A 40,495-nucleotide genomic window follows, 5' to 3' on the forward strand; every position below is an offset into this window, starting at 1 on the left:
TTGGGATTATGGTTACGTCGATTATTATGGCCGCAGCGGATATGGTGGTGGCAGCCCTTGGGGTGGCTGATTAAAGAAACAATTCCTACAGTAAAAAGAAACCACGAAGCTACTTGGAGCTCGTGGTTTCTAACTTAACTCGTTACATGACAATTCCGTGTTTGATAATTTCTGTTTCGACAACTGTATTAAACTTAATATTTTTAAAATAATCCTTTTTACTTGAACTTCCCAGATTTTGGGGTGAAAGGCGATCAGTCTCCTCCCAATTCCAAATGCATCTCAATTCGCCTGCTGTCTTTGGAGATGGCCACTTCCAACATGTAAAAATTTTTGATCACCTTTAAAGATTATGATACGGGACCCATTTAAAAGTTCTTCTTGAGCTTTGATTAAGTTATCGGATTTTAGAAATTAGATTTCAGTACATTTTCGAGCTGGTCCCCATTCGCTTCTAGAACAGGTTTTAAAAAATGATTTTGAATCTTATCCGAATCTGTCATCGTATCTAAGAAAGTCCTAAATATACCAGCTCTGGGACAGGTCTCCTAATGACCAGTTTCTCTCTTTTGTGTTATATTTATTTTCGTAGTCGATAAGAAACAAAACATGAAATGGTGAGTAATCGCGGCTCATGTATACATGAGTTGAGGAAAGTCCAGGCTCGCCCGGTGCTGAGATGCCCGGAGTGTTCGTGCCATCTGTAAAGGTGGGCAGCAGACTTGGTACTGCTGACGGCGGAGAAATCATGCTAAGTCCCAAAAGGATATGCTGAGAGTATCCTGAAAGTGCCACAGTGACGAATTCTTCTGGAAACAGAAGAAATGGAACGGGTAAACCCCACGAGCGAGCAACCCAAATTTGGTAGGGGCACCATCCAGCGGGAATAATGAACCAAAAGGATGGATCGGTCTTCTTGACTGATAGTCATATGATTACACCTGTTGTGCGAGATTGGCATCGTTAGAGCACACAGGAACAGAACCTGGCTTACAGCCATTTCATGCGCCGGATTTATAAACTGTTTGGGAAATCAATTCCCTCGATTATACTATTACTTAAACATAAGTAAGAGTCTAGCCTATACATACCGTGCTAGACGGGGAGTTGGCGGTGCCCTGTAACCCGCAATCCGCCATAGCGGGGTTGAAATCCTGCCTGAGGTTGGATCAAGTAAGGTCTGCCTTGTAAAAATAGCGTTGACAACTAGGTCCTACGCAATGGTATCCTATGAATCTGGCCAGGTCCGGAAGGAAGCAGCCATAAGTAGTCATTTCTATGTGCCGTGGGACAGCTTAGTTTGAGCTAGCTTTTACAAGTAACGCTTGGTTGTTTTAAATCAAAGGCAGGTGCACGGTGTTAACTGAACATTAATAATGAAATTTGACTTATTTGAAGTTAATAAAAGAGAAAAACGTGTCAGGCGTCATCCGATTTTTCGGATGGTGCCTGGCACTTTTCTTGTTACTCGAACTAATTCCGATTTTTAATATTGACAATTTTTAAAAAACTTGAGAGAATGAACGCGTGTACATTTTATGTTTAGAGGTGATATCTTGGCTAACCGGAAAGATGTAGCAAAATTAGCCGGTGTTTCTGAAGCCACCGTTTCACGAGTATTTAATAATATCGGTCCCTTACGTCAAGAAACAAAACAAAAAGTATTGCAAGCCGCCCAGCATCTAAACTACCACCCTAATGCCATTGCCCAAAGTTTTGCACGTGGAAAAAGTAACAACATTGGGGTTATTGTTCCTTATTTTCAAAAGGTAAACTTAATGAGTACCCATTATTTTTCGGAGCTTTTAAGTGGAATTGGTGCAAAGCTTAGCGAGTTAGGATATGGTTTGCTTCTTTTATACCAATCTCCTGATGAGTCAAAAGATTATGTAAAGCTTTTTCATACCCAGAAGGTAGATGGATGCATCATCCTTGGTTCCAAGGATGTTCCTGGTGAAGTGGAAGCACTTGATAAACTACACCAGTTGCAACTCCCCTATTGTCTTGTGAATCAAACTTTTTCAGGATATCCCTTTCATTCCATTAGCGCAGATCATCTAGATGGCAGTTTACAGGCTGTTTCCTCACTGATAATGCAGGGGTATAAAAAAATTATTTTTTTAAATGGACCGACGGAATTTTCAAATAGTATCGACCGATTAAAAGGGTATGAAACTGCCATGATCAAAGCAGGTATTCCCTACAATCCCAAGTTCGTTTTTCAAGGGAATTACAGCCTTAAAAGTGGTTATCTAGCAGCTCGTGGTATAGCTTCTTTGCTGCCGGAGATCAATGCCATTTTTGCAGGGAATGATCGGATGGCTATTGGTCTTATGCAGGGATTAAGTGAACAAGGCTACCAGGCAAGTCGTGATTATGCTCTCATTGGGTATGATGACTCTGAAATTTCAAGTATAACATCTCCACCACTTAGCACTGTACATGTACCGCTTTTTGATATGGGGCAATTGGCAGCAGAAAAAGTTCTCCAATTGATCTCTCAAGGTACCATGACAGTAATTAAAGAACAATTGCCAGTTACCTTTATTGAACGTGCATCATCACAACTTAGGACGCCTTATACCAAACAATCTTAATAAAACTTTATTATTCTTTTATTTCTTAAATAAGAAAGGAGATTAGCTATGGAAACTGTTAATATCGGAATGGTCGGTTACAAATTTATGGGTAAAGCCCACAGTCATGCCTACCGGGATCTTCCTCTTTTTTTCCCAAATACCATTCATCCAGAAATGAAAGTAATTTGTGGTCGTGACCTTAACGCTGTCGTGGCGGCTGCAAAGCAATTCGGCTGGGAGGAATCTACAACTGACTGGAAAAGTCTTATAGAAAGAGATGATATTGATCTTATCGATATCAATGCACCAAGTAATGTACATAAAGAAATAACAATCGCAGCTCTCCAGGCAGGCAAGCATGTGTTTTGCGAAAAGCCTCTAGCCCTTACATTGCAAGATTCTAGAGAAATGCTAGAAATTGCAGTGGCTGCTGGAGTTAAGCATATGGTTGGTTTTAATTATCGATTCGCCCCTGCGGTGATGCTGGCGAAAAAGCTTCTGGACGAAGGAAAGAGATATCTATCATTTCCGTGCCTGGTTTTTACAGGATTGGCTCGTTGACCCAACTTTCCCGCTTGCATGGAGACTACAAAAAGAGATCGCAGGCTCAGGTTCACACGGTGATCTTGGGGCACATCTTATCGATCTTGCTCACTACTTAATTGGTGATATTACCGAAGTTATTGGAATGAACGATACGTTTATTAAGGAGAGACCAATTCCATCTCAGATGACTGGATTATCTGCGAAAGGCAGCGAGAGTGATGAAAAAGGCGAGGTTACGGTTGATGATGCTACCCTATTTTTAGCCCGTTTTGCTAACGGTGCTTTAGGAAGCTTTGAGGCTACACGTTATGCTACAGGGCATCGAAGTAAGAATTCCTTTGAAATCAACGGCAGTAAAGGCAGCGTCATCTTTGACTTTGAACGCATGAATGAGCTTCAGGTTTATTTTACTGATGATAGCGATGATGTACAAGGCTTCCGTCGCATATTAGCAACTGATCCTTCCCACGCCTTTTCGCAAAACTGGTGGCCGCCAGGACATACGATTGGCTATGAACATACGTTCATTCATGAAATGGTTGAGTTGATGGAAGCTTTCCGTGAAGATCGTCAGCCCGTTCCTAATTTCCATGATGGTGTAAAGTGTCAAGAAGTCTTGGAAGCTGTTGACCTATCGATTGAAAGACGTCAATGGATCCGTATTTCTGAAGTATAAAAAAGAGAAAAGGAGTGATTTCATAATGAAAAAAAAGGCATTGATTGTTTGGGGCGGATGGGATGGCCATCAACCAGATCAGGTAGCAGAAATCTTTAAAGGTATCCTTGAGGAAGAAAACTTCCAAGTTGAGGTTTCCAATACACTAGAGGCTTATGCAGACACAGAAAAACTGAAATCTTTGGATTTAATTGTTCCTCACTGGACAATGGGTAGGATTGAAAATAAATATGCCTTAAATATTTCCGAAGCGGTAATGGCAGGTGTTGGTTTAGCAGGATGCCATGGTGGAATGTGTGACTCCTTCCGTGACAATGTGGATTGGCAATTCATGACTGGAGGGAACTGGGTAGCACATCCTGGAAATGATGGTGTGGAATATATGGTAAACATCAAGCATTCTAAAAGTCCTTTATTAGAGGGCATCTCTGATTTTAAAGTTGTCAGTGAGCAATATTACCTTCATTTCGATCCAGCAGTTGAAGTGTTAGCGACCACACGCTTCCCAGTTGTTCACGGTCCTCATTCTGCCAACAAGTCAGTTGATATGCCTGTTGTTTGGACAAAACGCTGGGGTCTTGGAAATGTTTTTTATAGTTCATTAGGGCACCAAGCTAACATCATCACTATGCCTGAAGTTACTCTAATTATGCGCCGCGGATTTTTATGGGCTGCCGAAGGGAAGAAACGGGCTGAAGGTGCGGACGTAGCTGCTCTTTATGGAAATGGCCTTGTTAATACAGGTTTGGGAGACAGTCAATGAAGATAATACCTTTGACCTAGACTATTAAACCGGAGGGAAACAATAGTGAAAAAACTTAAAATTGGTATCATTGGATGCGGAAATATTAGTTCTATTTATATGGAAAATTGTCAGAAGTTCCCCCACCTCGAACTCTTAGCTTGTGCGGATTTAGATGAAGCGCGTGCCCAATCTCAGGCTGATAAATTCGGTATTCCTAACTCTTATTCGGTACAAGAACTGCTATCTGACCCTGACATTCAATTAGTCATCAATTTAACGATTCCAAAAGCACATGCAGCTGTTTGCATTCAGGTACTCGAAGCAGGAAAGCATGTTTATACGGAAAAACCGCTTGCGATTACACTTGAGGAAGGCAGACTCATTCTAGAAACTGCTAAGAAACATAATCTCTTAGTAGGGAGTGCACCTGATACCTTCTTAGGTGCTGGAATTCAAACAGCGATCCATTTAATTGAACAGGGTGAAATTGGCGTACCTGTTGGTGCATCGGCTTTCATGATTTGCCGCGGACATGAACATTGGCATCCAGACCCTGCCTTCTATTATAATATCGGCGGCGGACCTATGTTTGATATGGGACCATATTATTTAACAGCCTTAGTCGCTCTTTTAGGACCTATTAAACGAATTTCTGGATCCGCTCGTATTAGTTATCCAGAACGAACCGTGACTAGTCAACCTAAAGCAGGTGTGAAAATTCCAGTCTCAACCCCTACACATCTTTCTGGTGTGATTGATTTTGCCACAGGTGCCATCGGAACCATTACAACAAGCTTTGATGCCTTTGGCGGAACATCCCTGCCGCCTATTGAAATCTATGGCAGTGAAGGCACGATACTCGTTCCAGATCCAAATACGTTTGGCGGTCCTGTCTGTATCAGAAAACGTGACGAAAAAGAATTTGTGGAAGTCCCACTGTCTTATGGGTATGTCCAAAACAGCAGAGGACTTGGTGTTGAAGATATGGCAAAGGCAATCCTCGAGGGCGGCGAATTTCGTGCAAAGGGCGAATTAGCCTACCATGTTTTAGAAGCGATGCATGGACTCCATGATTCATCGGAAAATGGAAAACACTATATAATGGAAAGTACCTGTGCCAGACCTGAGACTGGTGCTGAAGTATTACAGTTACCTTAGGAATTGTAATATGCTTTCCTTTCTTGATTGTATCTATCAAGAATAAATTAGTGTCTCCCTGTATCTGTGAAACGCAAATTTCCCCTACCAATGATTTCGGTAGGGGAAATTTACTAGAATTAGAGTCCAATATAAAATACTTGAAAGCTATTCCACCACATATAAATGTCTCTTAACTCTTAGAATCTCAAGTTTGAACCCAATAAGAAGAAGATTTAAGATTTATTCGCACAATTTTTAAATTTCCTGTAATAGATTTTTATATTCATCTTTCAAGGTTCTCTTTAATAATTTACCAGCAGATGTAGTCGGCAAGCTGGTCCTAAACACAATATACTTAGGTGTTTTATAACCAGACAATTTTTCCCGGCAATATTCAATGATTTCTTCTTTTGTAAGGGTCGATTGGCTTTTTAATACTACTGCTGCAGTTACTGCTTCACCCCAGCGTGGATCAGGGACACCGAAAACCGCACATTGCATAATTTCTGGATGAAGGCTTAGAACGTTTTCAATCTCTTGACTCGATACGTTCTCACCTCCAGATTTGACAATATCCTTTTTCCGGTCGGCAAAATAATAGTTCCCTTCCTTGTCCCGAATGAGTACATCACCAGTATGATACCAGCCATTTCGAAATGCCCTCATATTTGCTTCTTCATTATTATAATATCCCTTAACCACCACTGGACCTCGGGCAATTTGTTCTCCCGGTTCACCATCAGGGACTTCATTTCCAAATTCATCAACAAGTTTGATTTCGCTGCCAGTATGCGTTACTCTTCCAACATATCTTCCGTCTCCATTTGGAACTTCATCCCATGTCTTAAACCAGCTTCCCGTTAAAGGAGAGGCAGTTGTTTCACTGGATCCTTGTATGGTGAAAAAGTTCGCATCAGGTGCAAGTTGATTCCATCCATCAACCATACTTTTTGGAATCGTACTGGACCAAGTAATCAGTTTACGAAGAGAAGTGAAATCATAATCATTTGCACCATTTAGAATACCCAAATATAATGTTGGCGGCAAAGCTGTAAAGGTAACTTTATGTCTGTCGATCAACATTGCCATTTGTGAAGGGACAGGGATTTCTGTCATTACGATTGTTAACCCCACCATATGGCTGTTTAACATGAACGTAAAGCCTGCCATATGAATTAATGGCAGAGAAAGCAGCAAATTATCTTCAGGTTGAAATGCTCCAGCTGCTAAGTATGAAAAATTAGAATAGAAAAAATTACGATGGCTTACCATTACCCCTTTTGGTAATGACTCTGTACCACTTGTGTAAAATAAAGCTGCCACATCCTCATCTTCAATTTCCACTTCTAATTCATCGGAGTTTCCTTTAACAAGTGTGCTGAAATCTTCCCAGCCCGCTGGCACTTCATTTGTACGAAAACATACAAATTTTTGAATGCAGTCTAATTCATTGACAATAGACTTAACACCATCAATATTTAAACCATCTACAAAAAACATCTTTGCTTTCGAAAAATGAATTAATTGGCTAATTTCATGGGGTTTTAACATAAAATTCAAGGGAGTAATCCAAGCTCCAATCTTTAATAGAGCATAGGATAAAATAACCATTTCAGGACTATTACGTCCTATGACGGCAATCCGATCTCCCTTTTCTATCCCCATTTGAACGAATGAATGTGCCGCTTGATTCACCTTTTCGTTCAACTCTTTATAGGTGTACGAAATTTGCTCTCCCTCTGAACTATAATAGATTAACGCTTGTTTTGTTGGAAAACGATAACTTGTCCTTTTTAATCCGTCACCAATGATCCCTCTTTGATTAAAATTCGTTAAAATTCCCATCATAGCCCTCCCTTAATGTTTATCTGACTTCATTCCCAGTCTCAGTGTAAAGAAGCTCGTACTTCTTAACAATTTCTTTTTTATTGAATTTCCCTACACTCGTTTTTGGTATTTCCTCCACATAAAGGATCTGATCTGGAAATTGCCATTTAGCAAAATGTACATATAATAAATCTTCAAATTCCTCTTTTGGGACGCTTTTGTTGTCTTTTGTAATGAAACCTCATTTCATTATTATATAGTATTCTAAAAATATTATATATGAGGAATATTCAGTCATTTAACTTTAGTTTTCGGTGCTAGTATCCAAGAAATCTAGCTTCTCGTTTTTCTGCAAATGCCTTTCTCCCTTCTGAAAAATCTTGTGTTTGGAAAATGAGTGATTGTCCGTAAGCCTCCAATTCTAAGATTTCTTCTAAGGACAAGTGTGTTGCTTGGTGCATGATTCGTTTCGCCATTCCTATAGCCTTCGTTGGTCCATTTGCTAATTGTTGTGCAAGTGCTCTTCCCTTTTCAATTGCCTGCCCATTTGTAACAACTTCATTAATTAAGCCGTAATTGAAAGCTGTCTGAGCATTCAACTTTTTCCCTGTAAAAACTAGTTCTGCTGCTCTATGCATTCCTACCTTTTGGGGAAGGAAGTACAACCCTCCCAAATCTGGAATGGCCCCCACCTTGGCAAATATTTCTGAAAAAACAGCGCTTTCTTCTGCAACGATTAAATCACAAGCAAAAGCTAAGTTACATCCTGCTCCAACTGCTGATCCATGTACGGCTGCAATCACCGGTTTTTCCATATTATAGAGGTTAATGATTGCTTCATGACCTTTTTGCAAGAATTCCTTCACTTCGATCGGATTTGAGGGGTCAATTCCGAAATCCTTCAAGTCTCCACCAGCACAAAATCCTCTTCCCTTCCCATATAGTAAAACGGAGCGGACAGCTGGATTATGCTTTGCCTCCCTCACCGCTACTGTTAATTCTGATAATAACTCTAAATTCAATGCATTAAGCTGATGAGGGCGATTTAGTTCAATTTCATAAACACCTTCGTTAAGGGCTGTGTTGATCAAATCCACTCTTTTTTACACTCCTTCCTCTAACCGATAATTATATTAATCTATGCCTTTTGATATAAAGTCACTACGCACGCACCGCCAAGACCTAAGTTATGCTGAAGGGCAGTCCTTGCTCCTTCTACTTGCCGGTTACCCGCTGTTCCACGTAAATGCCAAACCAACTCTGTACATTGTGCCAAACCTGTTGCGCCAAGAGGGTGTCCTTTTGACATTAATCCTCCAGAGGGATTGATGACATATTTTCCTCCATACGTATTCTCTCGGTCATTAATAAATTTCTCTGCTTCCCCTTCACCACAAAGGCCCAATCCCTCGTAAGTAATTACTTCATTTGGGGTAAAGCAATCGTGAAGCTCAACCACATCCACATCCTTTGGACCAATACCGGCTTTTTCATAAACCAGATTTGCAGCACGAGCTGTCATTCCACTGCCAACCAGGCGAAGATTGTCTTCATAGCTGTCAGGTGTATCGGTTGTCATCGATTGAGCAACGATTTTTACCGCATGATCGATATTATGTTTTTTTGCAAAACGATCGCTGCAAACAATAACCGCTGCTGCCCCACATGTTGGAGGACAAGCCATAAACCTAGTCAGCCCTGGGTATATAACAGGTGAATTCATGACCTCATCTAAATGAAGTTCTTTCGTAAACAAAGAATAAGGATTATTTATGGCATGTTTTCTTGACTTTACTGCTACTTTCCCGAAAATATCAGGATTGGCATCGTATTTTTCAAGATATTCTATTCCTGCAGCTCCGAATACTTTTATAGCAACTGGACCATCAGGTAACTCACTATTTAATTGATCAAAACGATTGTAAATCCATTGGAATGGCGATGTCCGATCTGTCCAATTATCTCCTAATGCCCCTGGCTTCATTTCTTCAAATCCAAAAGCTAGAACACTATCAGAGGAACCAGACTCCACTGCTTGTCGTGCCATGTAAAGGGCTGTCGAACCAGAAGAGCAATTATTATTGACATTAATAATTGGAAACCCTGTCATTCCTACTTGATATAAAGCTGTTTGACCACAGGTGCTGTCGCCATAAACATAGCTGGCATATGCCTGTTCAATATCCGTTAAATCAATTCCTGCATCTTTCAAGGCCCCAGTGATCGCTTTTGATGCCATAATCTCATAAGGTTCATTTTTTCCTGGCTTTTCAAATTTCACCATACTAACGCCAATAACATTTGCTTGCCTCGTCACAACCATTACCTCCTGTTTTTGTTTTTTTAGTTTGCTAGATTTTATCGAGGCGACATCCGAATTCCACCATCTAATCGAATAACTTCTCCATTTAAATATTCATGTTCCATAATAAAGGTCACCAGCTCCGCAAATTCAGATGGACGCCCTAATCGTTTCGGAAACTCAACACTATTCGCCAACTTTTGAATCACATTTTCAGGTAATGTATAGGCCATTGGTGTCATAAATAAGCCTGGAGCGATTGTGTTCACGCGAATACCCAGCCCTGATAAATCACGTGAAACTGGCAGTGTCATCCCAGCAACACCAGCTTTACTTGCACCGTACGCTGCCTGCCCCATTTGTCCATCAAAGGCAGCGACCGAAGCAGTATTAATGATGACACCTCTTTCACCAGAGTCGGTGAGAGGTTCATTATTTTTCATTTCATTTGCCGCTAGTCTTAATACATTAAATGTACCGATTAAATTAATCCCAATGACTCTATTAAAATCCTCGAGTGGTAAAACACCCTTTTTACCAATTGTTTTCCCTGGCGTCCCAACACCAGCGCAGTTTACACATATATGAATCGCTCCAAAGGCTTCAATCGTTTGGTTGATTCCCTTCTGAACGGATTCCTCATCTGCTACATTCACTAATGCAAATTGTACATTCTCACCTAATTGTTCGACTGCTTCCTTTGCTTTCGTTTCATTTAAATCAAAAATAACAACCTTAGCGCCCTTCGCTACTAGTCTTGTGACTGTCGCCAACCCTAAACCTGAAGCTCCACCCGTTACCACTGCTACTTTGTCTGTTAAATTCATATTCTATCATCTCCTTAGCATTTTACTTATTTTCCAAAAATCCCTTTATCTGCTAATTCTTCAATCGCTTGTGAATCAAATCCAGCCTCTTTCAAAATGTCCTTCGTATGTGTTCCTGTTTGAACGCCAGTAAAACGGTAATCAGCAGACTGCGTCGAAAACTTGATAGGAAAGGCAATTTGTTTTTGTATACCGCCATTTGATTTCGGTACAGAAACCACTAAGTTCCTTGCCTTTATTTGTGGATGATTAACCGATTCTGAGAATTTCAACACAGGCTCGACACAGCCATCAAAATCCTCGCCTAGAATGGTTAACCACTCATCCAACGTTTTCTGTTTAAAAGCCTCTGTTAGAATCACTTTAAATGCTTGTTGATCCTGTGTTTGCTGACTGCTGCTAAGTTTAAATAGCTCACTTTCCCCTATTAATTGACAAAGTCTTTTTTGGAACTGTGGTTCCAGACTGCCTACGGATAAATAACGGTGATCCAAGGTTTCATAATAGTCGTAGAAAGTGCCGCCATTTAACATTAATGATTCAGCCTCTGGCTCTACTCCATCGATTAAATACCCGGAGCCATACATGGCGTTAAAGGAAAATACCGCATCTGTAATGCTTACATCGATGTACTGACCTTCTCCAGTTTTTTCACGATGATAAACAGCAGCTAATAAACCAATTACTGCTGGCAAGCTGCCCCCGGCAAGATCCGCGACCTGAATTCCCGCAGGAACAGGGGCTTCATTTTTTCTAGAGGAATAGCTCGCAGCACCTGATAACGCTAAATAGTTAATATCATGTCCAGCCCTGTTCCGCAGCGGACCTGTTTGCCCATATCCTGTAATCGAACAATAAATTACTCTAGGATTGATTTCCTTCAGCTTTTCATAGCCAATGCCCAATCTTTCCATTGCCCCCGGGCGGAACTGTTCAACCACGATGTCATATTCCTGGACCAATTTGTAGACCACTTCTCTTGCTTCATATTGCTTTAAATCTAATGCCAAAGATCGTTTGGAGCGCTGAAGCTGTCCAAATAATGCTGACACTTCACCATCCATCGGTACAAGATGCTTCGTTAGATCCACACGATCAGGAGCTTCCACTTTAATGACCTCCGCTCCCATATCTGCCAGCATCATTGTCGCATACGGACCAGGCAAGAGTGTAGAGAAATCCAAGACCTTTAGGCCTTTTAAAATCCCCATATCTAATCCTCCTACTCTTCTATTTTCCTAAAACATCCCTACTAATGATTTCTTTCATTATTTCAGACGTACCACCGTATATTCGTTGTACTCTTGCATCTGTAAACGCTTTTGATATTGGATATTCTTCCATATAACCGTACCCGCCAAATAGCTGTAAGCAGCCATCTACAATCCTGCCTTGAGCTTCCGTAGTCGATAATTTCGCGATACTTGCATCAGCAGTTGACAGTTGGTTTCTCTCTAACTGCGCTAGACATTGATTCACATAGGCTCGATTCACTTTTGCCTCCGTTGTCATTTCAGCAATTTTGTGGCGAATTACCTGTAATTGACTGAGAGGTTTTCCAAAGGCTTCGCGTTCATGTAGATACTTAATTGTGATTTCTAAAGCACCTTCCATTGCTCCGCATGCTCCTACAGCAAGAGTCGTCCTTTCTCGTGGTAATTCACGCATTAATGTAATAAATCCATTGTCAAGTTCACCCAATATTTGTCGAGGGTCCGCTCTAACTTCTTCTAAAAATAATTCAGATGTATCTGCTGAATGTAGTCCTATTTTCTTTAGTTTTTTTCCTTTTGTCACGCCTTTACAGTCCGCATCAATGATAAAGAGTGTTGTTCCTTTTGAAGCAGAAAAAGATTGGTTTGTTTTGGCCACAACAATGACAAAATCAAAATTCTGACCATTAGAGATAAATGTTTTCGAGCCATTGATCACATATTCACCCGTTGATGTATTTTTGACTGCTGTTGTTTTAATTCCTTGGAGGTCGCTCCCCGCACCAGGCTCAGTCATCGCAATGGCACCTACATAGTCCCCGGAAGCCATTTTTGGTAAATAGTGAGCTTTCTGTTCTTCCGAACCCGCATTCAGAATGTAATGTGCAACGATATTTGAATGAACGGCTAAGTTTCCAGAGACAGAACTGTAGCCGAGTTTGCTAAATTCATCAACAATACTTGCTGCAAAATGTAATGGTGCACCTAACCCGCCATATTGCTCTGGAATATCTACACAAAGGAACCCAGTTTCCCCAAGCTTTCTCCATAGTGATCTCGGAATAATTCCATCTTCTTCCCATCGGTTGTAGAAAGGTTCGATTTCTTTTTTTCCAAAGGCTTCAATTGATTTTTTAAATAAGGTAATCTCTTCTTCGATGGCTAATGATGAATTCATCATTTCCTCCTCCTTTTCTAAACTTTCTATCTATACCTAATGCAAATTCCATGCCATGTGTTGAATGCTATAAAATAAAGCGTTTTTTCTTCAATGTGTAAAGTATTATTAACAGAAAGTTGTAAATTGTAAAATTATTAACAACTTTCTGTTAAGTTTTTCGATTCTTCTTGTTATAATGTGAGTAAAAAAGGGCTGATGAATTTGTTCATATCCGATCTAATGACTACAAATTTTGTATGCTGCACGAAAGGACAGACATTAAAAGAGGTACATTCCATGTTTACAAAAACACACTCCCATCTAATTCCTGTCGTTGATGAATCCAATAAATTGATTGGAATTATTACGAAGAATAAGATTTTCCAACTCCTAGTTACCATTCCATCTTTTGATATAACCATTGACCAGTACTATACTTCTAGTCCCATCTATATTCATCCAAATGATAGTGTGGAGGAAACTAGGCGCTTGCTTTTGAAACACAATGTTGGCCATGCACCCGTACTAAATAACGAGATGGAACCCGTTGGTGTCGTCTCTACAAAACAGTTACTGTCATCATATAGTATTGTTTACAGTCAATTATCATCTGTTCTCGAAATCGCCTATGATGCTATTATCTTAGTTAATAATAAAGCTGAAATTACAATGGTTAATAAAGGTTTCACCGATTTATTTGGATTGAATAGTAAAGATGTGTTACATAAATGTACAACCGATTTATTCCCTGAATTGGATATTGAAAATGTTATTAGAAGTGGAATTAGCCTTCACAATTCACCCCAAATTATCGAAGGATATCAATCGCTCATTTCGATTCTGCCGATCAAAGAAAATGGTGAAATCATTAGTGCCATTTGTAAAGTGACCTATCGCGGGTTAACTCAGTTACATGAAGCCTTATCAAAAGTGAAAAAGCTAGAAAAACAGATTTCTTACTATCAAAATGAAATAAATGAAATGAAAGGTACAAAATATACAATTTTTGATATTGCTGGGGAGTCCAGTGCTATACAAAAAGTCAAGCATGAAGCGAACTTAGCTTCCAAAAGTATGTCTACCGTTTTAATTATTGGAGAAAGTGGGACGGGTAAAGAATTATTTGCTCAAGGGATTCATGCTGCTTCTGGACAAACGGGATCCTTTGTTCAAGTAAATTGTGCAGCCATTCCTCCAGAACTCCTTGAATCTGAATTTTTTGGTTATGCTGATGGCGCCTTTACTGGTGCCAAAAAGGGTGGCATGAAAGGAAAATTTGAACTAGCACAGAATGGGACCATCTTTTTGGATGAAATTGGGGATATGTCTCTCCCTCTTCAAACAAAGATACTACGCGTTCTACAAGAAAAAGAATTTCAGCCGATTGGCAGTTCAAAAACCATTCATTTAAATACGAAAATTATTGCTGCCACAAATCAAAATATTGAACAATTAGTAGCAGATGGGAAATTTAGAGAAGACTTATACTATCGATTAAATATCATGCGATTAAATATTCCACCTATAAGAGAAAGAATGGAAGATTTGCCAGAGATCATTCATACCATTATTAGACGTTTGAACCAAGGTGGATTTTACATTAAAGGTGTCACTCATTCAGCTGTAACAAAACTAATGAAGCATTCATGGCCTGGCAATGTGAGAGAATTACATAATGTTCTCGAAAGAGCCGCAAACTTTAAAACTGGGAACTACATTGATGCAGATGAGATCCCTACATTCGACTCTCTCCCTCAGGAGAAATTCGTATCTCAACAAGTACTCTCAACTTATAAAGATAGAATGGTTTCTACTGAAAAGGATATGATCCTCTCTGCCTTAAAGGAAGCAAAAGGTAATAAAACAAAAGCAAGTGAAATTCTTGGAATCAGTCGTCCATGGCTCTATGCGAAAATGAAAAAATATCAATTGACCGAAACACTGTGACTGGTTCCTCAAACAAACCCAATGTATCGAAGCATAAAAGTGAGGTTGAGCAGAAAATAGCTCAGCCTCACTCTATTGATTAATATCCCTTAAAATTTGGTGTCCTTTTTTCTGCAAATGCTGCTAGTCCTTCTTGAAAATCATGTGACTGGGTATGATTTTTAAGTGCCAATAATTCTTGTCTTAATGCAATTTCTAGCGGTTGTTCTTGTCCATCATTTGCCAGCCTTTTTATTTCTCTTAATACAAGCGGGCTCTTTGCAGAAATTTTATCCGCTATTTCCTGAACTACTCTTTCCAGTTCTTCGGCTGGAACCACTTCATTAACTAATCCATATTCCTTCATTTGCTGAGCCGGAATAAACTCTCCGGTAAATAACAAATATTTCGCTCGATTCATTCCTATTTTCCTTGGCAGCCTTACTGCTCCGCCACCACCAGGTATTACCCCAAAATTTGAGTGAGCATCGGCAATCTTTGCTTTTTCAGATGCAATCACGATGTCAGCCGTCATCGCCACTTCCAAGCCACCGGCCGCCGTAATCCCATTTAAAGCAGCTATTAATGGTTTGGATAAATTGTTTAATTGAGGATATAATCCTCCTGCTAAGTCTAATAAGCCCTTTTGTCCATCCGGCTTTTTCTCTAAATCTCCAAGCAGCTCTTTTAAATCGGCTCCAGCACAAAACGCTTTCCCTTTTCCAGATAATACAACAACACGAACTGAATCATCTTTTTCAACCTCCTGAAGAACGTCTACGAGTTCTGTCAACAAGGTTTTGGAGATTGAATTCATTTCTGCTGGTCGATTCAAATAAATCCAAGCCGTTTGATTTCTTCTTTCATGAATAATTGTTTGATATGCCACTGATACCCTCACCCTTCAATTTATTATTTTGATACAAGTGCAGAAAGTTCAGCCTTTAATACCTGTTCACCATTATTGTTAAAAGTTGTAAGTAATAAAGTAACTTCACCAGACCCTTTTCTTTCTTCCTTTTTTATTACTTCAGTGGTGACATATAGGACATCCTCAGGAAACACTGGTTTGGTAAACTTAAGATTATCGACCCCTGTTCCAGCGATCACATCATCCCCAAATATCCCTGTTTCAACCCATAATTTAAAGGAAAGACTTAAGGTATGCAGCCCTGATGCGATAATTCCTTTGAATCTGCTCTGTTTCGCTTTTTCTTCATCAATATGCATGTATTGTGGGTCAAATTGGGCAGCAAATATAATAATTTCTTCCCTGCTGACCTTGTATGACGCTGTTTCAAACCTTTGCCCAATGGAAATCTCACCAAATTTCATCACATCACCTCATACTTTTATAAGTGCAAGTTTCGCGCCAACTTCAATACTCCTACCCTATCAACCTTTTCCCTTACACAAACAAAAAACCTGTAAAGCATTCTTAACAATTATGTTTAGAAAACTTTACAGGTTGTAAATCTATACAAGGCACCTTCCTTATAATGGAATGGTTCCACTTTTTTTGTTTACTTCGTTTCAAAATGGATTGAACTTGCTCTATTTAATAATAAGACTGATTGCGAACTCCCATATAAATACAACCTATGCATAGGTCTCGTCATGGCCACGTACAGCAATTTTATATCTAGTTCTTCTTCCGAGTAAGCTTCTTCCAAGGTAAGTATTAGTACTGCATCAAATTCCAACCCTTTTGAAAGGTGTGAAGGCAAGATCACAACGCTTCCCTTTTTCATATCTTGTTTTTCTTCTAACAACTGAATTGGAAGATTAGTATTTTCTAGCATTTTATGTATTCGTAAGCACTCGTTGTCGGTTCTTCCAATGATAGCAATCGAATTAAGTTCTTCCTCTTTGAGTAAATGAATATCGTGTTCAAGGATCTCTCTTACCTGCTGCAAATTGCTAGGGTCAATTTTCGTAAAACGTGGTTTGTCACCATGACGAATGACTGGTTCTACGATTGGCAAGTCCTTACCCATAATCGAAAGAATGTCATTAGCTAACTCCATAATCTCGACCGTCGTTCGATAGCTCTTTTGTAAAGCATGATAATTCGAATTCGGGAAAATCTCGGTAACTAATGGCTCCCAACTGTTTAATCCACGATAAGAATGAATCCCTTGAGCTAAATCACCAACAATCGTAAACAAGTCTGTTTCAAAGCCTACTTTTAATGCGGCAAATTGGAAATAGCTGTAGTCCTGAGCTTCATCAATGAAGACACTCTTCATTTTATAAGGTTCATCAATACCTTCTAGTTTCGCTTTCATATAAAATAGTGGAGCTAAATCCTCAAGCTCTAGCGCCTTTATATCAAAAATCTTTTGACTGTATCTACTTAACTTCTTGCATTCTTTCTCTGAAAGAGTACCTGAATACTTTTGTAAAAGTTCAGGAGAGGTCATCAGTTCCTTATATAATCTAAAAATATCTTTCCTTACAAACGGTTCCATATAATTTTTGATCGCTACCTTTGCCTCTTGCTCCACAGTTTGAATTCTTTTCGCTTTCATATCCATGATGGATACTACTTTTTCCTTTCTTTTATCTGATTCCAACCGGCTGCTATAAAGGGCCTTGTCTAAAGCGTCGTCATATTTAGTGTTAATTTTGGTTAGGATGATGGATTTTTTTATTCTTAAATCATTGGCCAATAAATTTTTTATTTTATCCAGTCTTTTATAGATTGGTAAGTATTGAAATTCCTTTAAAAATAGTCGATTAATTTTTTGTCCCCTCATCAGAAGCGATTTTTCAATGATAAAATCTTGTGAAGGTGCTAGTTTATGTTCAATATCTATTAAATAATTATCGATTAACTCTTTAAAATCCAGGGATCCTTTGTAACTTGAAACCCATTTTATCCATTTGGATTTTTCTTCCGCTTTCATCAGCTGCATTAATTTTGAATTAGGAGATAATAATTTTATTTTCTTCCCTAAACAATTTCTCATGAAATCAATATAGGTGGTTTGATTAATCTTGTTTACCCCTAGATCAGGCAGGACCGCGGAAATATAATCGATAAACAATCTATTTGGTGCAAGAATCATTAATTTTTCTGGAGGAAATCGATATCCAGAAGAGTAGAGAAAGTAGGATATTCGATGGAGCGCAATGGTAGTTTTTCCACTTCCAGCAGCTCCTTGAACGATGATGGGGTGTTTAAGTGAAGCTCGAATCACGTCATTTTGCTCATTTTGGATGGTCGCGACAATTTCGGTTAACCGATTGTCTGCTTTACCTGATAAGGATTTCTGCAGTAGTTCATCATGTGTGGTTAAATCGATATCTCTAATCTCTTTAAGTAATCCGTCCTCAATTTCGTACTGTCTCTTGAGAGATAAATAACCACTCTGGGTTTCCCCATAGGCATCATAAGTAACATCACCTAGCCGACCATCATAGTAAACATTTGCAATCGGAGACCGCCAATCGACAATAATGGGAATTTGATTCACACGGTCAAACAGTGAGGCTTTCCCAATGTATAGGATCTCTTCATTGATATCACCGCTACTTGTAAAATTAATTCTCGAAAAGTACGGTTTGCCGATAACGCTTGCTAATCTTTCTAATTCACTCTCGGCCAACTCTAAATACTGAGCATTTGTCAGAAGCGTCATGTAGCTTAAACTACTATCTGACGTATCAAGCTCAGCAAAGGCTTCTTTCAGATTCTCAACAAACTGTTCTTTATTTCCCTTCGATTGTTCCAAAACACTTTTAATATATTCCTTTGTAAATTCTAACCGCTCTATTTCTGATTGATAATCTTTATGCTCACGAACTGATTTTTGTTTTTTCGAGCTCATTCTCTTAAACCGTCACCTCTCCATATCATTTATAGTACTGTCGAACAAACACAAAAAGAAACATCTACAATCATTTTGCAGATGCTATCATTCACAATGGAGTTATATTTTACCATTTGGAAGGGGTTAATACAATATATTTATTGTTACTAGAATACGATTTCTTTCACCCTTTGAAATATAGCAGTACAATTAGGAAAATGATCAATCCGATTACGAAAATAGGACCAAGTCCCGTACTGTATACAATGTAAATTTTAATATGAAGAACCGCATGAACGATAAGAATTATCAGTAAGCAAAAAAGCAAAAAAATGGTTAATTGTACATTTCTATTCCTATTTCGATTCAAAGAATTTGCTCCCTTCTAGAAGCATACAGGGACCTACATGTACCACTACTTTCTTTTTTATATTAATATTTTACTTTTGCTTCAAATATTCCATCCTAAAACAAACCTTGTTTCTGCTAATAATGCTTCAACTAAAACACAGAAAAAATAGAACCTCCAAATTGAAGGTTCTACCTGTTTATTCTCCTATGAATGTCTTAATAAATTTATCTAATAAATCCTTTAAGATATTGATATAGTTCTTCTAATTCTTGTTCTTTTGCAACAATACAATTCGGATACTGTATTTATTTGTTGGTATGGAATTGTTCCAATCTAACTATTTTAAATTAATTAGGTGTTAGTTATTATTTTACATAACTTAATGTTGAAACTTGTTGGATGTTTTACCGTATACACATACAACCTATTTTTAAATAATGAAGATGGAGTGAAATGTTTTGATAAATATAGAATCAACAGATTATTTGAAAGAAGAATTGAAAAAGATTGAAGCCTGGGAAAAGGGACAGAAGGATTTATGGTTTTGGGAAAAGATTGGCCGTTTGCCATTCATGCTGCTTGATAAGCTAACACCAAAATTTATTCAAGATAAAATCGGCTTGGCAATCGATGAATTAGGGAACTACATCCAGAATGGAGGCCAATATTTAATCAAAGAAGAAAATATTCTAAAGAAGTTTGCGCCCCAGGATTCATCAGAAGATGAGATTCGCCTGGACTTCCTTGAACAGGTTCCTATTAGCAAAATGGATGAGGTTGCTGAGGAAATAAAAAATTCTAGAACAAAAATAGCGACTGTACAAGGGGCAACAACAGGGATCGGCGGGCTGTTTACGCTAGCGGTTGATATTCCTGTTCTATTAGGATTATCCCTTAAAGTATTACAAGAGATTTCTATATGCTATGGGTACGACCCTAATGAAAAATCTGAAAGAATTTTTATTGTTAAGTGTCTGCAATTTACATCATCCGATATAGTCGGAAAAAAAGCGATTTTAGAGGATCTTTCTTCGTTCAATCAAGGCAATCTGAACAATCAAATGATTTCTCAGTTGCAAGGATGGCGTGAAGTGGTTACTACTTATCGAGATTCATTTGGTTGGAAAAAGCTATTTCAAATGATCCCGATTGCTGGAATGATTTTTGGTGCGTTTATTAATCGCTCCTCCATCGGGGATGTTGCCGAGGCAGGAAAAATGTTATACCGAAAACGTAGAATCCTAGCGCGATTAAATCAAATAGAATCACTTCAAGAATAACCAAAGTAAAACAGGCCAGTGTGACATTTTCGGACACAAAAGAGACGTTCTTGAAAAGAACGTCTCTTAGATGGTTTTAGACAGTTGTTCTTTCTCAGTTAACACAACGTATGATAAACTAAGGTTATCAGAATTTTCCAAATAACGAAACGTTCATTATTCCGTTAAAGGGCCAGTTTAATTGAACAAGGAATTGGCATGATACCTTAATTAATGAGCTATCTACAACACGACGCAAATGAATTTTGACCAAAGGGATTATCTAGTAAAGGGATTAAATTGGAGGGAATAGAAAATGGATGTAAAAACACTTTTGTTACAGCAATGGGCAAGCTGCTTAGATGAAGAAGACTGGTTTCCACCACTTGAAAAAGTGCTAGAGGATATCACTTTTGAACAGGCAATTTGGAAACCAGCTGATGAAGCAATGAATTCCATTTGGGAATTAGTTTGTCATTTACTTTTCTATGAAAAGAGATTTCTGATGCGATTTCTTGGTGAAACAGCGAATGAACCACAGGCAGAAAATAATGAATCTACATTTCGATTACCAACTGAGACGTTAGAAAATTGGAAGGAAACAAAACAAGAATACTTTTATGTTCATCGTGAACTTGGAAAAATACTAGCAAAATCAGAACATGAAGATTTGTATAGACAGATTCCAGGAGAAGATAATTCATTAGTGCTTGAACTGAAGAGTTTAGCAATGCACGACGCATATCATATTGGGCAAATTGTATTCCTTAGTAAAATGCAAGGAGCTTGGGCAGGGAAACGCAGCTTTTAAAAAAGCTTCATTAGCTTTACAGTTATTCCATTATAGGGGGCTTTAATGGAATAAGAATGGGAACGTCAAAATCGGACGTTCCCATATTTTATACCTGAAAAACAACAATACTACTTAACAAAGCCATAATTTAAAAAGAATAGATTGTGTACTTAAACTAAAGGGTGCTTATATACAGTATGATTTTCTACCGTAAGGTCTCACGCCGAACGCTTTCAATGACTACATGAAAACAAAGTTTAAAGGTGCATTCTACAAGTTTTTTGAGAAATTATTGAGCTTATGCTGTATATACCTGCCCCCTTAGCCATCCATGAAGCGCAAAAATAGGCTTGTTTTTTCTTCTTTCACTCTGTTGTGGGGTGTCGCCTATTGTATAATTAATCTAATTTATATAATTGGTTTCTTATATACTTTGCCCTTGCTTCAATATATTGGCATATAAAATCCGGTTCTTTATCAAATAGGTGAATCTGTTCCTTTACATATGGGTCTTTTAGAACATAGGGCCTTATGAGCTCAAAAGTTTCCTGGATTTTAGGTTTCATACATTCTAAAGTAAACTGGTTACTTAAGATATCTTCTAATCGTTTTTTGTATTGGTTTCGAAATGTTTTCACATCAAGAATCCGTGCCGTCAATGTGTTATAGCCTTCAATTCTCACATAGTATTCTTCCATGACTTCTCCATTTATATCCCTTCCCCATGTAGCGTCATAATCCCAGGGAATGACTTCAAAAAGTCCCGTTTCTCCGTTCCGATATAACGCATAGTTATGAACGAATCCATCGTAATTCTGCGTGAAAATAACACCTGCGAGCCAGCAAAGATACTTTTCAACGTTAATATATTTTACAATCTCCTTTTCAAAGTCTACTCTTGGGATCGTATTGATTTTTATGATTAATTCATGTAAAGCATTTTCATCCTGAGCTGTCCCACATTTTCTCTCATATCCAAACTCAAGTGATTTCTTTATATCTTGATCAAGTTCACTCATTAACGAGAAGTTAGCGTCACCATCCACAGCATAAAATATTGATCCTTTTGGCAGTTTTTGATTCTCTAAAAAATACTCATCAACAGATTCTAATTCTAGATAAAGTCCCTCATTTTTCCCATTTATCATTAGGAAAACAAACTGGGATTTCGGGGATAAACATCCAATTTCCTTAAAAAAGTCTAAAGATAATTTATTTCTTATGAATGATGGATCCTTATATTCTGCATTTAAATGCCATTCTTTTGCGTTTCGAAAAGTAATGGGTTTGTGAAAAGCTATATGATACGACTTTTTACTAAAACCACGAATATGAGAGCCACGGTAAGCTAGATCGATGTTATAACTTTTTTTATTTACGGTTAGCTTTGCAGTAATTGGATCATCAACCCAAATATCCCTGCGTAGCTCGGAAAAATCCAAAGGATGAATAAAAAACTTATATTCAGGTAGTTTCTTAGCATGATCCACAGGTATCCTTCCCCTTTCTTTTTCCTATACTCATATGCAAAAAGGGGTTGTCTGGTTTTTTTTTTTGGTTCGGAGGCGATTGTCTATTACCAATCATGTACAAGCCACATAGTTTATTAGGGAAAAGAAACGTATTTAATATATATGTTTCGTTTAACTAACTATGAAATGGAGGTCAAGAGTATGTCGGATTTTTTCAATAATGATATACAAAGAGCTGTAGACAGTGCTAAATCAATGGGTTTAAGTGACTTCATGTTCCAGAGTCCATCAAGCTGCCGTTCTAGAAGCAGAAATACAAATAGACGCAATACATCTGATAATCGTCGTCGCACTAGCCGTCGTCGCTTCACTAGCCGTCGCCGCTTCACTAGCCGTGTCCGCTTCACTAGCCGTCGTCGGTGCACCAGCCGTCGTCGCTTCACTAGCCGTCGTCGCTTCACTAGCCGTCGTCGGTGCACCAGCCGTCGTAGATTTTGTCGGAACTGGGATGATTTAATGTTTGGAAATCGACGAAGACGTTGCTTTAGAAGGTTTTAAACTTTAAATCAAAGACATGGAATGATTATCATTCCATGTCTTTATTTGACTAGATCTTTTTGATCTGTCCAAAATGAAGTCGAATTTCATTTAGTTTAGTAACCGAATCTTTTAATTGTCCTTATTACTTAAGTTATGACACTGTTTATTTAGCGAAATCAAAAAAAACCGATTTCTAAGTTGGGGAATCGACCTAAAAACTTATTAAACTAACTCACCCGCTAGCACAAAATCAGTACTGCACCACAGAGAATGATAATGGATTCTCTTTCAGCAAATGTTCGTTTTAAGATATCCTTTTACAACTAAGATAATCTAACTTCATATATCTTTAACATCTTATTAATAAAATCTTAAAAAACATTATATATAATGTGATTGTGTTAAACATTACTTATTAGAGGAGGATATTTATGTATTTGAAAAAACTAACTGAGGATAAATTAATTACAATTGATTATTATACAAATAGGGCCCTACAAACGATTAAAGGGCGTGTTTACAGACTAAATCTAATTGAACAAATACTTTCACTAAAAGATGAAAAGCAAAAGTCATTAACAATCCGTTTATCTGGTATCAGACATATTTACTAACACCATCTTTGATTCACCTTTTTATTTACCAACCAAATCTATTTTTTTCACCACTTACCTTAGATCAAATGGATCAAGGTTTTTTATTTGGTTGTTAGGCGACTAAGTTCTATTCATTTAAACCCCATATATCGTAACCTCCCCTTTAATTTTTTAAATAATAAGCTATGCACCTTGTAGCTGTAAACTGGAACAATAAAAAAAGTAATAGCACAAGGATTTCTTGAGGCTACAACTTTCATAGATTACAGTTTTAAGTACGCATTAATAATATTATAAAATGCCGCCTTATTATCCACGCTGAAGAAGATCCTGGTAATACCCCGTTTCTGACCGAATAAAGCTTTAAATTCAATTGGCTGGTCTAACACTAATTCAAAGATTGGATCATCAAAGCTGAATAACGATAAATCGAAAACTTCTTTATTCTTCCTATCTTCCTGATAGAGGCTTCCACTCTTTAACTCTTTAATATTCTCTGTAGGTATTGTCACCCTTGACCTAATGCCGATTTTTAAAGAAAGTTCGTTATTTTTTATTATGATAGGATTCCTGATGACTGCTCTTAAATCTACGATTAGGAATACAATGACCGAGATTGATAGAATCAAATGAATCCAGTGGAGGATCGGACTCCATTTATATAAAAGATACGATACTCCCGCTGTTTCTAACACCATAACAGCCACCATCGCCCAGACAAATCCGATATACCCTGACTCTTTATGATACGTGAAAAGTATTCCCTCATTACCTTGATATCCTTCAAGTTCTGCTGCCTTTGCCATCACCAACATCCCCTATCTTCTATTTAAAACTTTTCTTATCTAAAAAATAAAAATTAATTAACATTTCAGAGCGTTAAATATTTAACTTAAATTAAGTATAATGCAAGTATTGTTTATTATCAACAAAAAAGCTAAAAATTCACAATTACGATTTATGGTAAATAATTTTTACTACTTCCCTTTTATTAAAGAGATGGAGACTTGAATTGTCTGAGAATGGATGATTTGTGATAAGCTGTAGAATCGCACCCGTTAGTGAACAAGAAAAAAAGCGATTCCTAAAATGAACCGCAATACACGATTGTTTAATTAGCTTGTTACTTTCCAAGTAATATACCATTTGTAACAACTCCAATTAACCCAGTAATGGCAAAAATATATGCTACAAATAATGGTGTCGAAGATAGAGATTCAGTAAATATCCTAAACATTCCAAAAGCAAAAATAAGTAAACTACATAAAAGTGTAATAATTGTTTGAGTTTTATTTTTCATTTTATAAGCCCCCAAAAAGTAAATAATTCCCACTTAAATGTTAACATAAATATATTTATGTGTTAACAATTACTTAAACTAAACAGACCCGTTACTTGAAGAAGCATTATCGTTGTTTCAGTAATGCCCCCTTTATTTGAAGAAGAATCTATATTTAACAGGGGATTTTTATTTAGGAAAATCATTATTTTTATTTTTGAAACCTTTTTTCACACCGAACCTACTCACACCAAAGTATATAATGAGAAATTGTAATGAATACTCTGTGAACGAATTTAATGAGAGTCCCCAAACAGAAAAAGTAATATCTACTATTAAAACTGAAATAAACGCAATAATGATAAAACTCACACAAACGAAAACAAATCTAAATAAACCCATTAGATTAGAACATCTCCTCAATTCATTCTCAATCTATTGTTTTAATTTTATTAATATTAACGCATCTCCTACTAACCTAAGCGTTACTTGAATAAGAAAATGCGATCCTTCTTTATTGAAGAAACGGCACTTTTAGCTTAATAAGAAATATAAGTTTATAATATTACTCCCGCAAAGTTTCCTCTCAATACTTGTTTCTCATTCTGGTTTGAGCATAGGAAGGATGCCAAAATTGATATTCTATTATTCTCTTCCTTTTCATACTTCTCGATCGTTACTTCACAAATTATTGTATCTCATGTAAAAACCGGTCTCAAAAACTCAAAATTCATAGAACGAGCCAGTACATTGTTATCTCCGCCAACTTTGGTTGGTAATGTAGCCGTCAACAACCCCTGAATGACAAGTCTTCCCTGCTCATCAGGATTTACATGATGAGAGCCTTCATCACCTGAAACCTTAATAAACAATTCAACATCTTCTCCAATGAAAGTCCGTTCAAATGTAATAATATCGCCTACTTTTAAAGACAATTTTATTCTCCTCCCATTATTTAAATCGAATTAATTATTAGAATAAAAACTCACCTTAATTTAAATGTGACATATATTCAAATGCTGTTGTTCCATATACGCTTTTAAATTGTTTATTTAAATGGGTTAAATCAACAAAACCACATTCAGCTACAGCTGAATAAATATCACCATTTTTTTCTATTAACTGCTTTGCACGTTCTATCTTGCAGTTAAGAAAGTATTGGTATGGTGAAATTCCAGTATGCGCTTTGAATAATCTGATAAACTGAAATTTCGATAAATTAAGCTCGTTACATATCTCGTCAAGTTTAAGTACATTTTCTAAGTTGGTATGAATCATATCCTTTACTTTTCTAATTAGACCGTTATCTTTCTTATAATCTGTAGAAAGATTTGTTTGAATTAGGCTATCTGTGAGGGATAAGAGTAATTCATTACACAAAGCCTCATCTTTTTCACTTAAAATTGCACTAGCAAGACTTAATATTCTTTCTTCAAAAGAACCCATGTAATAAATGCCAAAAATCCAATTAGAGTTATAGCTAAAACACTTATAGCCACCGCAGGCATTGCGGTATAGTGCGGCATAATAAAGCTAGGAATTACAGTCATTGTAAATAGCACTACCTTTGGATTTAAAAACTGCATAAGGAATCCTGACGTAAACGTACCAGATTGGTTTATAGTTGGATTTGATGTATCCATTTTGTAAATTTGATAAGCAAGATAGAACATATAAACACTACCGATTATCTGCATAACAATTAAAATTTTTGGTATTATCTCTATAAGCATAGAATTCAACATAGCTGAAATAACAAGTAATAAACCAAAAGCAATCGTTGCTCCATACGTATATTCCATTGCCTTTTTCGCACCAAAATTATGAACTGTTGATAATATGACGATATTGGTAGGTCCTGGTGTAAATGTAACTATAATACAGTAAATTAAAAATGATGTAATATTCATGAGGATAACTCCTTTCAGGTATCTCATGTAATTTTACATCTTAAAATTAAATAGCTTATAGTATATTATTGCAGAATGATATAAAACTCTCATCCTACCTTTTTGCTTATGTGAGAAGATCTTGAGGTTTCCAATCTCTTGGTTTAATATTCTTATCTATCCATTTCTTTTGTGGTGCTTGGTATGGGGTCGTTGCGATTAAATAATTATTATGCCAAATTGCTGCTCCGGAACGAATCATTTCATCGAGCAGGATTTGAATAAATTCTTCTGGCTGGAACTGGAAAGAGTAGCGTGCAAAATCTTGGAACCATCCGCACTTTAGGAGGTAGATATCGATTTCTTCTTTAGTCAATCCGTTTTTAATGATTAATGTGAATGAGAAAATCCTCTTGCATGCATGCCATGAAATTTTTTCTGGCATTTTGAGCCACTTTTCAAACCGTTCCCTTGCTGCATCAATGGCAGCCTGAGGATTCTCCATTTGAGGTCCATGTCCTGAATATGCCTGCCCGATCCGGAGCAGTGACAAACGATCCAAACTTTCTATCGATCGTTGGATAGATGAAACACCCTCTCGAAAGATATTTAACCATCCGATATCATTTTTGTGAAAGAGATCCCCACAAATTAATACCTCTTCTTCAGCTTCATATAAAGAAATATGCCCTAATGTATGTCCCGGTGTGTGCAAGACCTTCAAGGTTCTATTTCCTGTGTTAATCTCATCATTATCTGAGAGCTTTATATCGACTCGATACGGTTCTACAGGCTGATCTAACCATTCTGCACTACAAGCTTCAAGGTCACAAGAATTAATTAAATCGGCTTCCCATTTATGAGCAGCAATCGTAACACCATAATTTTTTTGAAAATGAAAATTGCCTCCTACATGGTCACTATGATAGTGCGTGTTCACAATAAGGTGTAATTCATCTGGTGAAACGCCTTCTTCTTTAATTAATTGCTCTGTATCTTTCGCCTCACTCCCAAAACCAGTATCAATAAGGATCGAGAGTTGATCTTTAATAAGGATCATGTTTGCACTTGGAAATTTTCTTTCAAAGAAAATAATACTCGATTTTTTCATAATTCCTCCTTGAATACACTGACTAAACAATTATGAGCGAATGTTCGTTCAATTATATTATATATAATTTACAGAATAATGGAAATAGAGTTATTGTTTCTTCGTTTTGAGTTACTACAGTTGGTTTTATTAACACGGTACTTTCACTCTAATTCATTACTTCATCTTTAAGAATGGAGTAAATATATAAATCATCGAATTTCCCGCATGTAAATTCATAATGTCTCAGCAAGCCCTCTCTAATAAAGCCTTGTCGCTCTACTAGTTTTTGTGAAGGAACATTTCCAGGTTCAATTAAAGCCTCGATTCTTTCAAGCTGAAAATTCTGAAAACCAACCTTTACAACAGCTTCCAATGCTTCATTAGCAATCCCTTTTCCCCAGTAATCCTTACTCAATTCAAATCCAACTTCAGCGCGATATTGTTTGGATTTCATATTCAGAAAACCACAACTTCCAATCACATTGCCCGAATCTTTAAGTGTTATTCCCCATCTAATTCCTGTACCTTCATCATATATGGATTGATACCAGCCAATTTCATCATATACGTCTTTCACTGTATGGAAAGGCTCTAACCCCATATGTTTGAGAACATCTTTATCAGATAGATAGGTAAACATATGTTCCGCATCCTCAGTTGTTACTTCTCTTAAAATTAATCTATTTGTTTCAATGACTGGAAATTCTTTTACCATTGTATTTCCTACCTCTCAAGTGCTTTCTATATGATTCTTTTCTTAATTTTACCATTTGCGAGTGGAAATGAACTACCATCATCTTTGGCGGATGTAAATCTCCTAAAAAACTAAATATAGAAAATAATCCTTTTCTGCTTTAAAATAATAAAGAGAATTTAAAAAAACTGAGGTGAGTTATCATTTTTGAATTAACCTACATCGAATGGATTGTCGTTATTTTAAGTACTGTACTTATTGGTTTTACAAAAACCGGAGTATCCAGCATGGGTATTCTTGTTGCCACGATTCTTATGTATGTATTTCCAGCAAAAGAATCTATAGGAATTCTTTTGCCAATGTTGGTAGTCGGTGACCTATTTGCCGTCATTTTTTATCGTCGAAGTGTGGTTTGGAAATATCTCATTTCATTAATTCCTTGGGTATTGATCGGAATCGTTATCGGTTATTTTGTTCTAAATCAAATAAACAGTGATCAGTTAAAGCCACTGATTGGTGTCATCGTATTAGCACTAATTATTTTGCATATCACTCGTGAAAGATTTGGAGAAAAGTTTACGAAGGCTCTGCCTAAGTCCTTATGGTTTACCCTCTCCATGGGAATCTTAGCAGGATTTACAACGATGATAGGAAATGCTGCAGGCGGCGTAATGGCCATCTATTTATTAATGAAAGGCTTGCCGAAAAAAGAGTTTGTTGGGACAGGGGCATGGTTTTTCATGTTCGTGAATTTGATTAAAATACCGTTTTATATCAGTTTAGGTTTAATTACGATTGATTCCATCACGTTTAATGCTTGGTTGATTCCTACTATAATAGTAGGAGCTGTTATCGGAATTAAAGTGGTGCCTCTCATACCGCAAAAAGCATTTCAAACACTTATTCTTGGATTTGCCCTCATAGGTGCATTAAGACTTATATTAGTTTAATAGTCTAAAAAAGTAACCATTCCAGTTGAGATGGTTACTTTTTTTAGTCCATTATTTATTTGGATGTCCATTCATATAGAATATCAGGTAAGTTTTCTTCGTTTTCATACCCTCTGCCAATGATATTAAATCCATGCTTTTCATAAAAGCCTTGTGCTTTCTTATTCACTTCAAATGTATGTAGTGTTAATCTCCCGGTTGAATGTTCTTTAGCTTCTTCTAGTAATGATTGACCTATACCAATTCCTTGAAAATCTAAATGAATATATAGCTGGCTTATTTCATTTTCATTATAGGCAATCATTCCAACTACTACTTCATCCACTAACGCTAAATATACTTGAAATTGATCTTGTAAGATATAATTTAAGAAATTAACGTGGTTTTCAAAGCTGTGAATTTCTTTCTGACCAAGTGCCTGCTCTTTGCTATTTCGCCACATTTCAACTGTTTGTTCCGCATACTTAGGGATATATTTTATTATTACTATATTGTTATGACCCACTACAATACCCCCAACCTGATTAAAGATAATAATTCTTTACCATTTCACCCATTACCCAGTTGGTTCTGGCACCTGTTGAATCATTCTACTTCTCTATAAATGTTAATTTCGGTACTTTCTCGTAGATACCTAAGTCCTGGAACAATTCTTTTGACATGTTCAGTTTTATTGTGTTGATTCAAAGCCTCTTCATCCACCCATTCTTCTAGCATAGTGATGATAGATGGATCATTGATATCTTGATGAAGCGCGTAGGTGATACATCCTTCTTCTTTTCTGGTTTCTGAAACTAATTCTCTAGCATGAACTAAATATTCTTCTACCTTTACACCTGGTTTCAATTTACCTTTTGCCACTACTTTTATCATTTCATTAACCCCTCTCGTTTTAAGAAAACCCACATATTCTATTTTGAACAATCCTCTCACAATTAACAACTTCTTTAATTAAAATAGTAAAAGCAGTGGATTTGTTTGACCTCCACTGCTTTATCTTCTTATATTCTATTGTCGTCGGATTTTTTGTATCATTTACTGTTGGACATGAATCTCAACCTATCTATTATGAATAAACTTAAATTCGGCAATAATGAGGATTGAATGAATTTTTTTGAGGTGGGAAAAGATGATCCAGCATTGGTTGGCTAAGTTTTTACGACTACCCGTTGTTGTAAGAATTTTTTTGTTAGCTTCATTCATTATGATAATCTTTGGATACATCATTCATTTAATAGAACCAAATAATTTCCCAACTGTTTTTGAAGGAATTTGGTGGGCAGTTGTTACAGCTGCTACTATTGGATATGGGGACTACGCTCCAGAAACATTTGCAGGAAGAATAACAGGAATTATACTTATGATAGTAGGGATTGCTATTGTCTCTTCTTATTTTGTCAGCTTGGCTACAGTAGCTGTAACAATGCAAGCAGCCTATATTGAAGGGAAACTCATTTTTAAGGGGAATCAACACATGATAATAATCGGATGGAATGAACGATCTAGAGAACTGATTTCTTCCATGTCTAAAAAGAATCCATCAAAGAAAGTAGTTCTAATTGATGAAACATTGGAAACTATGCCAACGGAAGACAAAAATGTACATTTTATTAAGGGCCGTGCAAATCTAGATGACATTTTATTAAAAGCAAACATTCATGAAGCACAATGTGTAGTGATAACTGCTGATCAAAATAAGAACGAGTTGTATGCTGACATGAATACGATCATTACCTTGTTAGCGATAAAAGGAACTCACCCAACTATACGTTGCATCGCAGAAATTCTTACCTCTGAACAAGTGGAAAATGCACGGAGAGCAGGAGCAGATGAGATTATCCAATCCAATATCCTAACAAGCTCCCTAATGGTTAACAGTCTAGAATCTCATTCAACGATGGCTTCCATATTGAATTTAATCCGTAATTCTGATAACCACCACCTCTTAGCCTGTGAACCTGTTGATGGGCTAGTGGGAAAACAATTTTATGAGGCATGTAATCTTTTTTTCAAAAAAAATAAATTGTTGGTTGGAATCAAAAGAGGAGAGAAAACTCATGTTAATCCTCCACAAGAATTTGTTATTCAACAGGATGACCTTGCTGTTGTAATCACCGAATAGTTCAATAAAAAAAGCCTACTTTATTCATCCAAAGGATGTTAATAAAGTGGGCTTCTGTTTTATTTTTTCAAATGAAAAGGTACAGTAGTAATAATCACTTTCTCCGATAAAGAAAGAAAGACTTAATCAATAAGCTTGATTGATTATGGAGAATATTGTAATATCCGCAAAATCGTAAGAAGCTCCTTTCCTAACACATTCTGCAAACTGGGACACAATCTTTAATCTAATCCAATCTCTTTTTTTAAAATTCAAATTTCTTATTGACACGACTTTTATGTCAATTGATTCATTAAATTATTTTATCTGTGCAAAATCATTCAAATCTTCCCGATGCCCAATCATTACTAACTTATCACCATTTTGAACAGTCTGATCGGGAGAAGGAGAAATAATCAAACTTTCATTACGGACTATTGCAATGGCATTTACATTATATTTTGCTCGTAAATCAAGCTCCCGCAAACTTTTTCTCTCCATACTTAGAGGAATTATTATTTCTTCAATATTGTATTCTTTTGACAGTTCTATATAGTTCAACACATTCGGTGAGAGAAGCTGATGCGCAACACGTTCCCCCATATCTCTTTCTGGATATATTACCCAATCAGCTCCTACTTTTTCTAACACCTGACCATGACGTTTATTTAGGGCTTTGGCAATTACTTCTTTAACCCCTAACTCCTTCAAAAGCATGACAGTTAAGATACTAGCTTGCATATCATTACCGATCGCAACAATAACATAATCAAAATTACGAATACCAACTGATTTTAGAGATTCTTCTTCAGTAGAATCAAGTACTACTGCGTGAGTAACCGATACTTTACCCTCATCAACACGTTCATTATTAATATCAATCCCCATCACTTCTTGTCCTGCTTCATATAATTTAGCCGCTATACTTGTTCCGAATCGCCCTAATCCAATAACAGCGTAACTTTGTTTTGTCATATTATATTGTTCACTCCTACGGAAAAAATTTACCATCTAAATAATTCCACTAGCCGATTAATATTTTTTCTTCAGCATATCTTACTTTGGCTTCTCTTCGAGTATTTAAAAGTGCAAAAGCCATAGTTAAAGGTCCAAGCCTTCCAATAAACATCATGATGGTAATCAAGACTCTTCCGAAAGGCGAAAGTTCGGGTGTGAAATTTGCAGACAAACCTACTGTACCAAAGGCGGAAATAGTTTCAAATAAAAGTTTGCTCATATCAGCACTCTCAGTAAGGGTTAATAAAAAGAATATTAGAAAGATAAAAAACATTCCTGCTACAACAATCGATAATGATTTATTTACCAATTCCCACGAAATTCTTCGTTTAAAAATATTCACTTCATTCCGATTTGTTACCACTGCCCAAAAAGCAAAAAGAATAATGGCAAAGGTTGTTACCTTAATACCTCCACCAGTAGATCCTGAAGAGGCACCAATAAACATCAATGCCATCATGAAAACAAGGGAAGCTAGGTTCATGGCTCCAATATCGATCGTATTAAATCCCGCAGTCCGTGTTACAACACCTTGAAAGTAGGATGCCCATAACTTATCTCCAAACTTTAAACTTCCTATAGTAGCAGGATTATTATATTCTGAAATCAAAATGATTAAAGGTCCTACTATGATAAGTATTAGTGAAATAAGCAGTGCAATTTTAGAATGAAGGGATAATTTTCGAATGGATCTTTTATGAAAGAGATCGAGAATTACAGTAAAACCAATACCCCCAGTGATAAAAAGGAGAGTAACCATTAAATTTACAGTAGGATCACCTACCCATTTACTAAGATTGTCAGGTTCAAGACTAAACCCAGCATTATTAAAGGCAGAAATAGAGTGGAATATCCCATAGTAAATGGCTTTCCCCAACGGCATTTCAAATGACCAACGAATGGCCAACGTTGTAGCTCCAATTAGTTCAACCATAATAGTAATGAGGATGATCCGTTTCACAAGGTTGACTACCCCTGAAAGAGAAAATACATTTAATGAATCTTGCAGTAATAAGCGTTCCTTTAGTCCAATCTTTTTACCTAAGATAATAAACATAAAAATACCCGTGGTCATAAATCCCCAGCCGCCAATTTGAATCAAACAGAGAAGAACAATTTCACCAAATAACGTAAAGGTTGTTCCTGTATCAACTACTGCCAAACCTGTAACACAGACTGCTGAAGTTGCTTCAAATAACGCATCAACGAAGCTAAGTCCACGTCCCTTTTCATATGTAGCTATTGGTAACATAAAAAGAAAAGTACCCAATAGAATTAGACTGCCGAAACCGATAACAAGTATTTGGGCTGGATGCAAGCTAACTAAGTTCCCTTTTCTTTTAAACAAGTCCACAATATTGACTCTCCCTTAACTATCTATAATTTAATGCAATTGTTATTTTTTGAAATAAAATATCCCGCATAAAAATACATTGAAACGCTTTATTTTTATGGTTCACCCTTTGGTCAATGTTTATGAATTCATTAAAAAAACATATAATTATTAATGTAACTCTTCTAAATTTACTATTTTGTCCGTAATTTGGTTGTGTTCGTGCTCAGCTACTTCATTAGAGATAATATCTTCTTTGTTTAATTTTTCAATAGCTTCATGTTGTGCGTATAATGCATGTTTTTGTAAGATGGATTGTTGTTTTTCTTTTAGACTGGGATACTTCTCAAAAAGTTTCTCTATTTTATTCTGTAATACTGATAGATCTTGTTCGTATTGGTTGATTACATCTTTTGCTACTGTTTCGGTAATGAACAAATTTCTACTAACTGTGTGTATTTCTTTTAAAGCTGTTTCTAATCTATGTCCCCGTGCAATAAGTTCTTCATATTCCTTAAACCCTTCTTCTTTTTTATTAATTCCTAAGATGGCTAATAACGGCTTTATAGAAAGTCCTTGAAATACTAATGAGAACAATACCACACTAAACGCTATAATTAAGATTTCCTCTCGTCCTGTAAAATCACGAGGGAGACTTAAAACGAGAGCAATCGATAATGATCCTTTCAAACCTCCCCAATTAATAACGTGCTTCCAGCTAGTTGGGAAATTTTTGGTGAATAATAAACTTGTATATACTGATATGCTTCTTGCAATAAGCACGATTAAAATGGCAAGAAAAATATAGCCCCATTTATCTGTTAAGGTAATCCTAGTTATTTCCAAGCCCACCATTAGAAAGACAATTGAGTTGGCTAGCAGTGCAGTAACTTCCCAAAAATTATTAATATTTAACTTAGTCGTCGGGCTCATTCCAATTCGAGCTCCGTAATTTCCAAAAATCAGGGCAGCCACAACAACGGCAATGACACCTGAAGCATGTACCACTTCAGACAATATGAATGAACCGTAAAATAGAATAATACTAAAGATAATCTCTAACGGGTAATCGTCAAAATAACTGGTTAATTTAGAGAAACTATAGCCAAGTACACCACCAATGATGAGCCCAAGTGAGATTACCTTAATAAATTCCCATAATCCATATCCTGCACCCACAACTCCAAGATCAATGTAAGTAAGTAAATAAAAGGCGGAAATTTTAAATAGGACGACCGCAAGTCCATCATTAAATAAACTTTCTCCTTCAATAACAATTGCCAGCCTTTTGTTTACCCCGACGCTTTTAAAAATTGAAATAACGCTCACAGGGTCAGTGGCACTCATTAAAGCAGCAAAAACAAACGCTGTAGGAATCGAAAAATCTAAAAGCCAAATCGTAGAAAAACCGACAATGAGAAAAGATAAAAGAGTTGCTCCAAAAGCAAGGGCTAGAATGGGCTCTTTATTCTCTTTTAAATGGGAATAGGGTAGCTTTAAAGCCGCTTCACCTAATAATGCTGGCAAGAACAGCGTAATAATAACAAAGTTGAAAACTTCACCTTCTGTAATAAAATCCTTTAATGACTCTAAAGCTGGAATGTTTACAAGACCAATTATAGTCCCAACAATTACTAATGCAATTGGGTAAGGTTGCTTTAACTTTTTTGCGATGGCCGTAATACCAGCTGCAATCATGACTAATATAAGTCCAAGTTCGAAAATATGGTGTATATCTAGGTCTTGCACTTTTTATATAACCTCCTTTAAGTTCCTAGTATTCCTAATGAGAGGTTTTAGTATAATTTATTTTTCGATTAAAACAACAAAGGCAACATTGCTACAGTTAATGGTGCCTGCCTTTTACATACTGAGTCAGTATGATTTTTGTGTATTTATTAAATATAAACTGTAGCTTATTAAACTATCCCTTCCGTCAGAGTTCAATAACCAAAAAGGATCGCCGCAGCGATCCCCATCTTAAGCTCTTGCCCACCTTTACTTTAAGTACAATACTTCACAATCTGCTTCGTTAATGAGTCCAAAAAAGGCGATGCTTTCTTAAAAGCATCGCACCCCTTAGTTTAAGCATGTACTAGTCTAACTTTTATTTATTCATATTCTCATGCATCTATTTTCCAGCTATTTTGCAACTTCCGGATATAAATGATCTGACCAATATGATATGCGTTATGAGTTGACACATTTCCGAGTATTGCCCACCATTTCACGTGTTCAGGAAAACCATTAACTTTACTCTCAACTTTTTCTTCAGATAATAACTCTTGCCAACCTAAAAGCACCTCTAATAGTTGTTTTTTTAAGTCAGCAAATGTATCATTTTCAGGAATAATAAAGCTTTTATTATTATTTCCTATGGAAGGCACAGCATCAACATGAGATTTTTGGTACCTTGTTTGCCATGTTTGATTCCAATAAAGTAGATGCTGCACAATTTCAGCAATACTATTACTCTCTTCGTTTGGTTTCCAAAATGCTTGTTTCTCAGACAATCTTTCTACTGAATCTGAAAATGGTAGGTACCAACTAGGGTCATTCGCATTTGCCAACAACTGATCCGATAAAACATCTTTTGCATGAACTATAACCAACACTCCTTAATTTAATATATTGTTTTTTCTAAATCTCTAAACAATGTCATCTTATTATTTTCTACATACTATATTGATTGTCCTGTTCTTTTTAAACTAAATCGACCCGTTTGTTGAGCTTATTTTTTTGCTTTATTATAAAAATACCATTTTATTTTCCAAAACAAAAAGGACCAATTTGGTCCCAGTATCGAATTTCAACAAAAGCCCCAGATAGTACAATAACATTTTTATGTAAATTATTATTCATCAAGGGAAAATTTAGTTTCATTTAAGCATTTCTCTGAACTCTTCCGTCATTTGTTCGACTAACTCAAATCTTCCGCAGGCTGTATTCTCATTATCCCTTGTATGCTTTCTGTAATTCCACAAGATCAAATTTCTTCATTTTAAGAAATGCTTTCGTTAGGCGCGCAAGTTGCTCCGGTGTGCCCTTGCTCATCATCTCGTCCATCTCACTTGGCACAATCTGCCATGATACGCCAAACTTATCTTTCAGCCAGCCGCATTGCTCTGCTTCAGGAACGGCAGAGAGCCTTTCCCAGTAGTGATCAATCTCTTCTTGCGTGTCACAATACACCATAAATGAGATTGCCTCGTTAAAATTGAATTTATGATCGTGCGCGCTATCCATTGCAGCAAACCACTGATTTTCTAGGCTGAAATCAGAGAACATGATGGTTCCTTCTTTATCAGGTTCCATGCCATTTGGGTAGCGGGCGATATGTCCCTGCTTTGCGTTCTCAAATACTGATAAATAAAAATGAATCGCCTCTTCTGCGTTGCCGCATTTATCTCCGACAAACAAAAGTGACGGCACAATTGCAGGTCGCTCTTCACCTGCTGGATTGGTAAGAATTAACTGCCAGGACAATCCATATTTATCCTGAATCCAGCCATACCTCTCACTGAACGGATACTTATCAAGTGGCATTAACGCTGTGCCACCTTCGGACAATTTGTTCCAAACCTCATTAATTTTTTCACTCGCGTCTTTTACTCGTGATGGGTCAAAATTAACGATGAAGGACACCGATGGATTGATCTTGAAATAAGGCCCTGCGCTGATTGCCATGAACTTCTGCCCCCAAAGCTCAAAAGAGACTATATCGGAGTCGCCTGATGGTGTGTCATGGATTGTTGTTACATCCGTAATTTTTGAGTCTGGGAATATGGAAGCATAAAACTCGGCTGCTTCTTTTGCCTCCTTGTCATACCATAGATGCGGAACGATTTTTTGATTTGTTTTTGACATAGTTCTTCCTCCTTAATTTTTTATTCAACAAGAATGTGACCAAAATTCCAGTGTATAGAAATTAGTTATCATTCAAATTTATTTTACCATTTTCTTTCTGTTTTAATTTCTTATAGTTTGCTGAATGCATCTGCTCACTTTTATTGAAGTATTCTGAACCGTTAGTACAACAACATATCTCCACCATACTCTACTTCTTAATCAAAACGTTCTGTATCAAATCCATCCATAATATCCTCTAATTCTGTAAGAAAATTTAGTTGTACAGGAGCAGGGATTTGCTCCAGCCATTTTTTTATTTCAGGTAACTCCTCCGCCTCATCTATATTCGTTGGCTTTGGATGAAGAGTTGCCCACCATTTCTTCAATTCATCGATAAATTCATAAAAGTAGCGTTCAAATCTTTCTGCCCATTCCGGCCCTTCATCACCAGAAGTCTTTTGCATCATACTCCAGGCTTCCATCGCTGTTTCGAAGTACTCATCAATCATCTTCATGTGGATCTCCTTTCTAATACTGTAATATTCTTTCATTCTCTCATTGTAACAGTAGAAAGCTATGGTTCGGTACTAATGACTTACCAATGCCTCGAAATTTGTTTTGGGGAAATCGAGATATCTGTTCAAAATGAACCATATAAACAAAATCCTAAATCTAGTCCAATTGTAGCGATGAGTGTCGCAAAGGTTTTAAAAAACTTAACATCTTCCATCGTTATCGGAGTTTAAATGTTAAGGAGAAAGAGCTAAAGTTAGCTCTTTCTCCTTAACATGTTTATTTTTTTTCTCCCTTTTTAACAGATTCAATGTATGCCTTTCTAGAATTTTCAATATGAATTTTTGTTAGAAATTCTGCCATTTCTGTTTCTTGATTCACAATGGCTTCCATAATTTTTATATGCTCTTCCATGGACTGTTCTGCTCTTCCCGTTTTTTTATATCCCAGTTTTGCAAAGGCTTTTATATAATCTGATAAACCACTTAGAATTTCATAGAGTTTAGTATTCTTTGCAGAACTGTATAATAAATGATTCATTTCAAAGTGTAAGTCTGAGTAATCAGATTCCCTTTTATCCTGCAAGCAGGCTTTTACTTTATTAATACAGGCAATAAATTTACTTTTTGTTTCATCGTCTAACTTTTGGACAGCCAATTTTGCTGCCAATACTTCCAGGGATGAAAGAATCGTAAACACCTCAATAATTTCCTTTTCAGAGATATCGGCGACAATAACACCTTTTCTAGGTACGGTTTTAACAAACCCTTGTGATTCTAAGCGAAATAAAGCTTCACGAATAGGCGTTCGACTAATGTTTAATCTTTCTGCCAGTTCCCTTTCCACTAATCGATCGCCAGCTTTGAATTCCCCTTCTAAAATTAGATCTTTAATGTGGATATAAACCCTCTCTCGAATCGAGATTAGATTATCCTCCGTCCAGTTACTTACCATTTTTTCTCCCTCTTTCTACTCGGTATACTTTATACCAATAATAACGTATCATTTTTCATAACCCCTACTTTGGTAATAAAATCATTCCTGAGGTATTTGTCCGTGAAATTTCAAATTTCTAGATTAGTATTACAAAGGAATTTGTTATGATTCTAAGGTAATTTTAATTGAATTATTTAAAAATTTCATAGAAAAAATTTATTTTTAGTAAGAATTTTTTGATTTTTGATGACCACTTTGAATGAATTAAAATAATTGCCTAAAGTAATCCTTCAGTTCTTTTTCAGTAAGAATAATTTTGCCGTCTAAATTCTTGGTTTGTAAAACGAACTCTTTTACACCAATAAATTCCGATTCAGATATAACAAAGAAAGTGGTTCCTTTCTTATGAATATCTCTATAATCTTTAATTAATTTATATCTTTTCATAAAAATACCTCAATCTGTGTGATTGATTGTAATTTTACAACTCGTTTATGAATCATTCAACAAAAGAAAGAGCAGATGCCGACTGCTCTTTCTCAAAAATCAAACTGTCCGCCTGAGGTGGACAGTGTCCACGGGCGGTGCCTGTCACCGTTCTTTACTCGCCTATTTTTTGCCTCTTTTATTGTATTTGTAATACAAGCTCCCCTTTGTCCGCATAGTATAATTTTGAACTACCATAGTCAGGAGGTGAATCGCTATGAGTAATTGTCATTCTTGCTGTGGCATTTTGGGACTTTTCCTTGGATTTTTAACAGGTGTAGTATGGTTCCTGCTTTCGACTTTAAATGTTATTACTGGCTTCTTTACATTACTTGGTCTAGGCAGTCTTGGAGGTATTTTAAACATCCTTATTGCATTGATTGGTTTCCTTGTTTTTATTGTATTCGGTCTACTCATATTCAAGAAAGCTTGGCGCTGTTACCATAAAAAGTAACGTGTAAGCTTTCACCAATAATCATTTAATATGCAGTCTCTTTATAAGTGGGCACTGAAAAACTTACGTTTTTAGAAATGTAAGCATGGTCTAGACAAAAAAACGGCAATTTCTTGTTCGATTTTGAACAAGA

General features: G+C 36.7%; 37 protein-coding genes, 2 other RNA genes and 4 pseudogenes (1 of these 43 only partly in view). 16 read left to right on the forward strand and 27 right to left on the reverse strand.

All coding sequences use genetic code 11. The features are described 5' to 3' along the window. From TR08_RS30745 to TR08_RS04745, 7 genes and pseudogenes are all read left to right on the forward strand, one after another. Nucleotides 1–70, forward strand: the end of a protein-coding gene (locus TR08_RS30745) for a YjcZ family sporulation protein (RefSeq protein WP_081954345.1). 77 nt of this gene lie to the left of the window's left edge; only the last 70 of its 147 coding nucleotides appear in the window; the start codon falls outside the window, past its left edge; it ends in the stop codon at nt 68–70. A gap of 543 nt (nt 71–613) precedes the next feature. Continuing rightward, an RNA gene (rnpB, locus tag TR08_RS30750) (RNase P RNA component class B) lies at nt 614–998 on the forward strand. Between the two features lie 92 nt (nt 999–1,090). Continuing rightward, nucleotides 1,091–1,357: signal recognition particle sRNA large type (ffs, locus tag TR08_RS30755), an RNA gene on the forward strand. Nucleotides 1,358–1,556: 199 nt separating this feature from the next. Continuing rightward, entirely contained in the window at nt 1,557–2,597 is a 1,041-nt protein-coding gene (locus TR08_RS04730) for a LacI family DNA-binding transcriptional regulator (protein WP_238579079.1), read from the forward strand. A 48-nt stretch (nt 2,598–2,645) separates the two neighbouring features. Then, nucleotides 2,646–3,801, forward strand: a pseudogene (locus tag TR08_RS04735) (Gfo/Idh/MocA family protein). Between the two features lie 25 nt (nt 3,802–3,826). After that, nucleotides 3,827–4,564: a ThuA domain-containing protein gene (locus TR08_RS04740; protein WP_045516166.1), complete on the forward strand. Its 738-nt coding sequence runs from the start codon at nt 3,827–3,829 to the stop codon at nt 4,562–4,564. 45 nt (nt 4,565–4,609) lie between these two features. Continuing rightward, complete coding sequence (locus TR08_RS04745; protein WP_193747673.1) at nt 4,610–5,704, forward strand: Gfo/Idh/MocA family protein; 1,095 nt, start codon at nt 4,610–4,612, stop codon at nt 5,702–5,704. Between the two features lie 237 nt (nt 5,705–5,941). Here TR08_RS04745 and TR08_RS04750 read toward each other — a convergent pair whose 3' ends face one another. The 6 genes from TR08_RS04750 to TR08_RS04775 all read right to left on the reverse strand — a co-directional run bounded on the left by TR08_RS04750 (nt 5,942) and on the right by TR08_RS04775 (nt 13,033). Continuing rightward, nucleotides 5,942–7,531, reverse strand: coding sequence for a class I adenylate-forming enzyme family protein (locus TR08_RS04750; RefSeq protein WP_045516168.1), 1,590 nt, complete (start codon nt 7,529–7,531; stop codon nt 5,942–5,944). A 299-nt stretch (nt 7,532–7,830) separates the two neighbouring features. After that, nucleotides 7,831–8,610: an enoyl-CoA hydratase/isomerase family protein gene (locus TR08_RS04755; RefSeq protein WP_045516169.1), complete on the reverse strand. Its 780-nt coding sequence runs from the start codon at nt 8,608–8,610 to the stop codon at nt 7,831–7,833. Nucleotides 8,611–8,651: 41 nt separating this feature from the next. Continuing rightward, a complete protein-coding gene (locus tag TR08_RS04760; RefSeq protein WP_045516170.1) occupies nt 8,652–9,830 on the reverse strand; it encodes a lipid-transfer protein in 1,179 nt (392 codons plus the stop codon). Nucleotides 9,831–9,871: 41 nt separating this feature from the next. Continuing rightward, nucleotides 9,872–10,642, reverse strand: coding sequence for a 3-hydroxyacyl-CoA dehydrogenase (locus tag TR08_RS04765; protein ID WP_045516171.1), 771 nt, complete (start codon nt 10,640–10,642; stop codon nt 9,872–9,874). A gap of 26 nt (nt 10,643–10,668) precedes the next feature. Continuing rightward, a complete protein-coding gene (locus tag TR08_RS04770) occupies nt 10,669–11,853 on the reverse strand; it encodes a CaiB/BaiF CoA transferase family protein (protein WP_045516172.1) in 1,185 nt (394 codons plus the stop codon). Nucleotides 11,854–11,872: 19 nt separating this feature from the next. Next, on the reverse strand, nt 11,873–13,033 hold the full coding sequence (locus tag TR08_RS04775; RefSeq protein ID WP_045516174.1) for an acyl-CoA dehydrogenase family protein: 1,161 nt from the start codon (nt 13,031–13,033) through the stop codon (nt 11,873–11,875). A gap of 222 nt (nt 13,034–13,255) precedes the next feature. On the opposite strand from TR08_RS04775, the gene TR08_RS04780 reads away from it, so the two are divergent. Then, nucleotides 13,256–14,962, forward strand: a complete 1,707-nt coding sequence (locus tag TR08_RS04780) for a sigma-54-dependent Fis family transcriptional regulator (protein ID WP_238579083.1) — start codon at nt 13,256–13,258, stop codon at nt 14,960–14,962. Between the two features lie 79 nt (nt 14,963–15,041). On the opposite strand, the gene TR08_RS04785 is transcribed toward TR08_RS04780, so the two are convergent. The 3 genes from TR08_RS04785 to helD form a co-directional block, all read right to left on the reverse strand. Continuing rightward, nucleotides 15,042–15,830, reverse strand: a complete 789-nt coding sequence (locus tag TR08_RS04785; protein WP_045516175.1) for an enoyl-CoA hydratase/isomerase family protein — start codon at nt 15,828–15,830, stop codon at nt 15,042–15,044. A 23-nt stretch (nt 15,831–15,853) separates the two neighbouring features. Further along, complete coding sequence (locus TR08_RS04790) at nt 15,854–16,276, reverse strand: MaoC family dehydratase (RefSeq protein WP_045516177.1); 423 nt, start codon at nt 16,274–16,276, stop codon at nt 15,854–15,856. Nucleotides 16,277–16,464: 188 nt separating this feature from the next. Further along, entirely contained in the window at nt 16,465–18,774 is a 2,310-nt protein-coding gene (gene helD / locus TR08_RS04795; RefSeq protein WP_045516178.1) for an RNA polymerase recycling motor HelD, read from the reverse strand. Nucleotides 18,775–19,566: 792 nt separating this feature from the next. Here helD and TR08_RS04800 point away from each other — a divergent pair. Beyond that, on the forward strand, nt 19,567–20,388 hold the full coding sequence (locus TR08_RS04800) for an EcsC family protein (protein WP_045516179.1): 822 nt from the start codon (nt 19,567–19,569) through the stop codon (nt 20,386–20,388). Between the two features lie 295 nt (nt 20,389–20,683). Continuing rightward, on the forward strand, nt 20,684–21,178 hold the full coding sequence (locus TR08_RS04805; protein WP_045516180.1) for a DinB family protein: 495 nt from the start codon (nt 20,684–20,686) through the stop codon (nt 21,176–21,178). Between the two features lie 380 nt (nt 21,179–21,558). Here the strand turns inward: TR08_RS04805 and TR08_RS04810 are convergent, their stop codons facing one another. Further along, the gene (locus tag TR08_RS04810) at nt 21,559–22,650 is read right to left on the reverse strand and encodes a CotH kinase family protein (protein WP_045516181.1); all 1,092 of its coding nucleotides are present in this window, start codon (nt 22,648–22,650) and stop codon (nt 21,559–21,561) included. Nucleotides 22,651–22,833: 183 nt separating this feature from the next. Between TR08_RS04810 and TR08_RS33840 the strand changes: the two are divergent. The 3 genes and pseudogenes from TR08_RS33840 to TR08_RS04820 form a co-directional block, all read left to right on the forward strand. After that, nucleotides 22,834–22,887, forward strand: a pseudogene (locus TR08_RS33840) (hypothetical protein); the annotation flags it as partial. Nucleotides 22,888–22,897: 10 nt separating this feature from the next. Further along, nucleotides 22,898–23,149, forward strand: a complete 252-nt coding sequence (locus TR08_RS04815) for a hypothetical protein (RefSeq protein ID WP_045516182.1) — start codon at nt 22,898–22,900, stop codon at nt 23,147–23,149. A 454-nt stretch (nt 23,150–23,603) separates the two neighbouring features. After that, nucleotides 23,604–23,786, forward strand: a complete 183-nt coding sequence (locus TR08_RS04820; protein ID WP_045516184.1) for a YolD-like family protein — start codon at nt 23,604–23,606, stop codon at nt 23,784–23,786. A 245-nt stretch (nt 23,787–24,031) separates the two neighbouring features. Here TR08_RS04820 and TR08_RS04825 read toward each other — a convergent pair whose 3' ends face one another. The 7 genes and pseudogenes from TR08_RS04825 to TR08_RS04855 all read right to left on the reverse strand — a co-directional run bounded on the left by TR08_RS04825 (nt 24,032) and on the right by TR08_RS04855 (nt 28,744). Then, nucleotides 24,032–24,574, reverse strand: coding sequence for a hypothetical protein (locus TR08_RS04825; RefSeq protein WP_045516185.1), 543 nt, complete (start codon nt 24,572–24,574; stop codon nt 24,032–24,034). 317 nt (nt 24,575–24,891) lie between these two features. After that, a complete protein-coding gene (locus TR08_RS32380; protein ID WP_193747675.1) occupies nt 24,892–25,068 on the reverse strand; it encodes a hypothetical protein in 177 nt (58 codons plus the stop codon). Nucleotides 25,069–25,604: 536 nt separating this feature from the next. After that, nucleotides 25,605–25,982, reverse strand: a pseudogene (locus TR08_RS04835) (enoyl-CoA hydratase). Between the two features lie 55 nt (nt 25,983–26,037). Beyond that, nucleotides 26,038–26,481 (reverse strand): annotated as a pseudogene (locus TR08_RS04840) (helix-turn-helix domain-containing protein); the annotation flags it as partial. Next, entirely contained in the window at nt 26,466–26,957 is a 492-nt protein-coding gene (locus TR08_RS04845) for a LysE family translocator (protein ID WP_081954348.1), read from the reverse strand. The gene TR08_RS04845 and the pseudogene TR08_RS04840, both read right to left, overlap by 16 nt. A 106-nt stretch (nt 26,958–27,063) precedes the next feature. Beyond that, nucleotides 27,064–28,047, reverse strand: a complete 984-nt coding sequence (locus tag TR08_RS30760; protein WP_081954349.1) for an MBL fold metallo-hydrolase — start codon at nt 28,045–28,047, stop codon at nt 27,064–27,066. A 148-nt stretch (nt 28,048–28,195) separates the two neighbouring features. Continuing rightward, complete coding sequence (locus tag TR08_RS04855) at nt 28,196–28,744, reverse strand: GNAT family N-acetyltransferase (RefSeq protein ID WP_045516188.1); 549 nt, start codon at nt 28,742–28,744, stop codon at nt 28,196–28,198. 218 nt (nt 28,745–28,962) lie between these two features. Between TR08_RS04855 and TR08_RS04860 the strand changes: the two genes are divergently transcribed. Beyond that, nucleotides 28,963–29,673 carry a sulfite exporter TauE/SafE family protein gene (locus TR08_RS04860; RefSeq protein ID WP_370576274.1) on the forward strand — a complete coding sequence of 237 codons (711 nt, stop codon included), beginning with the start codon at nt 28,963–28,965 and terminating at the stop codon, nt 29,671–29,673. Nucleotides 29,674–29,728: 55 nt separating this feature from the next. On the opposite strand, the gene TR08_RS04865 is transcribed toward TR08_RS04860, so the two are convergent. Next, entirely contained in the window at nt 29,729–30,115 is a 387-nt protein-coding gene (locus TR08_RS04865; protein ID WP_081954351.1) for a GNAT family N-acetyltransferase, read from the reverse strand. Between the two features lie 143 nt (nt 30,116–30,258). Continuing rightward, on the reverse strand, nt 30,259–30,546 hold the full coding sequence (locus tag TR08_RS04870) for a putative quinol monooxygenase (protein WP_045516192.1): 288 nt from the start codon (nt 30,544–30,546) through the stop codon (nt 30,259–30,261). A gap of 256 nt (nt 30,547–30,802) precedes the next feature. Here TR08_RS04870 and TR08_RS04875 point away from each other — a divergent pair, with 256 nt between their 5' ends. Next, nucleotides 30,803–31,795: a potassium channel family protein gene (locus TR08_RS04875; RefSeq protein ID WP_045516194.1), complete on the forward strand. Its 993-nt coding sequence runs from the start codon at nt 30,803–30,805 to the stop codon at nt 31,793–31,795. A 297-nt stretch (nt 31,796–32,092) separates the two neighbouring features. On the opposite strand, the gene TR08_RS04880 is transcribed toward TR08_RS04875, so the two are convergent. The 8 genes from TR08_RS04880 to TR08_RS04915 form a co-directional block, all read right to left on the reverse strand. Then, the gene (locus tag TR08_RS04880; RefSeq protein WP_045516196.1) at nt 32,093–32,749 is read right to left on the reverse strand and encodes a potassium channel family protein; all 657 of its coding nucleotides are present in this window, start codon (nt 32,747–32,749) and stop codon (nt 32,093–32,095) included. A gap of 49 nt (nt 32,750–32,798) precedes the next feature. Next, on the reverse strand, nt 32,799–34,148 hold the full coding sequence (locus TR08_RS04885) for a TrkH family potassium uptake protein (protein ID WP_045516197.1): 1,350 nt from the start codon (nt 34,146–34,148) through the stop codon (nt 32,799–32,801). 147 nt (nt 34,149–34,295) lie between these two features. Next, nucleotides 34,296–35,873: a cation:proton antiporter gene (locus tag TR08_RS04890; RefSeq protein WP_045516199.1), complete on the reverse strand. Its 1,578-nt coding sequence runs from the start codon at nt 35,871–35,873 to the stop codon at nt 34,296–34,298. A 374-nt stretch (nt 35,874–36,247) separates the two neighbouring features. Next, the gene (locus TR08_RS04895; protein ID WP_045516239.1) at nt 36,248–36,730 is read right to left on the reverse strand and encodes a DinB family protein; all 483 of its coding nucleotides are present in this window, start codon (nt 36,728–36,730) and stop codon (nt 36,248–36,250) included. Nucleotides 36,731–37,076: 346 nt separating this feature from the next. Next, nucleotides 37,077–37,991 carry a VOC family protein gene (locus tag TR08_RS04900; protein ID WP_045516200.1) on the reverse strand — a complete coding sequence of 305 codons (915 nt, stop codon included), beginning with the start codon at nt 37,989–37,991 and terminating at the stop codon, nt 37,077–37,079. Nucleotides 37,992–38,188: 197 nt separating this feature from the next. Next, complete coding sequence (locus tag TR08_RS04905) at nt 38,189–38,488, reverse strand: hypothetical protein (protein WP_045516202.1); 300 nt, start codon at nt 38,486–38,488, stop codon at nt 38,189–38,191. 277 nt (nt 38,489–38,765) lie between these two features. Continuing rightward, nucleotides 38,766–39,440: a GntR family transcriptional regulator gene (locus TR08_RS04910; protein ID WP_045516204.1), complete on the reverse strand. Its 675-nt coding sequence runs from the start codon at nt 39,438–39,440 to the stop codon at nt 38,766–38,768. 246 nt (nt 39,441–39,686) lie between these two features. Further along, the gene (locus TR08_RS04915) at nt 39,687–39,869 is read right to left on the reverse strand and encodes a hypothetical protein (protein ID WP_045516206.1); all 183 of its coding nucleotides are present in this window, start codon (nt 39,867–39,869) and stop codon (nt 39,687–39,689) included. A 256-nt stretch (nt 39,870–40,125) separates the two neighbouring features. On the opposite strand from TR08_RS04915, the gene TR08_RS04920 reads away from it, so the two are divergent. After that, nucleotides 40,126–40,362: a hypothetical protein gene (locus TR08_RS04920; RefSeq protein ID WP_045516208.1), complete on the forward strand. Its 237-nt coding sequence runs from the start codon at nt 40,126–40,128 to the stop codon at nt 40,360–40,362. The last annotated feature ends 133 nt before the right edge of the window (nt 40,363–40,495 follow it).

The organism is Neobacillus niacini (assembly GCF_000759675.1).
Classification (GTDB): Bacteria; Bacillota; Bacilli; order Bacillales; family Cytobacillaceae; genus Neobacillus; species Neobacillus niacini_A.

What these genes read in the sequence shown, in the direction of transcription:
- TR08_RS04900 (WP_045516200.1), bottom strand. Translation starts at nt 37,991, where the DNA reads ATGTCAAAAACAAATCAAAAAATCGTTCCGCATCTATGGTATGACAAG.
- TR08_RS04770 (WP_045516172.1), bottom strand. Translation starts at nt 11,853, where the DNA reads ATGGGGATTTTAAAAGGCCTAAAGGTCTTGGATTTCTCTACACTCTTG.
- TR08_RS30760 (WP_081954349.1), bottom strand. Translation starts at nt 28,047, where the DNA reads ATGAAAAAATCGAGTATTATTTTCTTTGAAAGAAAATTTCCAAGTGCA.
- TR08_RS04780 (WP_238579083.1), top strand. Translation starts at nt 13,256, where the DNA reads ATGACTACAAATTTTGTATGCTGCACGAAAGGACAGACATTAAAAGAG.
- TR08_RS04790 (WP_045516177.1), bottom strand. Translation starts at nt 16,276, where the DNA reads ATGAAATTTGGTGAGATTTCCATTGGGCAAAGGTTTGAAACAGCGTCA.
- TR08_RS04855 (WP_045516188.1), bottom strand. Translation starts at nt 28,744, where the DNA reads ATGGTAAAAGAATTTCCAGTCATTGAAACAAATAGATTAATTTTAAGA.
- TR08_RS32380 (WP_193747675.1), bottom strand. Translation starts at nt 25,068, where the DNA reads ATGAAAAATAAAACTCAAACAATTATTACACTTTTATGTAGTTTACTT.
- TR08_RS04750 (WP_045516168.1), bottom strand. Translation starts at nt 7,531, where the DNA reads ATGGGAATTTTAACGAATTTTAATCAAAGAGGGATCATTGGTGACGGA.
- TR08_RS04865 (WP_081954351.1), bottom strand. Translation starts at nt 30,115, where the DNA reads ATGTGGCGAAATAGCAAAGAGCAGGCACTTGGTCAGAAAGAAATTCAC.
- TR08_RS04775 (WP_045516174.1), bottom strand. Translation starts at nt 13,033, where the DNA reads ATGAATTCATCATTAGCCATCGAAGAAGAGATTACCTTATTTAAAAAA.
- TR08_RS04905 (WP_045516202.1), bottom strand. Translation starts at nt 38,488, where the DNA reads ATGAAGATGATTGATGAGTACTTCGAAACAGCGATGGAAGCCTGGAGT.
- TR08_RS04915 (WP_045516206.1), bottom strand. Translation starts at nt 39,869, where the DNA reads ATGAAAAGATATAAATTAATTAAAGATTATAGAGATATTCATAAGAAA.
- TR08_RS04820 (WP_045516184.1), top strand. Translation starts at nt 23,604, where the DNA reads ATGTATTTGAAAAAACTAACTGAGGATAAATTAATTACAATTGATTAT.
- TR08_RS04805 (WP_045516180.1), top strand. Translation starts at nt 20,684, where the DNA reads ATGGATGTAAAAACACTTTTGTTACAGCAATGGGCAAGCTGCTTAGAT.
- TR08_RS04870 (WP_045516192.1), bottom strand. Translation starts at nt 30,546, where the DNA reads ATGATAAAAGTAGTGGCAAAAGGTAAATTGAAACCAGGTGTAAAGGTA.
- helD (WP_045516178.1), bottom strand. Translation starts at nt 18,774, where the DNA reads ATGAGCTCGAAAAAACAAAAATCAGTTCGTGAGCATAAAGATTATCAA.
- TR08_RS04880 (WP_045516196.1), bottom strand. Translation starts at nt 32,749, where the DNA reads ATGACAAAACAAAGTTACGCTGTTATTGGATTAGGGCGATTCGGAACA.
- TR08_RS04910 (WP_045516204.1), bottom strand. Translation starts at nt 39,440, where the DNA reads ATGGTAAGTAACTGGACGGAGGATAATCTAATCTCGATTCGAGAGAGG.
- TR08_RS04920 (WP_045516208.1), top strand. Translation starts at nt 40,126, where the DNA reads ATGAGTAATTGTCATTCTTGCTGTGGCATTTTGGGACTTTTCCTTGGA.
- TR08_RS04740 (WP_045516166.1), top strand. Translation starts at nt 3,827, where the DNA reads ATGAAAAAAAAGGCATTGATTGTTTGGGGCGGATGGGATGGCCATCAA.
- TR08_RS04825 (WP_045516185.1), bottom strand. Translation starts at nt 24,574, where the DNA reads ATGGCAAAGGCAGCAGAACTTGAAGGATATCAAGGTAATGAGGGAATA.
- TR08_RS04765 (WP_045516171.1), bottom strand. Translation starts at nt 10,642, where the DNA reads ATGAATTTAACAGACAAAGTAGCAGTGGTAACGGGTGGAGCTTCAGGT.
- TR08_RS04875 (WP_045516194.1), top strand. Translation starts at nt 30,803, where the DNA reads ATGATCCAGCATTGGTTGGCTAAGTTTTTACGACTACCCGTTGTTGTA.
- TR08_RS04845 (WP_081954348.1), bottom strand. Translation starts at nt 26,957, where the DNA reads ATGAATATTACATCATTTTTAATTTACTGTATTATAGTTACATTTACA.